The sequence below is a fragment of the Vibrio sp. 10N.261.52.C11 genome, assembly GCF_041471405.1.
GTDB lineage: Bacteria > Pseudomonadota > Gammaproteobacteria > Enterobacterales > Vibrionaceae > Vibrio > Vibrio crassostreae_C.
In genome coordinates this window covers 1-44,734 of record NZ_JBFROI010000034.1, presented here as the reverse complement: position 1 = coordinate 44,734, position 44,734 = coordinate 1, and the positions used below count along the sequence as shown (strand labels likewise).

Sequence of the window (44,734 nt, the reverse complement as noted above, 5' to 3'; positions counted from 1 at the left end):
AAATAGAGAAATAGAGAAACCAGAGTTAGTAGTGAAGAAATGAGAAAGCGCTGAGTCGTTCTGTTTAAAACGATAGCGCCAAAAAGAGAAAACCCACATAACTGACGGTAGAGTCGTTAATGTGGGTTTAGTAGTTTAAATGAGCATTCTGAATGCTAGCTCAAGGCATACACACGATTACAGATCTGGAAGCGCTTGTTTACGTCCAACACCCATTAATACCTTTAACTCTCCTTGTGGAGTGTCAATCGAGAACGGTGTAGAGACTTCAACTACTGCAAAGCCCGCTGCACTCAATACATTTTCTGAGCGCTGTTGGCTTACACCGTAGTCTTCACTGTCGCTTTCCAAGTACCAATCCCAGTGTACAAACGTACCGTCGTTTTCAAGCAGCGTGTAAATCAGACTGACTGTGTCTTGTAGGTTCGGGATAAAACCACACACCGAAGAGGCTACCACTAGGTCAAACTGGTTTCTGAATGCTGGATGCTGCGCTGCAAGTCCGCGCGATAAAATATCAACTACCGGTTCAACGTTAGGTAACTCTTTCTTATCTAACTCTTCAATCATCCCTTCAGAGATATCAAGTGCGATGATCTCTTTTGCTAAAGGAGATATTTTCTGGCTGAGTAGTCCTGTACCACAACCAAAATCAAGGACACGGGTTCCGTTTAAATCAACGAGCTGTGTTAACTGGTCAAATACGGACTGTGCGAATACTGCGGTCGCGGGATCTTTATCCCAATCAACGGCGTACTCGTCCCATTGTTTCGCCATCATGGCCTCCATCTTTACTTCTTGTAGGTTCGGAACTTCCCCAGAGTAAACCAAATTAGTCAATTCGTCATAGAGTTATCATGCAAAGATGGACTATTTCTAAGATAGTCAGCACAATATTCAGATAATATGCACCGACCCCCGCTCAATATGGAAATGAAATGAACCTTTCTCAAGTCCAAGCCTTTTGTTCCGTTGCTGATTTAGGATCAGTTTCTGAAGCTGCACGCCAGTTAGAATGCAACCGAACCAAACTCAGCATGTCGATTAAAGCCTTGGAAAAAGAGTTAGATGTCGAGCTGTTCGTCCGCAGCGGAAACCACGTTGAGCTTTCAGAAGCGGGTAAAGCGATTTACAAAGATTGCGAAGGCATGTTGGTGACAGCCGCGCGTATTAAACAAACCTGCTTGCATGTTTCGGGCGAATTCAACGCAGAAATTTGGATAGCACGAGATGACTCCCTACCCGATGAAATGTGGCAGGACTTATCTCACGCCTTAAATAACAAGTACCCTTCTACCTCATTCAACTTCGTTCTCGCATCGAGCGGTGACTTAGCTAACCTAGTTGAAACTCAGCAAGTCGACTTCGCATTTGGTGTCGATTACGAACGCGTCGATGACCCAAGAATTATCTACAACCCGCTTGGTAAGATTCGAATGATGTCTGTATGTAAGAAAGGACATGATTTGAGTGCGATGCGACGAGTGTCTGATGAAGTACTGAGAAATTCGATGCAAGCAACCATGGTTTATCTTAATGAAAAGGATAATCCTGAGCTTGAGCCCTTCTCGCGTCGTTACATTGGCTTCTCTAGCTTCGACTTTATGTTGGATACGATTCTACGTGAAGAAGCATGGGGCGTAATGCCTGAGCCATTGATTCGCCATTTACTGCGTGAACAAGAGCTTGCCGTGATCAAACACACCTACGGTTTAACACAAGAAGACTACTGTATGTTTACCGCGGCTGGCATGGCAGAGCACCCAGGAATGAATTGGTTGGCCGACCAGCTTAGTGATTATTTGTTTGATTTCTAGCTCGCGCTTATTGCTTATCGTCGATAACAAAGGGAAAAACCACAAACAGCACTACTCCTAAAAGACCATCACGTGATCCACTAAATAGCGTCCGTCTTCTTCAACCAATACCATTTCGGCGACAAACTCGCCTTTGGCGATGGTGTAAGCTTGTTTCCACACAAAAGCGATGGAGTCTGAACGTCTAAACAGCGCGACTTGCTCTCGCTCAGCAAAAAAGCCATTACTGTGCTGATAATGGTGACACACCTTTTCTAAATATTCCGGCGTAACAATGTCTTTCATCCTTTGAGTAAAGTCTCGACAGTGCTGTTCATGATCAACCTTAGTTGAACCATCCATCAGATTATCCATGATCGGGTTAGCAATCGCCCACAACTCATTATCACTGATATCGTCAAACTTCATATTGATTCACTCCTTGTCCATCGCAGTCGCAGTCAAATCTAGAAGACCAATAAGACCTTAGCGACTAATGTGTTTTATTAATCATAAACGATCCTATTTCAGTTGCACACCATCACCAAAAAACACTCAACGTCAACTTTATTGACACCACACCCTGATCTTAAGTCACTGAATTTTATTGATTTATATGTTCGAATTAAATAAGACATATAAACATCATCAGATAAAGTTTGTAAAGTTAGCTCATTATTAGAACAATGAAGTTATCAAAAACATCTGGAAAATATTATGTGTGACAGGAAAAGCCAAAACGAAAATCGAGTACTATTGTTCTCAGCCCTTTTAGCATCAGGCTTCGCAATTGGCGGATTGGTGTTGGGTCTTCTCGTTGGCTCTCTGGTCATAGTATTTGACGGTGTCTATTCTCTTATCAGCTTACTGTTAACTTTATTGTCACTAGCTGCCTCGAAATACATCAATCGCCCTTCGGACACTGAGTTCCCGTTTGGTCGAGCTATCATCGAGCCGATTGTGATTGCGATTAAAGCCGTTGTGATTCTTCTTGTGGTTGGTTATTCACTTTACTCTGCGATTGGTGCCCTAATGACGGGTGGTCGTGAAGTTGATGCTTCTATCGCAACTCTGTTTGGTATTTTCAACGTACTGGGTTGTGGTTACGCTTGGTGGTACATCGCGAATAAGAGTAAACGTATTTCTTCAGGTCTGATTCAGGCTGAGTCTAAACAGTGGCAAATGGATACGCTACTGAGTGTAGCGGTAACCGCGGGTTTCGTAGCGGCTTGGTTAATTACTTTTTCTCCGCTTGCAGAATACGCAGTGTATGCCGACCCAATGATGATGTTGCTAATGTCTTTCTACTTCATCAAAGTGCCTTTCGACATGTTACGTGAGGCGATGCGCGAACTGCTTATGATGTCGGCAAACAAAGATATTTGTGATGCGGTAGATAAGAACGTTGTCGCGGTAGACAAAGAAGCGGAGCAAGATTTGGAGCTGATGGGTGTGACTAAGGTTGGTCCAGAATTACGAATCAATGTTGATATTCATACCAACGACCAACAAGCGATTGCGGTCGATGATATTGAACGTACGCGCCGCCAACTTAAGCGACGCTTATCGAAGATGCCTTATGAGCTTCAATTGAATCTCAATATCGCGAGTTAAGAGTCGAGAGTTAAGAACCAAGAGCTAACCAATCAACCTCTCGCTGACTAAGACTCTGATTGAACCTTTTTAGAAGCCGACGCCGTAACCGTCGGCTTTTTGTCTCTGGTTACCCACCAGCAAGCTAAAGAGCCAATCGTTACCATACAAACGCCCTGCCAAAACGTCATGCTCAATGACAAACCCAAAATAATAGAAGACAGTAAGGTCGCAAAAATAGGCGTGAAATACGACATGGTCGCCAAGAAGACCATATTGCCGCCAAGTATCGCTGTATTCCAAAGCGCGTAACCTGCGCCCATACACACACCGGCTAACACTAAGTCAATTGCAGCACTGGTTGTCATCACCATGCCGGTTTCGTTACTCAATGCGTATTTGATCCACAAGGTGATTGCCGTTGCGATAAAGAACAACACAATCGCATTCTGCCCTTTCGCCACTTTCTGAGTGTAATTACAGTAAACCGCCCAAATAATCGCGCCGAAAAACGCCATTGAATAAGTTTTTGGGTTAGTAGCAACATTGGCAGCGATTTGTTCAACAGAAAGCCCCTGATCGCCGCTGATGCTCCAAGCGACGCCAAAGAAGGCCAAGAAGATACTTGGGTAAACCAACCAGTTAATTTTCTTGTCGCTCAGCAGCACCGCAAATAACACCGTCAGTGCTGGCCATAAGTAGTTGATGACAGCCATTTCCAAGGCTTGATGTCTATTGTTTGCCATTCCTAAAGCCAGAGCCAAGAAGATCTCATAACAAACGAACAAGGTGCCGCCAATCAGCAAATAAGACTTAGAAAAGCGTGACAGCTTTGGTAGACCCATAACACAGATCAACAACAGCGCACTCACCGTGTAAAGGCTGGCCGCACCACCGATTGGGCCCAGTTGTTCAGATACGCTTCGAGACAGCGCGATTAAGCAGCTCCAAAGTAGAATGGCAGCAATGCCGTAGCAGCTATGGCGATGAGATTTAAACACACCTCTTCCTTATTTTTATTGTAATGGGGTAATCAAAGCGAGCTTAAAGCAAAGGTAGGCTTAAACGCCACTATCGATAAGTTGCAGTAAGTAAAAATAAGTAGCCGAGCACATAACTGTACTCGGCTATCAATCATTCACTCAAAAATCTAAAAGCAATTAGCAATTATGCTAGTAAAAGAGCTTGCAGGTCAGCCAGAGACTTAACCTGATAATGAGGGTTAATTCCGGCTGGCGTTGCCTTTTCTTGACTATTTAACCAACAGGTTTCAATACCAAAATCTAATCCGCCTAGAATATCGGAATGTGGGTTATCTCCGACCATCAATACTCGTTGCTTAGATGGTAACCCGATCAGCTTATGGGCATATTCAAAAATTTGTGCATCCGGTTTGGCTACCCCAACCTCTTCAGAAATTATCACGTGCTCAAAGTAATCCGTCATTCCTGTACGCTCTAAACGAATTGACTGCAGCTCTGTAAAACCGTTAGTGATGATGCCCATGTTCACTTTGCCTTTTAAAGACTCCATCAACTCTTGTGCACCCGGTAATAAAGAGCAGATATCCGCCATCGCTGTTAAGAATGCACTGTTTAAAGCAGCGGTTGTTGTCTCTAATTTCTCAGCCCAGCTTTCGAAGCGCGTGTGTTTCAGTTGATCAGCCGTAATGCGACCATCTTGATAGTCTACCCATAGTGGTAGGTTAACTTCTTGATAAAAGGAATAATCCTGTTCGTTGAAGTCCACACCAAAACGAGAAAACATCAGCTTCATTCCCTGATAAGCATCAAAATGGAACAAGGTTTCATCTGCATCAAAGAATATCCAGTCGTACTTCATTTTATTTCCTATTAATCACGCTGTTGAGCTGCGTTTATCTTTAGTTGTTCATTGGCTCAAAGACCAGATGTTCATTCTACTACCAATTTTGTGAGCCTGAATATAGTTCTAATAATTTATAGAAAACAAGCCACAAGTCATGATGTATCGCAAATTTTGCCACATATTAAACCAATACCATACAATAAATACACTTAGGTACCGGGAGGTACTATGAAGCACTTTTTACCATCGTCTGTCATGCTTACCCCTTTTCTTGTCAAATACTATGACGAGGAGTCAGAAGACACCCTTGAGTCTGAAGAGTCGCAAGATCCTCAAATTGAGTGCAGTGATGACTCCGATAAAACGTCGACACCTGCCTAGCCAGATCAACTTTCAGTGAAAAACCTTAATTTTCATTGTTATAGAGCTCCATACTGTCTCTAATTTAGTCGATTTATCGCGATCTATTACTGACAATCAACACAGCCAAAAACCATGAAAACGATTGCTATATGAGCCCTATCACAACGACTAGCCACAAAGTGGTAGTTCGAATTCAAAGTTGTTCCAGATCAATGGTCGACCACTTGAATGCCGACAACATGTAGGAAATTAAAAATCATAATTAACGGAGTTTTCCAATGTCTACTGCATTTTACATCCCTACAATCAACTTCATGGGTACTGGCTGTCTGAAGGATGCTGCTGATAGTATTCAGTCTCAAGGCTTTAAAAAAGGTCTGATCGTAACTGATAAGATCTTGAATCAAATTGGTGTAGTTAAGCAGGTACAAGACCTTCTTAGCCAGCGAGGCGTAGACGCAGTTGTATTCGATGGCACTCAACCAAACCCAACCATCACGAACGTTAACGATGGTCTTGAATTGCTGACTGACAACGATTGTGATTTCGTTGTTTCTCTAGGTGGCGGTTCTCCACACGACTGTGCAAAAGGCATTGCTCTGGTTGCTTCTAACGGCGGCAAGATTGCAGACTACGAAGGCGTAGACCAATCTGAAAAGCCAATGATGCCTCTTATCGCTATCAACACTACGGCTGGTACAGCATCAGAAATGACACGCTTCTGCATCATCACTGATGAGGAACGTCACATTAAAATGGCGATCGTTGACAAGCACACAACACCGCTTATTTCAGTAAACGATCCTGAACTAATGCTTGCTAAGCCTGCATCACTGACTGCTGCAACAGGTATGGATGCGCTAACACACGCAATCGAAGCTTACGTTTCTATCGCAGCGACACCAATTACAGACGCTGTAGCGATTAAAGCCATTGAACTTGTACAAGCTTACCTAAGAACGGCAGTAGCGCACGGCGAAGACATTGAAGCACGTGAACAAATGGCTTACGCACAGTTCATGGCGGGTATGGCGTTCAACAACGCGTCACTAGGTTATGTTCATGCGATGGCGCATCAGCTAGGCGGCTTCTACGATCTTCCACACGGTGTGTGTAATGCTATCTTGCTACCACACGTTCAACGCTACAACGCGCAAGTTTGTCCTGAGCGTCTACGTGATGTTGCAAAAGCAATGGGCGTTAACGTTGAAGGTATGTCACCAGAGCAAGGCGCAGAAGCTGCGATCAACGCAATTGTTCAACTAGCAAATGACGTGAACATCCCAACAGGTATCGCGCAACTTGGTGCAAAGCTAGAAGATATCCCTACTCTGTCTGACAACGCACTGAAAGACGCATGTGGTTTTACTAATCCTAAACAAGCGACCCACGAAGAAATCTCTGCGATTTTCGAAGCGGCAATGTAATCTGCCATTAAGTCACTTATAAACTTATCGACAAACGGGCTCACCTACTGAGCCCGTTTTCTTTACCTGCCATATGTTATTCAAGTCTCTGTTTTGAATAGCCACTGATTAAGATAAATCTCTTTAAAAGTCGCATTGTCATAACTGCTTAGTTATAGTCAAACTATTGATACATAGAATGACAAACAGGTTCCATTGAGTCGTTGGATAGTTAACTCCTCATTATTAGCATCGCTCGTTTCCCACTCTGCCTTCGCGGAGGAACAGGATGAGTGTCACAGCCAACCGTTAGAAGACACGCGCGTCGAAAAAGCTTACCACTACCTAAACAGCAAGTTTTGTCAGCCCGCAATATGGTTCGATAACTTCTTTGTGGATGACCGTATTACCGAGGACGCCAGAGCCGGAACCTCTGTACGTTGGTATAATGATTTCATCTATTCTGAGGGCGGTGACGTGGATTATTCCACCAAGCTCAACGCACGCCTGCATTTACCCTTTGTCAGCAAAAGGCTTAAGCTAATCTACGAGTCTGTTGGCGATGAAGAATTCTTAGACTTCTTCCCACAAGATTCTGAAGAGTTAGAGAATGCACTTGGCCTTCGTTATGACGCCTATGCCAAGGGTTACAGTAGTTTCAATATCAAAGCGACATTACGCCCAAGAATAGAGGCTCGCTATCGTTTTACCTACCCGCTCACCACAGATGCAGTATTCAGGCTGACCCAACGTGTATATCAAGAAAAACAAGAGACTGGTGAGATCACCGACATCGACTTTGATCTTTCTTTAAGTGATGATTTCTTGGCTCGATGGTCAAGCTTTGCAGGATATAACGACGACCTTAAAGGTTGGAACTATGGTACAGGGCTAACCTTGTATCACTACCTTGCCCAAGACCAAGCACTTCAATATAGCGCCACGATTAATGCAACGGATGAGCCTCATAATCATTACGAATACGCTCAGGTTTCGGTTACCTACCGACAAAACGTATGGAAAGAGTGGCTGTTCTACGAACTCATCCCTCGTTATCAATGGGAACGAGAACCTCATGAGAAACACACCGAAGAAGCCAACATCACCCTTAGGCTTGAAGTCTTGTTCAACAATGTCTAGTGAGTGTTTGTGAGATTGGGGCATCGTTAGATAGAAAACGAGGCACAAAAAAGCACATCATGTGATGTGCTTTTTCAGTTCTATATAGGCTTAAACTGTAGTCTTAACCCTTGTAGTTTCTTACTCGTGCCGCTTCTGCTTCACGCTTGTCGACAACGGTTTTACCGATTGGCGCCAATGAGATAACCGCGAGCTTAAGGTGCTGAATCGCAAACGGAATACCTATAATAGTAATGAAACACGCTACTGCTGACATGATGTGACCAATCGCCAACCAGATCCCCGCAAATAAGAACCAAATAACGTTACCAATCACACCTAGCGGGCTCGTGCCGATGTCCATTTCATTGGTTAGCTCATCACGCGAAATCGCTTCCTGACCAAATGGGAAGAATGAGAAGTTACCCATAACAAAACATGCTCTACCCCATGGAATACCAACGATGGTTAGGAATGCGAGCAGTCCGAAGAACCACCAAGCTAGTCCCATAAATACGCCACCGAACAGAAACCAAATGATGTTTCCTATTGTTTTCATTCTGTATTCTCCAAATCTTTGAATGCTATTTATTTAATATGCCGAGTAAGGCAATGATTGTTGTAATAGGTTCATTATTGTTGAACCTTTATGAACCGTTTATGAATCACTTACATTTTATGTGATTGATATACACCACGGTTCTCTAAATCTACATAGGGCTAAACCCATTTATTTGATACCATACACTTAGATTTTTAGTACCAAAAAGCTAAACAGACTCAACAACGAATTTAAGGCCGAATTTATGAATAACACTGAGCAACCTAAAAAGAAAATGAAAAACTGGGTGCCAATCGTCTTCTTCGGACTTCTCAGCACTGTTCCAGTGTTCATGTTCTTAGTTGATGTGTACATCAACCAGTATATGTAACAGAGCCGGACATCCTAGCTATATAAATGGATATAAGAACCCTTTCCTGTATCCATTTCAGTTCCAATTAGATCAGTTCTTCTTCAGCCAGCTCTTCGTTAATCAAATCAGCTCTTCGCTAATAAAATCTAGAATGTCTATCAGCTCATGATCAGGCAGATTTAGTAGGTTATCCCCTACATACCATTCAATCTTACATTGGTTTGGCAACTCGCTTATCGCTGGGTTTCCTATCCAAATCTTGTGTTTCTTCGCTATGTTATCTCTCACAATAATGCCGTCTTCATAGCTCACAGGTAAATATAGGTGAAGCATGTTGACCTGCGGTTGCTGCGGATTAACAGTGAACTGAGGATAGTCTAATAAGATTTGGTAGATCTGTTTTGTTCGCTCAAACAGTGATGGCATCAACTCTAATCGCTCATCAAACTGCATTGCTGCTGAAACCACATAAGGCGTTCGGTGATAAACATTGCCACCTTGGCGCTTCATCCACGCAGATGCTTTCGCTACAAAGGCTTTATCGCCCAACAATAACGAACCACCAAGGCCATTGAGACCTTTATACAGCGAGACATAGGCGCTATCGAACCCCTTAGCAATCTCGCGGTATGGCTTTTGGTAATACGCGCCACACTCCCACAAGCGGGCACCATCCATATGAAGGTGAATCGATTGCTCTTTGCAGTACTGTTTAATCGCCTCAAGCTCTTCCCATTCGGGTAACTGCCCACCAATTTCTCGCATCGGCAGTTCATATAATGCGGCTGCGATTTCATCAGGCCATGCCTTTAAGTCATCGACATTCCAAGTGCGGAATACGTTACCGACAGGAAGAACACTAAAACGATTTTGAAGCTGATACCCTTGGCGTTCATGGCGCATAATATGACTCGATTCATGCATCGCCACTACTGGGTTTCTTCTCTCTTGGCACGCAATTTCTAGTGCAGTCGGTTGATTCATGGTGCCCGTAATAACAAACACAGCCGCTTCATAACCGAGCAGATCTGCCACTTTCTTTTCAAAACTCTCAATAAACTCGCCATCACCGTAGCTATCGTGAGTAACATTATTTGTTTCACACCAGTGAGCCATCTGAGCGAATGTTTGTGCCGGAGTTGGTTCTAAGTGACCAGAAAGCAAAAAATCACATTGTTGACGCAGATCTGTACTCATACTCTTTCCTTTATTCGTTATCATTGTATGAAAAGTTGTCGAATGGTTTCGTTCTAACGTTAAGGTGACATAAAGTAAAAATGTTAGCTTTTATTATTAACGAATATTTAGTTTTACAAGCTCATATCCTTTCGAAGTATTGAATTGTATAAACAATACAGTGCCTTAAAACAAGGTAAACTATACGAAATGAGATAATGAAAAAACAATCACTATTAGCTAATTCGTTGTTCTTCAAGCATTCTTCTATTATTGTATATCTATAATCCCAATAGGTATTATTCGTTTATATACAAAGAGGGCTATATGTCGAAAAATCGAGTTTTAGTGCTATTCGCACACCCTTCTCAACATCGTTCTGAAGCAAACAAACCGTTATTTGAGCAAGCAAAACGCGTTGACGGTGTCACGTGCGTCGACCTCTATGCCGAATATCCAACGTTCAAGATCAGCATCGATCGTGAGCAAAAACGCCTATTGGACCATGACATCATCATTTTTCAGTTCCCCTTATATTGGTACTCCACACCGGCAATTCTCAAAGAGTGGCAAGATCTCGTTCTAGAGTATGGCTTCGCCTATGGAACCGATGGCAACGAGTTACAAGGTAAGAGCTTACTGTGTTGCATCACTGCTGGCGGTAAAAAGGATGCTTACCAAAGTGATGGCTACAACCACTTCACTATTCGAGAACTGCTTCACCCAATTGAACAAACCGCGTCTTTATGTGGGATGAACTATCTTGCGCCTTTTGCGCTTTTTGGATCTCGTACCGCTTTAGAAGAAAACCGTATTCAACAACATGTCGATAGCTACAGAACGCTTTTACAGGCCTTGGTTGCAGGTGATATCAACATCAAAAGAGCCAACAAGGCAGAAAAGTTGAACCATATTGTGGAAGAATTGATGGCAGAGGTTAAATAATGACGGGATACTTTCTACAAGCATTTATCTATTTAATTGCAGCCGTGATTGCGGTCCCTATTGCCAAAAGACTTGGACTTGGATCAGTTCTCGGCTACTTAATCGCTGGCGTTGTGATTGGTCCCATCATTGGATTGGTTGGCGAAGAGACAACAACCATCCAGCACTTTGCCGAGTTCGGTGTAGTGATGATGCTGTTCTTAGTCGGGCTTGAACTTGAACCTAAGATGCTATGGGCGATGAGAAACCGATTGATGGGGCTTGGTGGCCTTCAAGTTGGTGGTACGACCGCTATCGTGATGGGAATTGCACAGTTCTTTGGTCAACCTTGGACGATTGCTTTAACTATCGGTTTGATCTTTGCGCTTTCATCGACAGCCATTGTTCTACAAACGTTCAATGAGAAAGGCCTGTCTAAAACGGAAGGCGGTAAAAACGCTTTCTCGGTACTTTTGTTCCAAGATATTGCCGTTATCCCAATGCTGGCGTTCATCCCTTTGTTGGCTCTTCCTGAATTGGTTGCTTTGGCAGAAAGTGCCGCCCAAACCGCTGCACACCATGATGAACTCAGTTTAGTTGCAGGTTTGCCAAGTTGGGCATACGGACTTGTTATTACGGCTTCAATTGCGATTGTGGTCGTCGGTGGACATTATCTAAGTCGGCCACTGTTTCGTTTTGTTGCGAGCTCTGGCTTACGCGAGATCTTCACTGCAACTGCACTGATGTTGGTGATTGGTATTGCTGCACTGATGAGCCTAGTCGGCCTATCTCCGGCTTTGGGTACCTTCCTTGCGGGTGTGGTTTTAGCGAACAGTGAATTCCGCCACGAACTTGAGTCCAATATCGACCCGTTTAAAGGGCTGCTACTTGGCTTGTTCTTCATCACCGTAGGTGCAGGCATTAACTTTGATGTTCTATTCAACGACTTTGGTTTGATCATTGGCCTCACCCTTGGCGTTATGCTTCTTAAAGCCTTGGTGCTATTTACGTTGGCATTAATCTTCAAAATCAAAAACAGTGACCGTTGGCTGTTTACACTGAGCTTGGCGCAAGCCGGTGAGTTTGGTTTTGTACTACTAAGCTTCTCAGCACAGAACCATGTATTACCTGCGGATATTGTTCAAACACTATCACTGGTTGTTGCCCTCTCTATGTTCTTAACTCCTGGTCTGTTCATTCTGTTTGATAAAGTCATTCTGCCCCGTTACGAGCAAAAATCGAACGATCGAGAAGAAGACAAAATAGAAGAGAAAGGTACCGTTATCATTGCAGGCATCGGCCGATTTGGTCAGATCGTAAACCGCTTGTTGGTATCAAATGACGTCAATACCGTAGTATTGGATCATCAAGCAAACCAAGTGGACTTATTACGCTCCATCAATATTAAATCTTACTTTGGTGATGCTACTCGTCACGACTTGTTGCATACCGCGGGTATCGAAGAAGCCGCGATGCTAGTAGTGGCAATCGACAGCCAAGACTCAAGCGTTGAATTAGTGAAATACGTTAAACACACCTACCCTAAAGTGAAAGTCTTAGCGCGTGCATTCGACCGAGGTCATAGTTATCGCCTAAGAGAAGCGGGGGCAGACTTTGTTGAATCAGAGACCTACCATTCTGCTCTTGAAATGGGCGCTGAAGCCTTGCGTTCTTTGGGTCATCACCCATTCTTCGTCGAGCAGCAAAAATCGACTTATCAACGCGTTGAGAGCCGTAAGTCTGAAAAGCTTTACCAAGCTTGGTCTGAAGCGGAAGAGAACCCACGCTACGACAACAACTACCGACAAATCTTCATTCACCTTGAAGAAGCAATGAAAGAAGATATGAAAAAAGACCGTTCAGACAAACACTCTCGTTCTGAACGTGGTTGGACACCTCCACCGAAAGGCTATGCAGATGGCTTTGAGGAAGAAGAGTCTTAAGCAGAATCTAGACTACAGCTCTAGATAACCATGCTATTCAACCATCAAAAGCGGCTATTTGAGCCGCTTTTTCTTTCATTTAACCCCGACAAAACCTCAAATGAGCACAAGTATCAGGTGCTGAAACTCTTAATCCGAAAGATTTGTGTGATCTAGCTAAAATTTTTAATTTCTGACCACATGGCAAAAGTGGATTCGATTTTTACATTATTGAAACATTCCCACCCCGCATAAACCACACCAAAAACATGGCTATATATGCACTCATTCCTACCATTCAAGCACCCACCCAATTCTTAGCGACCACTCTCTAAGGCTTGAATTACATTGCATATATCGAAATACGCCGCAAAACCCCTAACAGATTCATTCATCAATCAAATAAATAACGCACGACATTCACAAATTCAAACCATCAAAATTAACATAAACATTTCAAAATATGTCTATCGTTACAATTTGTAACGAATGGCGGTTGTCGGTATAGTCCTGCAATTCAAAAAAGTGAGACCTTTGCGCTCACCTTAAAGGAGATATAATAATGATTACTAATGATGCTGTAATAATGGGCATGTTAGCTGTTATTCTTGGCGGTGTTTTTATCACGGAAAGTAGCCAAAATAGCGCACTGAAAAAATTCTACTCGTTCGTTCCGGGTCTATTGCTTTGTTACTTTGTTCCCTCTTTATTAAACAGCTTCGGCATAATCGATGCTTCGAATTCTAAACTGTACTTTGTTGCAAGCCGTTACTTACTTCCGAGTGCACTCGTTCTACTGATCATCTCTGCAGATCTGCGCAAGATCTTTGGACTAGGTTCAAAAGCCGTCATCATGTTCCTAACCGGTACTGTCGGTATTATCATTGGCGGCCCATTGGCTATCTTGATCATCGACCAAATAAATCCTGGCCTTGTATCGGGTGATGTATGGCGTGGTCTAACAACGGTGGCAGGTTCTTGGATTGGCGGTGGTGCAAACCAAGCTGCAATGAAAGAAGTATTTGAAGTTGACGATCAGTTGTTCTCTGCGATGATTACTGTGGACGTAATCTGTGCCAATATTTGGATGGCAATATTGCTTATCATGGCAGGTCGTCAGAAGAAGATTGATGCATGGTTAAAAGCCGATACTTCATCTATCGAAGACCTAAAAGAAACCGTATCTAAGTACCAAGAAGAAAACGCGCGTCCGACGACGACAACGGATCTAATGAAGATCACTGCGATTGCGTTTGGCCTTACGGGCTTAGCACACTTCTTTAGCGACATTATCGCACCATGGATCTCAACTAATGCTCCTGAACTGGCGCAATACAGCCTGACTTCTGGATTCTTCTGGTTAATCGTAATGGTGACTACGTTTGCACTCATTGCTTCATGCTTCAAATCAACACGCAGCCTTGAGCACAGTGGCGCATCTAAAGTGGGCTCTGCATTCATCTACATCCTAGTTGCCACTATTGGTATGCAGATGGATATCACAGCTATCTTGGATAACCCAGGCTACTTCTTCATCGGTATCACTTGGTTAACCATCCACGCGATTATCATGATTGTGATGGCAAAGCTAATCCGTGCACCACTGTTCTTCATGGCAGTAGGTAGCCAAGCTAACGTCGGCGGTGCTGCATCGGCTCCTATCGTAGCGGCAGCGTTCCACCCAGCATTAGCTCCAGTAGGTATTCTAATGGCTGTACTTGGTTACGCACTCGGTACATACGGCGCTTACATCTGTGGCCTAATCATGCAGGCTGCTGCATTGGGTTAACAACTCATTGCTGTAAAAAATGGGCAACTGAACCTTGATCATATCGCCCATTTTCTTGAGTTCCGAGATGTAAAAAAGGCGACAGTAAAAACTGTCGCCTTTCTAATATCTTGTTACTCAGCTAAAGCTTATTCCCAATCAAGAATTACTTTACCTGACATACCAGAGCGCATCATGTCGAAGCCTTTCTGGAAGTCGTCCACTTTGTAGTGGTGAGTAATGATTGGTGTTAGATCTAGGCCTGATTGGATTAGTGAAGCCATTGTATACAACGATAAGAAAAGTTAATTTAAAACAGACACTTACCACAAAATAAAATTACTAATGGCGACAAACTGGCGACAAATTTTTCTCTCCAAGATAAAAATAAGGTCAACAATAAGCCTATTTCTCGTCTTACTTCCAATCCAGCTTCTTTGACCAAGCAAAAGAAATATATAATTAAAATAACTTTACGCTGCCCTCCGTCCCGTGCTTTTTTGACTTTCCACTCACCTTCGTAGTAAACCTTAAGGCCAGTAGCATCAATGGCTTGGTCCTGACTTGCTCCTCTCGTTTTAGTACTAAATGAGACCTCAACTTACTTTGCTCCACGACTGAGGCAGGTCTAATGCGGACAACTTAACGGAAAATTGGCTAGCCTAAATATTGAATAGATAAATCATTGTAAAGCCCCCAGTGGCATAGAGAAGACTCGCTTCACCATGAGCGGCAGTGTTAAACGCTAAATAACTAAACCGACGTGGTCTACCACGCCGGTTTTGCATGCTTTGGACCACCCGCTTATGGATTCCTCATCAATCCAAAGAGTCAGAGAACCACGTTTAATGAGTGCTCGGGTTGTATTGCTTCCATTTGGTTGTTTTGTAACGAGGCTTAGATATGAGGCTACGAGGAAAAGTGAGTGTTGCTGAACAGAGTGTAGGTTGTAGATTTAGTTCCCTCGAATTACGCAACAAAGCCGCTTGCATCATCAAAGTTATACATACCCTCCACAACACCCAGCGGTGTAACTTCTTGTGGAATGTCTGGAGGATGTGGATAAGAGTCCATATATGGATTATCCACATCCTCCTTTTTCCTTTTCATTCTCGGCTACCATCTCAGTTGCTTCGTCAACACCGAGCGCTGGATCTCAGCATTGTTTGACTCATCGTCAGAGTCCACATCTGATTGTTCTTATTCACGATCCTCAATTGCTTTTTAATCTTCCTTTTTAGCTAAATTGATAGGTTCTTCCTTCAAACCCGCTGACACTACAACTTCAGAATCACCAAGATAGGTAGACACCTCACCAGTAGCTTTATATTGCAAACGCAGGATTGGGGAAGTTATTAGGGGATCCGGCAGCGCCTAATACGTTTGTTATCAGTATTACATTTCGCTATTATTTGGCTGATTCAAGCCCACATCACATGACCACACTAATTTTTGTGACATATCTTTTGTAGAATAATTCATTGTCACCTTGCCTGTCTTTTTATCAAATTTCGTCAGTCCGACATAATCCTTAATATAAAGACTATTTTTTGTATTTGATATATTTACGCCGTCATTTGAACCATAACGCAACATAACCCAGCCACCAATTTCTATGGAATAATACATATCATCTTGGATTCGAAGCCAACCATCTCTCACATCCCCTTTTCCCAAATCACTTAGCAATGGGTTAATTGACGTCAACTCGCAGAACAAGCGTCGTTTCTCATCGTAATTCGCGCTATCCGCTGCATTTAAACTAAATGCCAATGGCAAAAGAAATAGAACTTTTTTCACTTATTTACCCTTAATACTTATAAAGAATGACATGGCTTCCCACTTCCGAGGCTCTGCCATAATTATGTGGTAACTAATTGCATCGAGGCACCATGTCTGATTATTCTTATTTCTGCGATATCGACATAGCCAAAAACCACTTTAGCCACCATGCCGTAGACAAAAATGGTAAGGTCATACTTCATAAGTAGTAACCCGCTCTAAACTACTGACTACAATAACAAATATGCCACTCATGCGTACAGGCGGTGAAGCGTGTTGCGGTGCACATTATTGGGGCTTTGTTAATGTAGCATCGTGAATTATTGTAGAGAACAAGGAGCCTCGTTATATTGATACCGACTAAATACATAATTACGGCCATTCCAACGCATGACAGGAAAACAAAAACCCGGGCCGCCTATCTCAATATCCGGCCAACCGTGAGGTTCCTGAGTAATTATAAAATTCGGTATTCCAACTCCACTGGTGATTAGCTTCCAACTACTATTGTTCCATTTACTGACGAGAGTATAGTGATAGCCAGTATTTCCATAACAATATGTATTACTTTCTGTGATAATCACCTCAGGCTGATCATCACCATTCAAATCTCGTACAACAGTTATTTCACCCAATGAGGTGAAGCGAAATTCCTGACAATTACTACGCCAAGATTTGCCATCGAAGCTATAGCCTGCGGCTTTAAACGCAGAAACTTCGTCTGCATATGTAAGTTGAACGGAAAACGCATTTATACTCCAGAACAGCAAAGGAGTATATAAGAAGTAAGCATATTTGTTTTCAAATGGCATTGTTGTTTTTTTTCATAGTGTTGAAAATTTTTGTGAACCCTCTCGCTGAATATTTCCATGAGTTGAAGGTGATAAAATTCTTTCTCTTCAATTCATTTATTAGATATTTTCTTCCTACATTTGTTAATGGATATGTCAATGACGTATATTCATTCGCACAAAAACTTTCCATTTTCACTACCTTTCCATTTATATCAAATGGTTTCATATTTTCCTTCTTACCCGCTTTGTCTCGACAGTCAACTGCTGGTGTTAATAGTTGCGCAATATGAATTTATCCATTTTCTTCTATATGGGTAACTAACATGAATGAATAATCTAATTCATCTAATTCATCTAATTCATCTAATTCAGCGTTGGCTTTTTGTTCAAAATCTTCAACCATAGTTAAGCCATTGTCTGCTTTAATGTATGCCCAGTCTTCAGTAACATTTAACTTCCATTCATAATCATTGGCTGGAAAGCCATTCGCTAAGATCTGAGTCGAAATAACGAGTGCAAGTACAAATGTTTTTTTCATTTCCCTGTGTTTCGATTGTCAGTTTTGTCTTTATTTTCAAGATTATATACAACAGGACTAGCGAGCGTGACTGCAAAATCGTGGTATAGGATAGTTAGAAACTATCAAAATATAACAATGAATTTAATCTATGGCCTAATTTCATTGTAAATGTAAGAAGTCACGCTGTCTTTGAAAGTTGACCAACTAAAACAGCATGACTGGGGGTTCTTTGTTTAGGAATGAATACTAATTCCTGAATACAGCTCGCTCATCGTTAAAGAATCAAAAAACAACGTAAAAAATCACGTTCTTTCCCTATGAATAATATTTAATTTTCGAAAACACACCTAAATACGAACACTCTTCAGAAACTCCACAGAAAAAATTAAATCATACACCAACCAAGCCATTCAAATCGGACTAAAACAATGGGCATTTAGGACTTAACATCTTATTTATTAGAATCTTAAATAATAACAAATATAATACAACACATCGGATTTGTTATTTATAAATATCAAATTACTATCTCGCCGCTCAATAATTTCTAACCAAAAAATAAACAATAAAAAGGTATTAACATGTCTATAACTTTTCAAGGTAACCCCGTTTCAATCTCAGGTCTATTTCCTAAACCTAATCAAGTAGCACCAAGTTTTACTCTCTGCGACAAAGAATTAAATAGCCTAACCTTAGAAAGCCTAAAAGGGAAAAATGTCTTATTAAATATTTTCCCTAGCATTGACACCCCAGTTTGTGCTGCAAGCGTTCGTACATTTAACGAGAAAGCCGCTAATTTAAACAATACAATCGTATTATGTGTTTCTGCCGACTTACCATTTGCTATGAACCGTTTTTGCGGTGCTGAAGGCATTGATAATGTAACAACCGCTTCTTTCTTCAGAGAGTCATCATTCACTGAAAACTACGGTGTAAACTTAAATGAAGGTGCGCTTGAAGGGTTAGCTGCTAGAGCTATTATCGTTATTGGTCAGGATGGTATGGTCACACATAGTGAATTGGTTTCTGAAATTACTACTGAACCAAACTATGAATCAGCACTAGCGGCTTTATCATAATCATGCGTAAACTACTTATTGTTGCTGCTACCCTATATTCAATAAACGCCTTCGCAAAGTTTGAAACTACTGAAGACGATGCTGAGTTTGGAGCGGCTCAAGTCGTCACACTTGATAAAACAACAAAGTTTGACCTGATTGGTACACCATTAGAAGTAGGTGATTTAATGCCTTCGGCTAAGATGCTGACTTCAGATTTAGGAAGCTATGATACCAGTGCGAAAAGTAAATCGATCAAAGTCTATAGCATATTAACATCTGTTGACACGCCGGTTTGTGTTCAACAAGCTATAGAACTTTCTCAATACATAGAAAACAACAGTCACAAACTTCAAGGTATTGAATTTTATGCAGTGAGTGCCGATACTCCTTTCGCTCAACAACGGTTCATTAAAGAGTACTCTCTTGACGGGGCGACATATCTTTCTGACTCTTCAGAACATAAGTTTGGCCTAAATACAGGGACTCAAATTAAGCAGTTAGGTTTGCTTAGTCGAAGTATCATTGTAGTGGGTATAAATAACCAAATTATTTATACCCAAAGAGTACCTGAACTTACAACTATCCCTAGTTTAGAGCGAGCCGTAAAAATAGCGTTAAAAAACCGCTAGATACCAATAAGATATAAGAGGCATCAGCCTCTTATATCAATAAAACCCCCATTCTAACAATTAAAAATCAATGATTAAAATTATTAAAAAGCAAACGTTTATGTAGGATTGTTAATTTTCATCTCATTAATAACTATCAAACCAAAAGAAGTGTCAATACTAGAACTAATAATAGGAGAAATTTCGATTTAGAATTATAAAATCAAAATACGATATGGCACTTCATCATTTCATTAAATAATATCTACCCTAATTTCACGACCTCTATCCATGACCGCATCGATACAACCCCATAGATTAAAAAGCATATTGAACCAAATATTTAAGCTTTTGGTGTCATGCATACGACCTCACTGGATGAGGCACTAAAGCACCTCAATGAAACAACACACATAAATGAAAGTAACTCTACTTATTTTAGGCATACCTTTCAGGTTCTCGATAAAAGAACAAACCAAAATTACCCTAACTTTTATAAACAATTTTAATTATGAAACCAGGGTTATATTGTTTTCTTAGTTGTTGTCTATTGAATAATTTGGTAAATTTGTATCATTTCATTTCAAGACAATAGCAAGTATAGGTAAAACAGATATCTATGTGGGACTTTAGACCTCAGGAGTGCTTTCAACTTCGAAATAAAATATCAGGCGAAGAAAAGAGACTAACCCATACAGAAAGCCAGTTGTTATTGCTCTTACTTTCGAATAAACATCGAGTCGTAACTAAGTCAGAAATTCACAAAAAAATTTGGCTAGGAAAATGTGTTTCAGATGCCAGTATCACACACAGTATTGCTTCATTACGTCTAGCTTTAAATGATACAGCGGAAGCGCAATGTATCATTCGAACCGTACCTAAAGCCGGCTACTTTGTCGCTGAGAATAAAATAGCTCTAGCTTTAACCAACCAAGACCAATCCTATACTGGGCGCCCTGATAAGATACGAGCTCTTAAACTTAGGTGTTCTTGGCAAGTTGGAGTAATACTTTTATTAGTCAGTATGAACTTGTTACTGTTTTGGTTTTTGTTCATCCCTTCACAAAGCGAACCTAAACTGAACATGTCAAGGTTGAACTCTCAAACCAACACTTTTACGATCAAGAACAACGATTTCCATAGTCAACAGCTCCTAGAACAACTGATTAGACACCCTGATTTGAACAATGTGAATTTTTATATCACTTCAAATAAAACTAGGATTTATGTAAGTTGCATTCACCAGAATTCCTCATCACCTTACGGCCAAAGCATCAACTTCTCCATTGATATTAAGCGCGCTATAGAGAGAACTAGTAATGATATTGTACAAAAATGCCAATAAGCGCTACAGACTTGGCGTTGTCTTTTTACTTGCCTTGTTTCCTATTCAAATCTTTCTGAACGCATCGTTTATTCCTAGTTTTGCTAAAAACGCTACTACCCAAATAAGTAAAACGATTCTGACTTACGGTGAGACAATGGGAGACAATAAATACAGAAAAATCGACTACCACTTAAAACCTTATCTATGGAACCGATTTCTCTTACTTACTTCTATCCATTTCGGCAATGGGAAAAAGGTTGATACACAATTCCTTATTACCTTTTGGCCAAAATCTATTTATTCAATAAAATACATCAATAAGCTGGTTGACGCTCCAGAGTCAGAATATTTCGATTTGCCGGAGCAACATGTCCTTTTTGACGGGGGCGAAGAAATTTTTCAAACTTTGCGAGAAACCCCATACCAATATTGCTACATCCAACTGTCGAACAGCTCAGTTCAATGTGTCAATATATCTAAAGATAAAGAAAAAAATCGCCTTCAATGAGAAGAAAACAGCATAGCATGTGGACATTTAATCCAACACTTCGGCATCAACTAACTAACCAAAGTAATGGGAAGAGCAAAAAATTGCACTCTACAGATTGCAAAATTTTAGAGCTTTTATGTCAATATCAAGGAAAAACTGTTTCAAAAAACGCCTTAATAAACGCGGCTTGGCCGGGGCGTGTCGTCTCTCAAGCGAGTTTAACGCAATCCATAGCTCACCTACGCATAGCTTTAGGAGATAATGGCCGCCAACAAAATATTATAAAAACTGTACCTAGACATGGTTATTCGGTGGTTAGCGACCTCATAAGTCTTGAGATGCCTGTAGCTCTTGAACAAGACAACTTATCAACCTCTTGCTCAGAAATACCCCAAGACACTCCCCAACTAGAGCATCAAGAAAAGATTGGTCTATCAGCTCATCTACAATACCTTCAAAAATTTATTTTATTGATTCTCTCACTCTTGTTGCTACTTAGCATTACTTGGTTAGCACGGATCATATATTACAATAGCACCACAGATCGTCTCCAATGGAATCAGCGTGAGTATTTGGGGGTAACGTATTACTTTACGAATACTAAAAATGGAAGTCAACGTTTCAAGGATCTCAAACGGAGATACTCAAGTGATTTGCGTATGCTATATATTTCTGAAAACCCCGAGCAATTGTATATATCGTGTGTTTACCAACCTAACAATTTGCATGAACGTCACACAATGAATTTTAGTTTTTCCCGAGATTATTCAATCGAGCAAGTAAAAGAGGCCATTAATGAACAATGTCAGTAAAGCCATCGTTTGGCTGGTGTTGGCAAATACACTCATCATTGCGCTGCTCTCGTGGATGAATAACCTTAACCATCCTCCATTCCTCGATGGTCGAAACAACACCATGTTGTTTTCTCGCGGTCGTACATATACAAAATTTGAAGTCGATACCTTCAAAGAAGTTATTACCGTTGATCATCGGTGGGGAGGAGTCCACGATATCCATTCGAGCACACTATCCGAAGGAGAAAACAAGGCTCTCAACGTTTATTACTCAGTTTATTTTTGGGGCATAAACCTTTTTTCGACGACCAACGTACTACGTAGCTCAAACTACATTCCCTCCACCGAACTCGACTTCGCTGAAGCCCACTTGATTAACGATTCCTCGGAACAATTTTTCCAGACCTTGTATCAAGACAAATATATATTTTGTTATTCCAGTTTATTAACCAGCAGTGTCCAGTGTATCACTGCAGATTAATTAGAGTAATTAACCTAATCAACCAACACATTTAGTTATAACCAAATGTGTTTAAAATAAACCCTTTAATACCAATGAGTTAATTTAATTTTGTAAAATTACGGTCAACGGTAAGTGTTGTAAAATTTGGATTTGTTCATTAGTGTTTTTAAGGTTTTTTGGACATAGTACTAGCAAATAAGACATGTCCGAGAAATACAATACTCATGAGCAACAAAAGAGAACCTTTAAAGATCACTGCACTCTTGTTGGAAGGAAGCCCAATCACAGCGATTTCGGGACCAATCGAAATGCTGACCATCGCTTCAATACAAGCAGGATTACCTACCCCAAAGGTTAGTTATGTATCCGTTACAGGTGAGCCCACTCAATTTCTTGGAGGACTCATAATTAACTGTAATACACATTGGGCATCCGTCGAACAGACAGATATTTTGCTAATAGGCGCATGTGGTGATATAAGTAAAGGGTCTTATGTCTTATCCGAAGAGGTTAAGTCTTGGCTACAAAAACAAATCGCGCAGTCTGAGTTTGTTCTCTCTTTATGTACAGGGGCTTTTCTTCTGGCGGAGCTTGGGGTTTTAAACAAACGAAGCGCTACTACACATTGGGTATATGCTGAAGATTTTCGCAAGCAATTCCCCCAAGTAAAATTCAAACCACACTTAAAAATTACTCATGAAGGCAGATATATATGCACCTCTGGTATTAAAGAATACTTCGCCGCAACAATCTTGTTAATTGACGCTCTGTTGGGCACCGCCCAAAGAATAAAATGTGAACAATATTTGGGAGGCGATATTTCGAAAATAAAGCGAATTTTTTTAACAAGTTTTGTTCAATACCAACAGCACAGTGACGGTTTGATTAATCGATTACAAGAATGGATGCATAATGAAGACCCTAGCAGGCTCTCTGTCGCTATGTGTGCAGAAAAAATCTTTTTGAGTGAAAGACAAATGAAACGTCGCTTTAAAGCAGCAACTGGCGAATCTCCAATGAGTTACATACAACGTATTCGAGTAGCATTCGCTAGAGAAAAATTGGACACTACGCGCCTAAATATAGAACAAATATCCCAGCAGGTCGGTTACAGTGACACAAACCATTTTCGATCGCTGTTTAAAAAGTTTTACGACATGACACCCACAGAATATCGCAAAACGACACAGACTGGTGGGGCTTAATCATTTAAATTTTCGTTGAACCTAACTTCTTAGTTTAAAAGAAGGGAGTTACCCGAATTAATTGAGATTCTTAATCCACAATCCAAGACAAAATAGGTAACTCTCGCTCTAGAGCCCTCATCAATTCAACATTTAAAAAGTTTATCTATCCCCGCCCACGCTTGTATCTGCAAGCGTTCAACGACGCCACACCACACTTCATCTCGTTTTAATATTCGTCATACACCATCGAATCTGAAGACATTAAAGTCTTTGATTGGGGCGCCTAGAAAGCCAAGAAACACGGATGACTTGGCGAAAGCCAAATCTCGTTATCAATGTGGATCGATAGGAGGTCCTTAGCGCTAAGTTAAACCTCGTTAATGTCAGTGACGATGATAATAAGGCGCTAACAACATTACTTAACCCACTTCGAAAAAGTCAATGAAGTATAAAGTGATAGACCTAGTGACACGAGAATGTGCAACTAGATACAAGAAGGAAAAGAGAAACAAAGTCGACTGATTTGTTTACAAGACGCTAAAAGCCCTGACAACATGGACAAGTAAAAACAGGTAATAACGACAAAAACTCAAGACGAATGAACATGGTTACTCATCAAAGGGAAATAAGTTGCCACCAACATTCAGTTGATACATTGTTAGCTAGTAAATGGAACTGAGTGAAAATAATCTTCCTTAGGTTCAATCTGACAAGCGCCGATTAAAAAAAAAAAACTGTCAGATCAGGACCAAACGACGACTCTTGATTGACCTCAGGATAACCATCTTTACCACCGATAAAATACTATTGAGAAAGTTTATCTAGGACAGGGGTTATCGACTGATGAAGTTCACTGGTTTCATATGCACCAGATAAGAGTCTACTTGGGTAAGCAATTGAATTACTGAGAACTTCACCAATATTATTAATATGAATACGAGTATCTGCCACACAAGCGCTCATGCATATTTTAATAAATTGCTTTGAAGTATCAAGTTCAAGCAAACGCGCACATCGCAGTGCTTCTTTAGTTCTTTCATGGAGCATTTCTTCAGATAACACGATTAACCCCTTCTCCATTCAGTAGCATAACAATGTGAAACTCTTCGCTTTCCCTCACCATAGCAAGGAAAAGGCTCTCTCTCATTTCTTTTCGGACCGTATTATCGCCAAGTACATATTTCGTCAAAACGCTAATAGCTTGTTGCTCGCTAACTTCGTCTTGACTAACTATTGCCGACAATACGCTTTTCGACAGGTTTGACGAGATGTCAAAATTCAGTTCTTTTGCCGTTACAAGCATCGCTTTTATTACTTTGTTTTTTTGAGCTCTGATAGTACATATTTTCAGTTCATGCTTATCAAATGCATACCCAATATCATCTAGTAGTTGGCTCAGTTCTTGATACACTTTGTATTCCTCTAGTTCATTGTTCTCGTCCCTCATATGTTAACGTTATATGTTTAAAATAAAATAATGAAACCAATTGCACCAATAAAAAAAATACGATAAATATCATGGGATTATAAAAAAGACCTCACTATTACGTCCAGAAAATAGGATATATATGTCCTATTTGCTTACCATGCAATGGAGGTAATGCTTTTTATCCATATTAACTGAGTTGGTCTACATAGCTTCAATACCATTAGAAAAACGACACATACCCCTTACATTTAGGACTTTAACTGCGACCATTTACACATAAACCATTGAGTTTATGTGGTTAAATTTAAAAATAACTAAATCTATGGACGAGGTTTCTTATTTTATTTTTTCTGGGCAAGTAGATAATAATGCACAGAATCTTAAAAAAGGAACTGACAATGTTATACGCACAACCTGGAACTGAGAACTCAATTGTTGATTTCAAACCACAATATCAAAATTTCATTGGAGGAGCATGGATCGCACCGAAACATGGAAAGTATTTTACGAACACCTCTCCAATCAACCACTCAGTAATTTGCGAAATTCCGGCTTCGACTCAAGAAGATATCGATTTAGCAGTTAATTTTGCACATGGTGCAAAAAGCGATTGGGCTTCAACATCAGTTACTGAGCGTTCGAACATACTACTAAAGATCGCAGATCGTATTGAACAGAATCTTGAGATGCTTGCTATTGCTGAAACCTGGGATAACGGGAAACCTGTCCGCGAGACGCTCGCCGCTGATATTCCTCTGGTAGTCGACCATTTCCGTTATTTTGCTGGATGCATTAGAGCCCAAGAAGGCTCTGCTTCAGAGCTGGATTCGCAAACCATGACCTACCACTTTCCTGAACCTGTTGGGGTTGTCGGACAAATTATTCCATGGAACTTTCCACTCTTGATGGCGGCTTGGAAACTAGCACCAGCTCTGGCTGCAGGTTGTTGCGTTGTCTTGAAGCCAGCAGAGCAAACTCCTGCATCGATATTGTTCTTAATGGAACTCATCGAAGATCTCGTACCTGCTGGTGTAATAAATATCGTTAATGGCTATGGTTCAGAAGCGGGTCAAGCGCTTGCAACACACAAAAAAATTGCAAAAATCGCCTTTACTGGTTCGACTGAAGTTGGACAACATATCCTTAAGTGCGCCGCTGATAACCTGATCCCATCAACAGTCGAGCTAGGTGGTAAGTCTCCAAACATCTTTATGGCTGATATATTTGATCACGAAGACAGCTATCTAGATAAGTGTATCGAAGGCGTACTACTGGCTTTCTTCAATCAAGGTGAAGTTTGTACGTGCCCTTCGCGAGTTCTGATTCAAGAATCTATTTACGATCGCTTCATTTCGCGTTTACAGACTCGCATGAAAACGATCAAACAAGGAAACCCGCTCGATACCGATACACAAGTCGGATCACAGGTTTCAAGAGAGCAGTTTGACAAAATCCGTCAATATATCGCACTTGGTCATGAAGAAGGCGCTGAATTACTTATTGGCGGTAAGAGTTATGAAGACAATGGCTACTTTGTCGAGCCAACTCTCTTCAAAGGAACTAACGAGATGCGTATTTTCCAAGAAGAGATCTTTGGTCCAGTCGTTGCTGTTACAACATTTAAAGACTCTGAAGAAGCACTGGCTATCGCTAACGGTACTGAGTATGGATTAGGTGCAGGGGTATGGACACGTGATAACAATCTGATTTCACATATGACGAAAAATATCCAAGCTGGACGAATTTGGGTCAACTGCTACCACGCGTATCCAGCTCACGCTGCATTTGGTGGTTACAAAAAATCCGGCATTGGTCGAGAAACACACAAAATGATGCTCGATCATTACCAAAATACCAAAAATATCATCGTAAGCCATAGCATTGATCCCTTAGGCTTCTTCTAATTATTCAACTGCTCCTCTGCCCGATGGTTTATCGGGCATATTTTTATCAGAATAATAATTTTCAATGGCTTGGTATCATAACAAAATGGTTAATAAAAGTAGCTCTAAATTGACAATAACCTAACTTAGAAACGAATTATAGAGAATGAAAACCCGTTCAATATTTTTATTTGGTTGATCTTCAAAGGATACCTCACCTTAGAAGAAATAATTATTATTAAAAATAAATCTAGCAGAAAATAATGGAAAAACAATGTGAATAAATTTAAATTACAAGTCATAGGTTCAATGGTTCTAATCATCACAATGATTATTTTAATCATCGCATCTTTGAATTTTTGGTCTTTCCACAATGAAAGTATTCGATTAAACAAGGAGATACTTCATGAGAAAAACTCAACAATTAACGGAAAGATGACAGAAAAACTAGAAATTTACAAACACATTTTGTCTTCAATAAAAATAGATGATGATAGTTATAAAAATGGTAGTTTATCCTCTAACCTTACTAACCAACTGCAATCAATTCATAATATTTTTGGTAATATTAGTATCGGTGTCTTCCTTTTTGACCGTGAAGGTTCGCTTTACGATATGTCTGGAAAAATTACAGAAGTTAATGTTAATAAAATTCAACGTGATTATTTTATCGAAACATTCGAGAAAGGTAAAGAGTTCTATGTTTCAAAGCCTTATACTTCATCAACTTCGGGAGAGGTCGTATTCGGTATAGTGTATAAGATAAATGAAGATATCGCGATAATTAGTAGCATAAAAAAAGGATCAATACTAAAAGATATTATAGGTAGAGACGATGTTTTCCTATATACGGAAGAAGGGACAATAATAACCTCACCTAATAAAGAACAAGTAGGAAGTAATATATTCTTAGAAAACCCTACATTTAAAAAATTTGATAATAACCACCCAGAATTATCATATACAAATCGAATCGGACGAAAAGATGTAGATTATACTGCTTTTTGGAGCAAACTAGATATCAACGGGTGGGAGTATGTAATTTTTACCAAAGATAATATTATAAACAAAGGAGTTAATGACCAAGTTTTCATCTCTATACTCACCGGATTACTGTGTATAATTTCTTCTATTGGTATCTTATTTTTTATTATACACATATTGGTCTTAAAACCTGTTGGCGGTTCTCCTAAAGATATTGCTTTGTTGATGGAATCCATGGCTAAAGGAAATCTTCGTCAAAATATAAAAAAAACAGGGAATGAAACAGGGATATATCGTTCACTCATTAATTTTTCTGAACAACTATCTAATTTGATTAAAAATTCACATGGAATTGCAGAGAATGTCTCATCTGCCTCACAACAACTCACTGTAGTTATGTCAGATACAATACAAAACGTTCAATATGAACTATCTCAAGTTGAACAGATATCTACTGCTATTAACGAGCTTTCGACATCCTCACTAGAAGTAAGTGATAAAGCAACAATGGCCGAAGAAGAAACACGAGCAAGCCAAAATAATGTTGAACATGGTATCAAAATATTGAATGAAAACCTAAACTTTACCAATGAAATTAATAACTCAGTTAGTAGTACAGCTCGAATTATTGAAGAGTTGAGTGAATTTGCGGAGGAGATCGGAACTGTTATAGAGGTTATAAACGCCATCTCAGAACAAACAAATTTACTAGCACTCAATGCTGCAATAGAAGCAGCCCGAGCCGGTGAAGCTGGACGAGGGTTTGCTGTAGTCGCTGATGAGGTAAGGAACTTAGCCTCAAAGACGCAAACCTCCACCATCAGCATTAAAGGTATCATCGAAAAATTGCAAATTCAATCTGAAAAAGCGAACCGGAATATGGGAGAGAACGTGTTATTAATCAAGAAATCCGTATTTCTAGCTGATCAGATAAAGTCTTCATTTGAAGAGATATCTACAACAATCGAGTCAATCTCTAATATAAATACACTCGTAGCCAATGCATCCCAACAGCAATACAACGTCACTGAAGAAATTTCAAAAAACGCAGTACGAGCTTTCGATTTGGTACAGCAGAACGTTTCATCAGTTAATCAAACACTACAGGCATCAAATGAGCTAGCGCTCTTAGCAGAATCTCAAAAAAACGAACTAACCATTTTTAAAGTATAAATATCTAGGCAGGTCTAACGAAGTCAAACACTAGTTAGCCTGCCCATAACTAAATCAATCCAAGACAATATTATTCTTTGATATTCATGTTTTCCATTGATATGGATAAGATCGCCAGCTCCCTCTCTTCCCTCTTCATAAGTAATATTTAAACATCGCCAATTTTTAGCCATCTTACTTAGCCAATTAAAAACCTAACTTCCAAAGATAGCTTTAAATATTTCATTTAAAAAAGTAACTATAGTTCACCGTTGAATGTTAATAGTTTAATATAACTAAAGCCTCAAGCTATTTAATCAGAAAATTTTTGAACCAGTCTTGGCTTCCCTGACAAATCTATAGCTACATAATTAAAATTAGCTTCACATACTTGGAATCTTAGATTAACCTTATCTTCTTGAATAGGTTTTACCCAAACTTCTAAATCAATCGACATTGATGTTCTACCAATTTTAACGCATTCACCATAACAACAAACGACATCACCAACCTTTACTGGTTTTTTAAAAGTGATACTTGATACTGAAACTGTTGCTATCCGTCCTCCAGATATTTCTTGAGCTAGGATTGCTCCAGCTAAATCAAGCTGTGACATTATCCACCCCCCAAAAATATCACCATTCGCATTAGTATCTGCAGGCATAGAAAGAGTACGTAAAAGAAGCTGTCCTTTTGGTTTTTGTTTAGTATTGATTGAAGTACGCAAGATATATTCCTATATTCTAAATATATTCTTATATTTAACCATATTTAAGTTTAAAATTCAGCTTTGAAAATGTTTTATTTTTCACAGATTTTGATACTGTTGTTATGCACTTCTTATTCCATTAACATCGATGCTGGATTGAGCCACATTCTAAGATTGATTTAGCTCATTAATCGGAAAGTCGGAACCTTTAAGCTCTATAGGAAAATTAGCTGACTAAGGTACATATGCATAAAAACATACTAACAACCTACCGGAGAATTCTAATTCCTCAAGCTCATTCACCACTAGTGACCCCCTTAGATCGTAAAATTACTGTTTCAAATATTGCTCGAACGTGATAATCGGAGTGAACTTTCCACTGGGCTATTGCATCACTTTTTAACACTCCTATTGCGTCATATCTCGAATGCCCAGGCTCCCAGTTACTTGTATTTTTACGCTGTGAGGTTAACGGAATAATACCTTTTCGGGGCAGTACTTAATGGTACACCTTCGTATCACAAGCTCCGTTACCTGACATATCATTGCTCTTTCTTCGAGGTAGATTAAGTAATGTTGGCAGCACTACACTATTACTACATCGACGAGGTTTACCTCTACACAAAGATTTCATGCGTACCTACATCCACTGTGAGATAGAGCGTTCGCCAAGTTCTCCGTTTTCATGGCCGTACTTTCTGACTTTCTATTCGTCCTCGCCAAACACTTTAAAAACAGAGAATCAATGAAATCTTGTAGCGTTCGAAGCGGGAGATATGATGCTCTTTTTCATAGAAGAGCATTATCTGAGTCGTCAAACCCTCTACGTCGCTTTCCATGGCGTATCGCACATTTCCATACTTTAATCACGCATCATTAATACAGAGTAACATAACCACTCTTACATATTACGCGATGATATTACCACCAACTCGATCTATGCAACAACGTATGCCTTAACCACCTAACAATCAGACACTTTAAAAATGCTTTCCAGATGAAGTTAAATCAATCATTGTATGAGAATTAAAATAAAAAAGCCGGCTTCAAAAAGAAGACGGCTTAGATTAATGTTTGAAATTATAGTTTATTAGCTATGCAAAAGCGTTTTTCCCTCTAGAAACATCGGACCATGCCTTAGTGATAGCAACTCGAGACTTACTATCAAGGTTATCCATAAAGCCATTGTCGCCACCCTGAGGCGCAAAACCACTCATAGCTTGAACCAATGCGTCAATCGAGGTGGCAGATAACGCGGTATAATCTCGTTCACCTTTCGCATCCTTATCTCTCATATCAACAACAACTTGTGCACGATTACCATTGAAGTAATCAGCGAAAGTGACAGAACCAATATGTTCAAACTTCGCTTGGTTAGTATCGCTTTCAGGATCACGTAATATAGAAAGTTTTAAATCATAACCACTACGCTCAAACCACAGTTTATTCCAATCAATGCCATTGAACACAATCTTATCTTCACTACGGATGTCTTCAACAAGGTTGTCGATAACATCACCGCTCACGACAAAACTGTCGACACCAGTCCCACCTTTGAATGTATTTTGGTATCCACCAAGTACCATCAAATCATGTCCTTCACCGCCATTGAACTGACTGAACTTTGACATGGCCGCTGCAATCAAGTGATCGTCCCCTTCCTCGCCGTTCAACACTGCGTGATAACCCAACAGCTTGACCACATCGTTACCAGTGTCAGCATTGATACGATTATAGTTCCCAAAGACATTGGCAAAGTCGTTCCCCGAACCTAACTCTACTTGGTTGTTATTACCGATCGTAACTGAGTAATCTTGCTCATCACCGGTATCCACGCGGTTATAATTACCAGAAGTCACAACATAATCTCGCCCTGTTCCGGTATCAATTTGTCCACCTTCCCCAAAGACAAATGCTTGATCATTACCAGCACCAAGGAAAACATGGTTAATTCGTCCAGCGACCACAGCAGTATCATTACCTTCACCACCAAACATCATATTTTCACGCCCCATAAGAACGCCCATATCATTACCTTCACCGCCGGTAAAAATATTGGATGTACCAGTTGCGTAATACACATCGTCACCTCGACCGCCCCAGAAGTTGTTGTTATCCCCTAGATAAGCCCCTAAATCTTTGCCGTCGCCACCCCAGTTGAAGTTATAGTTTCCTAGAGAAACATGGACATCACCATCCCCTTTTAAATGACCACTCTTACTTAAGAAATCGAATGTTTTTTCTTTCATATTCAGTAGATCTTTCGTTAGGTTCCCTTTCAGGTTTTCTACCAACGATTTCATCTCTTTTTGCTTATCTTGGCTAAAGATAGTCGTAAACAAGTTAGGTAGACTGAACGAATTAAAACCAAATGCACGATCTTTTTTCGGGGTTTTTTCAGGCGTTGTAGCCTCATCGCGACTTTTTTGAACACCATTTACGTTGGTCCCATTAACGGAAACTGATGCTTTATCCTCTTTCTCTTCTGGCGTTTTTTCTTTCAAACCATGAGTTTCTGCGAACGACTTAAGGCCATCTGCGCCCATATCAATTCCCGATTTCAAATCGTCTAACAGCTTAGTAGGATCGACGAAAGCTTGAAGTTGATCACCACTAAACTCACCAATCACTTCCAGCATATCTTTGAGGATTGCAACCCCGTCTACCGGCTTACCATTACGAGCAAGAATTTGCCCAGATGCGGTGTAATCCACACCGAAGATGTCCCCAAGTGTCGTATCCGCACCCACACCAGACAACTGGCCAAGTAGTTTATTCTTTAACTGTCGGGGTAAATCTTTAGGGTTATATGTGAAGGTTGTTTTCGCTTGACCTGTTGCAGAGAACTGCTGTGTCATTAAGCCAAACAAAGAACCTAGATTGGTATCAAGGATAGACTGGATATTGTCACCAAACATAAAATTCCAATTGCCCGACGTGACCTGAATATCCGCACCTTGACCACCAACAGCGAAGTTAAATGCTAACTTCTCATTCGCTTGACGAAACTTATCTGCGCGACTTAGTTTGTTTGCACTGGTGTCATTACCACCTAACCATTTGTTGAACTTCTTGTTCAGAACAGCTTCAGTGTCATTCTTCAAACCTCGGCTACTACGTCCATTTTGCGAATCCAAACTCACAAGAGTGTCATAGTCAACACTGCTACTTTGATCTAAACCAGACATATCTTTAACGAACTTCTTCGCGCCTGACAATGTCCACTGTTGATTTTGAGCAGAAACCCAATCTTTGCCTTTGCCCGAATTTGCTATACCTTGCAGAACTCCAGAAATACGAGCGGCCCCATCAAACGGGTTAACAAGTGGTGGGGTTGGGATCGATTTATCCAGCATCACAATCAAATCATTGCTTCGTCCTAAGTTGAAGCTCACGTTGCGATTTCCGATAAACATCTGCGCACCTTCCAGAGCCTGATAGCCACCGATATCGAAGCTGTGTTTGCTCTGACCATTACCGATATGAACCATCACATTGTTATCACCAAATGCCAATGACTTAAAGCCACCAGTGCCCACTTTAATGCTAACGTTAGATGTGCCCCAATTCACCGCGGTAAACTCGCCATCGCCCACATTCACTTGGATGTTCCCAGAGTAGCTGAGCTGATTGCTGTTTCCTGAAGTTGAGGAGGTTCCTTGATTTATTTTTCTTTTTTCTGGTGCCTCAAAAACATTGTTGTTTTCACCAATAGCCCCACGGACAGACTCGTCCGTCTTGCTCATACCAACGTGAGAAAGATTAATGTTTCCTTCAGCAATGCCATTTCGAATACGCTCTTCTTTCGTCGTCACTTCACCTTGAGCATCCAAACTAAATGTAACTTTGTGTTGTGGCGCTTTTTGTACCCAGTCGCCATTAGCATCACGAGTGTGTTTACGACCAGTTGAGTCAACCGCAACCTCTGAGCTCCGGACTGAAACATCGCTACGAATTCCATTTATATCCATCGCTTTAATAAGCTGCTTACCAAAGCCTTTCTGTTTGTCATCACTAATTAAAGAACAGCCCACGACGCTAATATGATCAGGTTGAGTGGTGATGCTTCCTGATCCACTGAAGGCTTGATTCAATTTAGCAAGCTTGACTGCTAATTCATCAGCACTATAACCACTCATGCGCATATTATTGTTTTCTGAATCACCACGGCCATGACCAACTAATTGCCATCTAACCTTTCCATCAAGCTTCGAGGGGTCACCAAACACCACTCGATAGTTTCCGTCTGAATCAAGTTGAACTACCACACTCTTATCAGGATGTTTACCTGCTAAGTTCCCCGCAGCTTTAGCCACCACAGGGTCGTTCTCCATTTGAACAATAACTTGTCCATCAAATCGAGTTTCCCCGCCACCCGTTTGAGGTAGAACTTCAACACGCTTCCAACTATCAACATGTTTATTATTAACATGACCGTCCTCTCCACTTAAGGAGCTAGTGAAAACAATCTTTGGTTTATTCACGACATCTTCGTAAACAGCACGTAGACTCACATCATCCTTCTCAATCTTGAATTGGTTCGTTTCACTCACTTTAAGTGCCGGTAAACCTAAACGATGGGTAATGCCAGGAACAAACCCTTCAATGCCTTTGTGAGATTGCAAATGTGCTCTCCCATAGATAGCAACAAATTTTTCACCCGCTGGCAATTTTTGCAACGTGTCTACCGCTATATTATTTGCAGCTCCAGCCCGATACATCAACCCATGCTCTGTCCCTTGAATGTTAGGGCGAGCCGTAATATTCGCATCAAGAGCAACAATGCGCATACCATTTGAACGTGCATTTTCAAACAAAGTAACGTCTATATGCTTAGTTTTGAGCATTGCACTTAATTCATTGGACATCACACCAGTAGCCAGATAATTGTCAATCAGTGGCTGCGCAAGATCCGAACGCAGGTGCTCTAGACCAATGACAGTGATACCTTGCTTCTTGAGTACATCCATTTGCTCATTAACAAAGCGCAAACCATTAACATCGCTGCCATGTACTTCGCCAATTAAAAGACCTTTACGGTCATTTAGAAGTAGAGAAAGCTGCTCTTCGACATTCTTCTTTTCGGCAAGTTTCTTACTTAGGTCTTCGTATCCAATACCAGAATATTGGCGATCCCAGCTCTCAACATCTGTCTCATGACTACTGTGGTAAATACCTTTAATTTGATCCATTCGACCGGCTTCAACTTGAGAAACATAGTTTCTGTCTGCGAATTTCTTTAGCAAGATCATTTCAGCTGAATCGCCGGAGCTCCGATCCGACGACTTAGCTGCTTCCTTCAAGAAATAGAAAGCCATCTGAACAGACTCAACCCCGGTCAAGTCTTGAAGCTCTTGGTAACTGTAACCCAAGTGGACAGTTTTCGTCGCTTCATCCAAGACAGCTTTGCTTAGTAAATCGTTCGCCTGTGATTTTTCCAACCATTGTTTGAAGTCTGAATAATGTTCGCCAAGTTCGATGTGATATTTAGCGTCAAAGCCCAAATCCTTCGGAGTCTCTCCATTATATCCTTGCTTTGGCGATAAATACGGGTCTTCATTTGCCCAACGGACCATCATTTCGGTTAGACCCGCATGTTCACCATTGGCTTCCTCGATCGCCACCATATAAATGTCAGCGGCAAGTTCGGGGCGTGTCTTTGCAATAGCGTCAATGGCCTTTTGGGTAACTTTCATTTCCCCTTTAAATAACTCAGTACTTACCTGCTCTTTCAATTGCGTTAGTGCATGATTACGACCGGAGGTTGGATGTTCAGCTAAATAAGCGTTAATCTTATTGCAAAGTTCAAAGCTCGCGCTCATCTGCTCTTGACCATTGGAATGATGCACCAAATCAACTTGGTCTAAGATACTTTGATAAGAAGCACCAATCGGTTTAGCAAAAATTTTCGCTCTATCTTTCAGCTCTTGCTTCGTAAATACTTGAGATAAATCTACTTTTAATCCGGTCTTTTTTCCTAATGATTCAAGATCCGCAACTTTGTCACTTGTCGCCCTCTTAACTGGTAACACTTCCCCTGGTTCATCTGATGCAGAATTAGCATGCTCTTTGTAGAACTTAAGCGTTTTATCCAATGCCTTGTCCAGCGCATCGCGCACTGTGCCCTTTGAGCTATCATCAACTAGGTCTATCAGATCCTGATAGTTGGCGGTGTAGCTTTCCAATACTTTTTTGCGATCCTCTCCCGTTTCCTGCAAAGCTTTGTACACAGCAAGGCTTTCGTTGACTGAGTGACCGCCGTCAAAAACTAAGAAAGACAAGGTGTTTAGGTAAGCTTGATCAACAGAGAATCCTGGATTCTTACTCGCAATATGTTGGTTCAGGTGCGTCATGATATTGGTTGAACCCGACGCGCCCGTCACTACCGGCAGACCATTATTCAAGGCATTACTTTCGAATGTTGTCTTTTTACCCGGAGTAAGAATTCGACCATCTGCGACACTGCGGCCTTCTATAAAGTCATCGTAGTTATCACCTTTCGGTTGATATTGAAGCGCCGTACCATAATCACTGGTTTTCTTTTCAATAAGGGTAACTTTGTTTTCACCTTCAACCCCTGATGATATTACCGCATCAGTTGAACGAGCCTTGGTGATAACATTCCGATAGAAACGGTCCCCTTCAGCTTTCCACGGGGCCATTTCCATTCCCAAACCAGGGGTAATTGCCATTTTCACAGCCAGGAAAGGAACTTTTATAACACCGAAACCATCATCAACTTGTGTCATCATAGTTTTGAAGTTGTCATAATTCGGTGTTTCAAGGAATTGAGTTAAGGTCGGGACGCGACTAAACCATGGACGCTTGTCTTTAGCGATCTCTTCTGCAAACGCTTCCATTTTTGTCTGGATTCGCTCAGCGCGCAACACATCGTCTCCCGCATCCGGCAGCAAGCCATGTATCCATTCGTCAAAATCATTAACTAAACTGGTTCCGATTTGAACTGAAGTATTAATCGCTTGTTCTGTCGGTGTTTTCACCAACTCATGAGCTATTTCAGAGTCAAAACGACGGCCAAACAAATTATCAAGATATTGACCTGTCGCTTTATCTTTCTTTGCATCAGCCAGTAATTTATTTGCCAGCGTTTGCAGTTTAGGGTGTTCTGCTAACTTTTCATGAGCCTCGCTAAACAGCTTAACCGCTTTCTCTTGAGTCACACTTCCGCTCATCCATAGCGTTTTAGCTTGCTCTACTAACTCATGTATTTCATTCGCATAAGTTTCAGTAGTCTCTATCTGACCTAGCTTATAAATAAATTCAATAAGGCTCTCATTTTCAGTTTTTGGCGCATCTCTCTCTGAAGTTGAATTCGTCAGAGTCGGTGAAACCACTCCGAACGACTTTAAGCTATTGATTTCGTGCTCGGTCAAAGGTTCAACCAAACCAACCACACGACCAATACCGTCAAACACGAGCTTAGACTCAAACGCTTCAACAGCTTTCGGATCAATTGCAATACCAAAGACATTGGCGTCCTTCGAACGGTTCCTCTGAATATGGCTTTGCAGCGACACCATTTCAAATTGGAGTGTCTTAACTAACTCACCACGTTGAGCGAACTCTTTTGGATTTTTTTTCTGCCACTGGTGAAGAGCCAACTCTAAGGCAGCAAGATTCTTTTCAGATGGGGTACGCTGAATTGACTGAATGTTACTTCTTACCACTTTCAACTCTTTACTAGGTAAATCCGTTAAAAGCTTGCCAATGTGTCGCTTAGTCGAATCGACAAATCTTGCATCATTAGAGCCAAGCAATGAGAAGTCAAAACCATCTACGCCTTTTCTTACAGCTAAAGAAGTGTCAGCCGCTTCACCCAGCCCGTGAAGATTGACACCTGAAATGCGAATATCTTTTCGGTTTACATCTTGTGATGCTCGATTTACAACTCTGATACTGTCGGTATTGCTCTCAGTGAACATGGAAGTGATAGCTCTTCCGGTATTTTTAGAGCGAATACCTGCATTGATTTGTAGTCGGTTTACGGCTTGAACAGCATCGTTTAACGCTTCTTGCTCTTGCTCGCTCAATCCTTCACTGAATCGGCCATCGGCGCTTGACTTGTTGTTGGCATTCACATGGTTACCCGTGACGCCTGCACCTTCTATTCTGCGTGCTTTACCCGAAAGTCCACTGCCCACAGCACCTTGACGATCAGGACGATCCTCTTCGTTCTGCTTTGAACCTTTCGCATCCGCTTGTGCTTGATCCGCTTTGTTTTCAGCATTTCTTGCATCACGATTACCACGTTCTTCAGCGTCTCTAGCTGAATTATTCGCATTCGATTCAGCTTGTTTAGCTTCATTAGCTTTCGTAGTGGCGTCTGTTTTACGCGCATCAGCGTCGGCTTTAGTATTCGCAATATCTTTCTCTGCACCAGAGCGATTCTGTTCGCCTTTCGCAACGCCTGCTTCTGATTTCGCCACAGAATCGTTGACACTTTTTTGGTTGTCTACGTGCGCTTTTTTCGCAGCGATGATGCTTTCCCCAGCAACATCTTTAGCCTGACCTAATTTGGTTTGAGCATCCTCTAAAAGACCGTCTGCGAAATGGTTGCGCCAATGCTCACCAGATTCACCTACATAAACCGCTTTGTTATCCAGCACATCAAGTCCCTGGGCCAATGTCGTCAGGTCTTTAGTTACCGCTTCAGACTCTTCGTTCACAGCATCACGCTGCGCTTGCCCATTGCTCTTTAATGCTTCTTGATCGGTGGATTCTAATTGAGCCTGAGAACCCGATACGGCTTCAAGTTGTTTCTGCTTTTCTTGCTCTAAGCGTTGACGATCGGCTTCCGCTCGTTCTTTGTCAGACATTGCATTTTGCGCAGCTTGATTTTGTTCCGCATTATCGGCAACAGCATTAGCTTGGTGTGATGTTTCAGATTTCGCCACAACATTATCTAAAACATAGCCCAACCCATCATCATGGCCTGTGCCTTTAAATTCTATTCGGTTGCTGCCAGAATTCGCAGTCAACTTAAGTGTTTTTTGTTGCCAAGCTGCTTCATCGCCAGAAGTTGAGAATACAACATTACCGTTCCAGAGAACTTCTATGCCTTCGTTGCTTGAAATACCTGCACGTTTTGCAAAATCAAAGCTAACCGCAATGACTTCACCTTCCGCTAAATCCGTTAAATCTTGAGAAAGACTTGTATTAGTATAAGTATCTAGCTCTGTAACAAGTGAACCATGACCATCACCACTTACGCCATAATCCTTACTTGAAGAGGCAACTTCAACACCGTGAGTCGATTCCCATCCCAGACCACCTTGCTCAAAATCACCATTGACGATCAAGTTAGGTGTTTGCGTTTGATTTGAAGATTCTTCGATGTTGAGTTCATTTTCCATGTTGCTGAGATCAGGCGTTTCAACGTTGGTCACGCTTCCACTTAAACCGTCTCCTAGATCGGAACCCACTTCTTCGATTTCATCTAAGTCGAAACCATCAAGTTTAGTGATTTCAGGCGTTGAAATAGCACCTCGTCCTTTCTGAATTCCTGATGAAGAAGCTTCATCACCTTGAACTAGGTAATTAATCGCTTGGCTGCCACCCACTCCAAGAAGAGTTTGTTTAATATTATCAAACAGTGCGGAAAGCTTATTGCTGCTCGTGTTACTTGACGCGACGGCTAGGCTATAGAAATCACCGTTACCCACTTTGATAGCAACGTTATTTCTGGCATAAGAAGCGTTAATCCCTAAGCCATCACCTACGTGAATATTCACGTTTGCTTTGCCTTTCATCACCGCAACATTGAGACCGTCACCCACTTTGGTGTTAACGTTATATTTGCCCCATGCAACGTTCACTGAAATACCGTCACCAATTTTGGTGTTGATATTCGCATCACCATAGGCCGCCGTTACACTCAGGCCATTACCCACGGTTGTCGTAATATTGGCTTTACCTTTTGCCGCCGTGACCTGCATACCATCACCGACTTTAGTGACGATATTGCCTTTGCTCCAAAGTGCGTTGAAGCTATCTCCGTCACCCACTTGAGTAACGATGTTCGCTTCACCTTTCGCTAAAACAACATTACGGCCATCACCCACTTTCGTAATGATATTCGCTTTGCCCCAAGCTCCCGTGTAATCATCGCCATTACCGACGTGAGTAATGACATTCGCCTTACCTTGAACCACAGAAACTTCTTGGCCATCACCGATTTTGGTGATGATGTTCGCTTCACCTTTGGCGAAGTTGTATCGATCACCGTCACCAACGTGAGTGAAGATATTTGCTTGTCCCCAGGCCACGTTAACGCCTAATCCATCGCCCACTTTTGTGATGATGTTAGCTTTACCTTTCGCCAAACCAATAGTCGTACCATCCCCCACATGGGTCATGACATTGCCCACTTTTGATATCAGTAAACCAACGGTGGTTCCTTCGCCAACTTTGGTTAAGATATTACCTTTACCCGCCAACACAGCTGCGGTTGTTGCATCACCAACATGGGTCACTACGTTTGCTTTCGCAGCTGCGACAACACCCATGAAGTCATCACCGACTTTCGTTATGATATTCGCTTCACCAAGGGCTAGTACGCCAGTAAGACCATCTCCTACGTGAGTCATAATGTTTGCTTTACCAAACATCGCGGCTAAGGTTGTGCCATTACCCACTTTCGTCATCACGTTTAGTTCGCCAGCAAATAAACCTAAGCTTGTGCCATCACCAACGTGAGTATAGATATTCGCTTTACCGATCATTAATGCAGCAGTTAGGTCATTACCCACTTTCGTCATGATATTGGCTTGGCCAAGCATTGCAGTAAACGTGCTGCCATTACCCACCTGAGTGAATATATTTGCGTTACCTACCATCGCGGCTATCGAGGTACCATTACCCACCTTAGTCGCGATATTACCTTTTGCTATCATTAATGCGACTGTTGTGCCGTCACCAATATGCGTAAAGACATTCGCTTCTGCGACCATAAGCGCTAATGCATCACCATGACCAACCTTGGTAAATACATTGCCTAGGCCGCCCATTAGCGCCCACGCGTTCCCTTCACCAACGTGAGTGAAGATATTGCCTACGCCGATCATAGCGGCTATTGAAGTGCCGTCGCCTACTTTGGTGAAGATATTACCCGCAGCACCCATTACGCCAAGTGTTTGGCCATCGCCAACATGAGTCAATACGTTACCAATACCCAACATAATGCCTGTGGTATCGCCATCGCCCACCTTGGTTAGAATGTTCGCCCCACCAACCATGACGCCAGTTGTCGAGCCATCACCAACATGTGTAAGTACGTTGGCGCCTCCTCCCATAACGGCAAGCGCATTGCCATTGCCTTTTTTGGTTAGGATGTTTGCACCACCAAGTGCGACTGCGGTCGTATTTGAGGCCGTATCATCACCGCTAATATGAGTAATGATATTGGCGCCACCAAGCATACCCGCCGTGAGGTCACCGTCACCCACTTTAGTCATGACATTCGCGCCACCGACAAGTACAGAAGCGATGTCGCCCTTACCAACCTGTGTCATGACATTAAAGCCACCGACCGCTAACCACAACCCGTTGCCAGACCCAATTTGGGTGTGCGTGTTGTAGCCGCCTAGCATAGTCAAACGACTATTACCGTTACCTTTGTGAACTGAAATATTGCCATAAGCAAGTAAGTGGGCTAAGTACTCGCCGTCACCAATACGAACCAATACATTGACCGCACCGCCTGCGTAGACATCCATTTTCCCTTGTTTGCTCTGATGAACGAGCACGTTAGCTAAACCAGCACCACGGAAAGTGAGGTCGCCTTCATCGCCACTTTTAACAATGACGTTAGCCGCGCCGCCGCCAACAAATTCGGTATCACCAAACTTAGAGCTGTGAAGGATAACGTTGGCGAGACCACCACCGTTAAAGTAGACATTACCGCGTGTCACATTGGATTTGATGACGTTACCGCCACCGACACCATTGAACCGAACGTCCCCTGAACTTTCACCACCATCGCTAGCAGACTTAAACAATGATTGTTCATTGTATTCATCAATATCCGCTACTATTTCACTGGTACTTCTCAACGTATTAACGCTGTATTGTAGCTGACTCAACGAGTAACCATTTTTGTACCCAGAGCTGTAACCGTTTGCGGAAGAAATATCTTCACTAGACAAATTTTGGGTGTGGTCGCCTTCTTTATACCAAGGACGAGCTTGATACCTTAGTACTCCGGTATCGGGATCGTTTGCAAGTTCGACGACAACTATTTTTGTGTATGACCCCAAGACTTTTGCATAGACGTACGTGTTTGCTTTTCGATTCGATTTAACTGCTTTGACATCGACAGTCGAGCCATCCGAAGAGATAGCATGCCCACCCATTTTTGCATCAGATAATGACACGTCTTTAGCATCAATCACCGCACCGTTAGCGTAGGTCACCCACTCATATTCTGTAAGGTCTTTTTCAACGGCGTGAATAGTCACCGCTTTCTGGTGTTCAACTTTCAAATCCGACAGCGTATATGCGCCATAGACTTTAACGGGGTTAAACCCGCTCTCAGAGGAAATATCCTGGCTCGTTAAGTTACTTAAATGATCGCCTTCTTTGTACCAAGCGGTAGAATAATACTTAAGCTCTCCAGTTTCAGGATCGTTACTCAGCTGAATTTTATTTATTTTGGTGTACTTAGAATCCGAGAAAGCAAACAGATAAGTATTCGGCTCACGTGTCGATTTTATACCCGTAACTTGATGATCCTGGCCAATCCAAGTTCCACTTAGTACCGCTTGAGTAAGCACGATTTCATCGGCATTGACATGCGCCATCCCTTCGCCGTCGAAGTCTTTACCTATCCCTTTACGGGTAATATTATTGTAGGCTCCCCCCCCGGAAAAACTGACATTTCCGTGGGCGACATCAGAGTAAAGGCTGTTGTACCCTCCAACCCCTTCAAATGTAACGTTCCCTCGTGTTTCAGCATAAACGTCATTAGCTTGGCGTGTACGTTCAATTCGATTTGATGCGCCTGCACCCTGTAGGGTTATATCTCCAACTTTACCTTTTCGAACCAGATGATTATCGGCACCAACACCACGGAAAGTGATATTGCCAGTTTCCACTCGTGAACTAATGCTGTTAGCCGCACCGCCCCCATCGAATGTCACATCACCACGTGAACCCTGGTATTTATTGAACCAAGTTCGGTCGAGTTTGTTTCCGGCCCCTGCCCCCGTAAAGGATAAGTTACCCTGGTTTGTTTCATGCCAAAGACTGTTGTAACCACCAACACCACCAAATGTCACATTACCACTTAGACCTTTACGGGTTATACCGTTGTATGCAGCTGCACCTCCATAATTTACGTCACCGCGATTACCTAAGTGGTCAATAGTAACTCCACCAGCAAGGCCGGCAAATGAGACATCACCACCCCCACTTTTATTGATATCAACATACCCAGCCGCACCTTTTACACTAAGGTTACCAATAGAATCCTCTACCTTTAGATGGGCCGCACCGCCTACGACTGTATCATTACCACTACCCGTATAAACTGTGGCAGTAATTGAAGCGACGGTGATATGATCATCACCGCCGTAAGCTCGAATATCGCCGCCAATAAGACTAGTCGCAACAATATTATTGTCCCCATCGTCAGCGGTATAGCTCCCTGTAAAGAAGTATTCAACACTTCTCCAAAATGGTTTTCCCATAAAATAAACTCTAATTTCGGATTAAATAGAAAACCACTGTACCTTTCTGATACAGCGATCACTTTGAACATTGACCTTGCCGCGGACCGTACAAACTTTCTGCCCCTGCCACGGAAGGAATACACGGCGACGAAGGTCATTGACAACTTCGCGGCCATGACCGAATGGCGCTATCATCTCTGGGATATAAATATGCTGGCCAGATTGCCAGTCAGATAAAGAAATTTCCCGCACTCCAGATAACAACTCATCTCGGCTTTGCTCAGACAAAAACGCCCAATTACAAAATGCAATTGGGCGACCTTGTTCATCTTCGTAATAGCAAAACTGGTTTAGCTCAAACGCAGGCATAATACGTTGCTGCCATTCAGCAACAACGTATCTGCGATGAAGAGGTGAATGCTGACTTAACAACATCACCCCTCCGATTATTTTTTGAATTTGCGCTAACGTAAGATTTGCTGATTGATATGCAATAGACATATGCCCAATATCACCAAATGCAGTTGCTATTTAACTTTAGAAACTCGCTTTTTTGGCGCAGTTTTTTCTTCCGTTGTTCCCTCTTCAGCCTGAGGGTCAACCGGTTCACTTGATGGTAAAAAACCCGCTGCAACTAACTTGTCAAATTCAGCTGACATGCGAGGATCTTCGAGCATGTTTTTAACCATGGAAACCATATACATAAAGCCAGAAGCTGGCATATGAACCACTTGTTTAAGCTCAAGGTCATCATCATTTTCAGCCATTACGCCACTAGCCATATTTTTTTGGTCTTGACCTACGAAATAAAGGGAAAAAACGCCTTTATTATAATTAACACTAGAAATGGTTTGAACAAACTTCTCTGTCATAAAATAAAATCTCAAAAATTTAACAAAACAAAATGAAATGAAATGAACCTTAATCGCATTTAATTGCGAAAAAGAAACTATAATTGAAATAAATTGAATTGTTAATAGAAACAATCAAATTTAAATCAAAAAACCAAATTAAATTAAAATTAACTCAATAAAATCAATAAGATACAATGAAAT

34 protein-coding genes and 3 pseudogenes are annotated in these 44,734 nt (G+C 41.4%); 19 read left to right on the top strand and 18 right to left on the bottom strand.

Annotated features, from left to right (window positions below):
- Positions 1 to 177 precede the first annotated feature (177 nt).
- A complete protein-coding gene (locus AB4323_RS13995) occupies positions 178 to 777 on the bottom strand; it encodes a class I SAM-dependent methyltransferase (RefSeq protein ID WP_017064785.1) in 600 nt (199 codons plus the stop codon).
- A gap of 161 nt (positions 778 to 938) precedes the next feature.
- Here AB4323_RS13995 and AB4323_RS13990 point away from each other — a divergent pair, with 161 nt between their 5' ends.
- Positions 939 to 1,817, top strand: coding sequence for a LysR family transcriptional regulator (locus AB4323_RS13990; RefSeq protein ID WP_016797108.1), 879 nt, complete (start codon positions 939 to 941; stop codon positions 1,815 to 1,817).
- 57 nt (positions 1,818 to 1,874) lie between these two features.
- Here AB4323_RS13990 and AB4323_RS13985 read toward each other — a convergent pair whose 3' ends face one another.
- Positions 1,875 to 2,225, bottom strand: a complete 351-nt coding sequence (locus AB4323_RS13985; RefSeq protein ID WP_017060899.1) for a hypothetical protein — start codon at positions 2,223 to 2,225, stop codon at positions 1,875 to 1,877.
- A gap of 288 nt (positions 2,226 to 2,513) precedes the next feature.
- On the opposite strand from AB4323_RS13985, the gene AB4323_RS13980 reads away from it, so the two are divergent.
- On the top strand, positions 2,514 to 3,410 hold the full coding sequence (locus AB4323_RS13980) for a cation diffusion facilitator family transporter (RefSeq protein WP_017064786.1): 897 nt from the start codon (positions 2,514 to 2,516) through the stop codon (positions 3,408 to 3,410).
- Positions 3,411 to 3,457: 47 nt separating this feature from the next.
- Here the strand turns inward: AB4323_RS13980 and yddG are convergent, their stop codons facing one another.
- Positions 3,458 to 4,390 (bottom strand): aromatic amino acid DMT transporter YddG, encoded by a 933-nt coding sequence (gene yddG, locus AB4323_RS13975; protein WP_371721354.1) that lies wholly within the window; start codon positions 4,388 to 4,390, stop codon positions 3,458 to 3,460.
- Positions 4,391 to 4,556: 166 nt separating this feature from the next.
- Positions 4,557 to 5,231, bottom strand: a complete 675-nt coding sequence (yjjG, locus tag AB4323_RS13970) for a pyrimidine 5'-nucleotidase (protein ID WP_017060902.1) — start codon at positions 5,229 to 5,231, stop codon at positions 4,557 to 4,559.
- 213 nt (positions 5,232 to 5,444) lie between these two features.
- On the opposite strand from yjjG, the gene AB4323_RS13965 reads away from it, so the two are divergent.
- The 3 genes from AB4323_RS13965 (at position 5,445) to AB4323_RS13955 (ending at position 8,125) form a co-directional block, all read left to right on the top strand.
- A complete protein-coding gene (locus tag AB4323_RS13965) occupies positions 5,445 to 5,597 on the top strand; it encodes a hypothetical protein (RefSeq protein ID WP_372103248.1) in 153 nt (50 codons plus the stop codon).
- A 260-nt stretch (positions 5,598 to 5,857) separates the two neighbouring features.
- Positions 5,858 to 7,006: an L-threonine dehydrogenase gene (gene yiaY / locus AB4323_RS13960; RefSeq protein ID WP_372152736.1), complete on the top strand. Its 1,149-nt coding sequence runs from the start codon at positions 5,858 to 5,860 to the stop codon at positions 7,004 to 7,006.
- A gap of 195 nt (positions 7,007 to 7,201) precedes the next feature.
- Positions 7,202 to 8,125 carry a hypothetical protein gene (locus AB4323_RS13955; protein ID WP_029235256.1) on the top strand — a complete coding sequence of 308 codons (924 nt, stop codon included), beginning with the start codon at positions 7,202 to 7,204 and terminating at the stop codon, positions 8,123 to 8,125.
- A gap of 103 nt (positions 8,126 to 8,228) precedes the next feature.
- Here AB4323_RS13955 and AB4323_RS13950 read toward each other — a convergent pair whose 3' ends face one another.
- Positions 8,229 to 8,663 carry a YccF domain-containing protein gene (locus tag AB4323_RS13950; RefSeq protein WP_004730224.1) on the bottom strand — a complete coding sequence of 145 codons (435 nt, stop codon included), beginning with the start codon at positions 8,661 to 8,663 and terminating at the stop codon, positions 8,229 to 8,231.
- Between the two features lie 247 nt (positions 8,664 to 8,910).
- Between AB4323_RS13950 and AB4323_RS13945 the strand changes: the two genes are divergently transcribed.
- Positions 8,911 to 9,036: a hypothetical protein gene (locus AB4323_RS13945; protein WP_017060906.1), complete on the top strand. Its 126-nt coding sequence runs from the start codon at positions 8,911 to 8,913 to the stop codon at positions 9,034 to 9,036.
- A gap of 102 nt (positions 9,037 to 9,138) precedes the next feature.
- On the opposite strand, the gene AB4323_RS13940 is transcribed toward AB4323_RS13945, so the two are convergent.
- Entirely contained in the window at positions 9,139 to 10,215 is a 1,077-nt protein-coding gene (locus tag AB4323_RS13940; RefSeq protein ID WP_372152734.1) for a low specificity L-threonine aldolase, read from the bottom strand.
- Between the two features lie 306 nt (positions 10,216 to 10,521).
- On the opposite strand from AB4323_RS13940, the gene AB4323_RS13935 reads away from it, so the two are divergent.
- From AB4323_RS13935 to AB4323_RS13925, 3 genes are all read left to right on the top strand, one after another.
- Positions 10,522 to 11,139: an NAD(P)H-dependent oxidoreductase gene (locus AB4323_RS13935; RefSeq protein WP_010428887.1), complete on the top strand. Its 618-nt coding sequence runs from the start codon at positions 10,522 to 10,524 to the stop codon at positions 11,137 to 11,139.
- Positions 11,139 to 13,061 (top strand): monovalent cation:proton antiporter-2 (CPA2) family protein, encoded by a 1,923-nt coding sequence (locus AB4323_RS13930; protein ID WP_372152732.1) that lies wholly within the window; start codon positions 11,139 to 11,141, stop codon positions 13,059 to 13,061. Before AB4323_RS13935 ends, AB4323_RS13930 begins: the two co-directional genes overlap by 1 nt.
- A 541-nt stretch (positions 13,062 to 13,602) precedes the next feature.
- Positions 13,603 to 14,829: a DUF819 domain-containing protein gene (locus AB4323_RS13925; RefSeq protein ID WP_017064792.1), complete on the top strand. Its 1,227-nt coding sequence runs from the start codon at positions 13,603 to 13,605 to the stop codon at positions 14,827 to 14,829.
- Positions 14,830 to 14,957: 128 nt separating this feature from the next.
- Here the strand turns inward: AB4323_RS13925 and tdh are convergent.
- The 4 genes and pseudogenes from tdh to AB4323_RS13905 all read right to left on the bottom strand — a co-directional run.
- Positions 14,958 to 15,101: pseudogene (gene tdh, locus AB4323_RS13920) on the bottom strand (L-threonine 3-dehydrogenase); the annotation flags it as partial.
- A 176-nt stretch (positions 15,102 to 15,277) separates the two neighbouring features.
- A pseudogene (locus AB4323_RS13915) lies at positions 15,278 to 15,713 on the bottom strand (transposase); the annotation flags it as partial.
- Between the two features lie 64 nt (positions 15,714 to 15,777).
- Positions 15,778 to 15,918, bottom strand: coding sequence for a hypothetical protein (locus tag AB4323_RS13910; protein WP_157936388.1), 141 nt, complete (start codon positions 15,916 to 15,918; stop codon positions 15,778 to 15,780).
- 285 nt (positions 15,919 to 16,203) lie between these two features.
- Positions 16,204 to 16,608 carry a hypothetical protein gene (locus tag AB4323_RS13905; RefSeq protein WP_102257267.1) on the bottom strand — a complete coding sequence of 135 codons (405 nt, stop codon included), beginning with the start codon at positions 16,606 to 16,608 and terminating at the stop codon, positions 16,204 to 16,206.
- Positions 16,609 to 16,700: 92 nt separating this feature from the next.
- On the opposite strand from AB4323_RS13905, the pseudogene AB4323_RS13900 reads away from it, so the two are divergent.
- Positions 16,701 to 16,885 (top strand): annotated as a pseudogene (locus AB4323_RS13900) (IS110 family transposase); the annotation flags it as partial.
- A 25-nt stretch (positions 16,886 to 16,910) separates the two neighbouring features.
- Here AB4323_RS13900 and AB4323_RS13895 read toward each other — a convergent pair.
- Complete coding sequence (locus tag AB4323_RS13895; protein ID WP_017082548.1) at positions 16,911 to 17,402, bottom strand: hypothetical protein; 492 nt, start codon at positions 17,400 to 17,402, stop codon at positions 16,911 to 16,913.
- A gap of 274 nt (positions 17,403 to 17,676) precedes the next feature.
- Entirely contained in the window at positions 17,677 to 17,922 is a 246-nt protein-coding gene (locus AB4323_RS13890; protein ID WP_372152731.1) for a hypothetical protein, read from the bottom strand.
- 563 nt (positions 17,923 to 18,485) lie between these two features.
- On the opposite strand from AB4323_RS13890, the gene tpx reads away from it, so the two are divergent.
- From tpx to AB4323_RS13855, 7 genes are all read left to right on the top strand, one after another.
- Positions 18,486 to 18,983: a thiol peroxidase gene (gene tpx / locus AB4323_RS13885; RefSeq protein ID WP_017082551.1), complete on the top strand. Its 498-nt coding sequence runs from the start codon at positions 18,486 to 18,488 to the stop codon at positions 18,981 to 18,983.
- Between the two features lie 2 nt (positions 18,984 to 18,985).
- On the top strand, positions 18,986 to 19,594 hold the full coding sequence (locus AB4323_RS13880) for a redoxin family protein (RefSeq protein WP_017082552.1): 609 nt from the start codon (positions 18,986 to 18,988) through the stop codon (positions 19,592 to 19,594).
- Between the two features lie 598 nt (positions 19,595 to 20,192).
- Positions 20,193 to 20,918: a winged helix-turn-helix domain-containing protein gene (locus AB4323_RS13875; protein ID WP_017082553.1), complete on the top strand. Its 726-nt coding sequence runs from the start codon at positions 20,193 to 20,195 to the stop codon at positions 20,916 to 20,918.
- Positions 20,893 to 21,408 (top strand): hypothetical protein, encoded by a 516-nt coding sequence (locus tag AB4323_RS13870; protein ID WP_017082554.1) that lies wholly within the window; start codon positions 20,893 to 20,895, stop codon positions 21,406 to 21,408. The genes AB4323_RS13875 and AB4323_RS13870 overlap by 26 nt, the downstream gene beginning before the upstream one ends.
- A gap of 17 nt (positions 21,409 to 21,425) precedes the next feature.
- A complete protein-coding gene (locus AB4323_RS13865) occupies positions 21,426 to 22,202 on the top strand; it encodes a winged helix-turn-helix domain-containing protein (RefSeq protein ID WP_231903591.1) in 777 nt (258 codons plus the stop codon).
- A complete protein-coding gene (locus AB4323_RS13860) occupies positions 22,186 to 22,665 on the top strand; it encodes a hypothetical protein (protein WP_017082556.1) in 480 nt (159 codons plus the stop codon). Before AB4323_RS13865 ends, AB4323_RS13860 begins: the two co-directional genes overlap by 17 nt.
- Before the next feature lie 206 nt (positions 22,666 to 22,871).
- On the top strand, positions 22,872 to 23,852 hold the full coding sequence (locus AB4323_RS13855; RefSeq protein ID WP_372152730.1) for a GlxA family transcriptional regulator: 981 nt from the start codon (positions 22,872 to 22,874) through the stop codon (positions 23,850 to 23,852).
- Between the two features lie 786 nt (positions 23,853 to 24,638).
- Here the strand turns inward: AB4323_RS13855 and AB4323_RS13850 are convergent.
- A complete protein-coding gene (locus AB4323_RS13850) occupies positions 24,639 to 24,896 on the bottom strand; it encodes a hypothetical protein (protein ID WP_017082558.1) in 258 nt (85 codons plus the stop codon).
- Positions 24,886 to 25,281, bottom strand: a complete 396-nt coding sequence (locus AB4323_RS13845) for a hypothetical protein (RefSeq protein ID WP_017082559.1) — start codon at positions 25,279 to 25,281, stop codon at positions 24,886 to 24,888. Before AB4323_RS13845 ends, AB4323_RS13850 begins: the two co-directional genes overlap by 11 nt.
- A gap of 380 nt (positions 25,282 to 25,661) precedes the next feature.
- On the opposite strand from AB4323_RS13845, the gene AB4323_RS13840 reads away from it, so the two are divergent.
- Positions 25,662 to 27,167 carry an aldehyde dehydrogenase family protein gene (locus AB4323_RS13840; RefSeq protein ID WP_048660432.1) on the top strand — a complete coding sequence of 502 codons (1,506 nt, stop codon included), beginning with the start codon at positions 25,662 to 25,664 and terminating at the stop codon, positions 27,165 to 27,167.
- Between the two features lie 255 nt (positions 27,168 to 27,422).
- Positions 27,423 to 29,303: a methyl-accepting chemotaxis protein gene (locus AB4323_RS13835; protein ID WP_372152728.1), complete on the top strand. Its 1,881-nt coding sequence runs from the start codon at positions 27,423 to 27,425 to the stop codon at positions 29,301 to 29,303.
- A gap of 292 nt (positions 29,304 to 29,595) precedes the next feature.
- On the opposite strand, the gene yciA is transcribed toward AB4323_RS13835, so the two are convergent.
- The 4 genes from yciA to AB4323_RS13815 form a co-directional block, all read right to left on the bottom strand.
- On the bottom strand, positions 29,596 to 30,009 hold the full coding sequence (gene yciA / locus AB4323_RS13830; RefSeq protein WP_017082562.1) for an acyl-CoA thioester hydrolase YciA: 414 nt from the start codon (positions 30,007 to 30,009) through the stop codon (positions 29,596 to 29,598).
- A 1,076-nt stretch (positions 30,010 to 31,085) separates the two neighbouring features.
- Positions 31,086 to 43,697: an MARTX multifunctional-autoprocessing repeats-in-toxin holotoxin RtxA gene (gene rtxA / locus AB4323_RS13825; RefSeq protein ID WP_372114256.1), complete on the bottom strand. Its 12,612-nt coding sequence runs from the start codon at positions 43,695 to 43,697 to the stop codon at positions 31,086 to 31,088.
- A gap of 21 nt (positions 43,698 to 43,718) precedes the next feature.
- Complete coding sequence (rtxC, locus tag AB4323_RS13820) at positions 43,719 to 44,180, bottom strand: RTX toxin-activating lysine-acyltransferase RtxC (RefSeq protein WP_032545857.1); 462 nt, start codon at positions 44,178 to 44,180, stop codon at positions 43,719 to 43,721.
- A gap of 26 nt (positions 44,181 to 44,206) precedes the next feature.
- Positions 44,207 to 44,551 carry a hypothetical protein gene (locus tag AB4323_RS13815; protein ID WP_017082577.1) on the bottom strand — a complete coding sequence of 115 codons (345 nt, stop codon included), beginning with the start codon at positions 44,549 to 44,551 and terminating at the stop codon, positions 44,207 to 44,209.
- Between the last annotated feature and the right edge of the window lie 183 nt (positions 44,552 to 44,734).

What these genes read in the sequence shown, in the direction of transcription:
- AB4323_RS13880 (WP_017082552.1), top strand. Translation starts at nt 18,986, where the DNA reads ATGCGTAAACTACTTATTGTTGCTGCTACCCTATATTCAATAAACGCC.
- AB4323_RS13870 (WP_017082554.1), top strand. Translation starts at nt 20,893, where the DNA reads ATGATATTGTACAAAAATGCCAATAAGCGCTACAGACTTGGCGTTGTC.
- AB4323_RS13925 (WP_017064792.1), top strand. Translation starts at nt 13,603, where the DNA reads ATGATTACTAATGATGCTGTAATAATGGGCATGTTAGCTGTTATTCTT.
- tpx (WP_017082551.1), top strand. Translation starts at nt 18,486, where the DNA reads ATGTCTATAACTTTTCAAGGTAACCCCGTTTCAATCTCAGGTCTATTT.
- AB4323_RS13935 (WP_010428887.1), top strand. Translation starts at nt 10,522, where the DNA reads ATGTCGAAAAATCGAGTTTTAGTGCTATTCGCACACCCTTCTCAACAT.
- AB4323_RS13980 (WP_017064786.1), top strand. Translation starts at nt 2,514, where the DNA reads ATGTGTGACAGGAAAAGCCAAAACGAAAATCGAGTACTATTGTTCTCA.
- AB4323_RS13945 (WP_017060906.1), top strand. Translation starts at nt 8,911, where the DNA reads ATGAATAACACTGAGCAACCTAAAAAGAAAATGAAAAACTGGGTGCCA.
- AB4323_RS13895 (WP_017082548.1), bottom strand. Translation starts at nt 17,402, where the DNA reads ATGCCATTTGAAAACAAATATGCTTACTTCTTATATACTCCTTTGCTG.
- AB4323_RS13840 (WP_048660432.1), top strand. Translation starts at nt 25,662, where the DNA reads ATGTTATACGCACAACCTGGAACTGAGAACTCAATTGTTGATTTCAAA.
- AB4323_RS13940 (WP_372152734.1), bottom strand. Translation starts at nt 10,215, where the DNA reads ATGAGTACAGATCTGCGTCAACAATGTGATTTTTTGCTTTCTGGTCAC.
- AB4323_RS13950 (WP_004730224.1), bottom strand. Translation starts at nt 8,663, where the DNA reads ATGAAAACAATAGGAAACATCATTTGGTTTCTGTTCGGTGGCGTATTT.
- AB4323_RS13860 (WP_017082556.1), top strand. Translation starts at nt 22,186, where the DNA reads ATGAACAATGTCAGTAAAGCCATCGTTTGGCTGGTGTTGGCAAATACA.
- yjjG (WP_017060902.1), bottom strand. Translation starts at nt 5,231, where the DNA reads ATGAAGTACGACTGGATATTCTTTGATGCAGATGAAACCTTGTTCCAT.
- AB4323_RS13865 (WP_231903591.1), top strand. Translation starts at nt 21,426, where the DNA reads ATGTGGACATTTAATCCAACACTTCGGCATCAACTAACTAACCAAAGT.
- AB4323_RS13875 (WP_017082553.1), top strand. Translation starts at nt 20,193, where the DNA reads ATGTGGGACTTTAGACCTCAGGAGTGCTTTCAACTTCGAAATAAAATA.
- AB4323_RS13845 (WP_017082559.1), bottom strand. Translation starts at nt 25,281, where the DNA reads ATGAGGGACGAGAACAATGAACTAGAGGAATACAAAGTGTATCAAGAA.
- AB4323_RS13855 (WP_372152730.1), top strand. Translation starts at nt 22,872, where the DNA reads ATGAGCAACAAAAGAGAACCTTTAAAGATCACTGCACTCTTGTTGGAA.
- AB4323_RS13990 (WP_016797108.1), top strand. Translation starts at nt 939, where the DNA reads ATGAACCTTTCTCAAGTCCAAGCCTTTTGTTCCGTTGCTGATTTAGGA.
- AB4323_RS13985 (WP_017060899.1), bottom strand. Translation starts at nt 2,225, where the DNA reads ATGAAGTTTGACGATATCAGTGATAATGAGTTGTGGGCGATTGCTAAC.
- AB4323_RS13995 (WP_017064785.1), bottom strand. Translation starts at nt 777, where the DNA reads ATGGCGAAACAATGGGACGAGTACGCCGTTGATTGGGATAAAGATCCC.
- rtxC (WP_032545857.1), bottom strand. Translation starts at nt 44,180, where the DNA reads ATGTCTATTGCATATCAATCAGCAAATCTTACGTTAGCGCAAATTCAA.
- rtxA (WP_372114256.1), bottom strand. Translation starts at nt 43,697, where the DNA reads ATGGGAAAACCATTTTGGAGAAGTGTTGAATACTTCTTTACAGGGAGC.
- AB4323_RS13815 (WP_017082577.1), bottom strand. Translation starts at nt 44,551, where the DNA reads ATGACAGAGAAGTTTGTTCAAACCATTTCTAGTGTTAATTATAATAAA.
- yiaY (WP_372152736.1), top strand. Translation starts at nt 5,858, where the DNA reads ATGTCTACTGCATTTTACATCCCTACAATCAACTTCATGGGTACTGGC.
- AB4323_RS13910 (WP_157936388.1), bottom strand. Translation starts at nt 15,918, where the DNA reads ATGAAAAGGAAAAAGGAGGATGTGGATAATCCATATATGGACTCTTAT.
- AB4323_RS13965 (WP_372103248.1), top strand. Translation starts at nt 5,445, where the DNA reads ATGAAGCACTTTTTACCATCGTCTGTCATGCTTACCCCTTTTCTTGTC.
- AB4323_RS13890 (WP_372152731.1), bottom strand. Translation starts at nt 17,922, where the DNA reads ATGAAAAAAACATTTGTACTTGCACTCGTTATTTCGACTCAGATCTTA.
- AB4323_RS13930 (WP_372152732.1), top strand. Translation starts at nt 11,139, where the DNA reads ATGACGGGATACTTTCTACAAGCATTTATCTATTTAATTGCAGCCGTG.